Here is a 56,034-nt window from a genome sequence, read left to right on the forward strand (position 1 = left end):
CCCGGACAGCACGGACGGGGCGTGAGCGTGGGCGCGAGCGTCGTCGTCCTCGACTACGGCTTCGGCAACGTCCGGTCGGCCGTCCGGTCGCTCGAGCGGGTGGGCGCCTCCGTGACGCTGACCGCCGACCGAACCACCGCGCAGGAGGCCGACGGCCTCGTGGTGCCCGGCGTCGGCGCGTTCGCCGCGTGCATGGCGGGCCTCAAGGCTGTCCGTGGGCACGAGGTCGTGGGCCGGAGGCTCGCCGGCAACCGTCCGGTCCTCGGCATCTGTGTGGGCATGCAGGTCATGTTCGACGCCGGGGTGGAGCACGGCGAGCGCGCCGAGGGCATCGGCGAGTGGCCCGGTGTCGTCGAGCGCCTGCAGGCTCCCGTCGTGCCGCACATGGGCTGGTCCCCGGTCGAGGCGCCCGACGGGTCGACCCTCTTCGAGGGGATCGCCGACGAGCGGTTCTACTTCGTGCACTCGTACGCCGCCCAGACGTTCACCAAGGGGTACGACGAGAACGCCGTGCCGGTCTTCTCGCCGCCGAGGGTCACCTGGGCCGACCACGGTGGCCGTTTCGTCGCGGCCGTCGAGGACGGCCCGCTGACCGCCACGCAGTTCCACCCGGAGAAGTCGGGCGACGCGGGGTCCCACCTCCTGGAGAACTGGCTCCGCTCCCTCGCCTGACCCCACCCGCCCTGCCCGCCCGTTGAGTGCGGGATATTCGCCCTTCTCGCGGCGTGAACAGGGCGAATATCCCGCACTCAACTGATGAAACTTGGAGAGACATGACCGAGCGACTTGTGCTGCTGCCCGCCGTCGACGTCGCCGACGGCCAGGCCGTCCGCCTCGTCCAGGGGGAGGCCGGCTCCGAGACCTCGTACGGCGACCCGCTCACGGCAGCCCTCGACTGGCAGTCCGGCGGAGCCGAGTGGGTCCACCTCGTCGACCTGGACGCCGCCTTCGGGCGCGGCTCCAACGCCGAGCTGCTGGCGCGCGTCGTCGGTGAGCTGGACGTGCAGGTCGAGCTCTCGGGGGGCATCCGCGACGACGAGTCCCTGGCGCGTGCCCTCGCGACCGGCGCGCGCCGCGTGAACCTGGGCACCGCCGCGCTCGAGGACCCGGCCTGGACGGCCAAGGTCATCGCCGAGCACGGCGACCGGGTCGCCGTCGGTCTCGACGTGCGCGGCACCACGCTCGCCGCCCGCGGCTGGACCAAGGAGGGCGGCGACCTCTGGGAGGTCCTCGGACGCCTCGACGAGGCGGGCTGCGCCCGCTACGTGGTCACCGACGTGACCAAGGACGGCACGCTGCGCGGCCCCAACGTCGACCTGCTGTCCGACGTCGCCGCGCGCACCTCCGCGCACGTCGTCGCCTCGGGCGGCATCTCCTCGCTCGACGACCTGGCCGCGCTGCGCGCGCTCGGGACCATCGAGGGCGCCGTGGTGGGCAAGGCGCTCTACGCGGGCGCGTTCACGCTGCCCGAGGCGCTCGACGTCGCGGGCCGCGCGGGCGACGAGGCCGCCAAGTGAAGTCCATCCAGCCGTCCAGCCAGTTCGCCGACGACGACGGCTCAGCCGACCCCGAGCTGACCCGGCTGCTGGCGGGTCACACGACCGGCGCCGTCCCGCTGCGCGACGTCGTGGCGCGCCTGGCCGAGACCAGGGTGCTCGTGCCGGTCCTTGCCGAGCTCGGTGTCGCGGAGCAGAACCCGGACGGGCTGACCGTCGACAAGGAGGCGTCGTCCGGCGTCGTGGCGCTGGAGGCACCGGACGGCCGCCGCGCGCTACCGGTCTTCACGTCGGTGGCGGCCATGCAGACCTGGCGGTCCGACGCGCGACCCGTACCGGTCGAGGCGACGCGGGCAGCCCTCTCGGCGGTCAACGAGAACTGGGCGCTCATCGTCGTGGACCCCGCCGGACCGGCGACGGCCCTCGTCCCGCGGCCCGCGGTCTGGGCGCTCGCGCAGGGCGAGGAGTGGCGCCCGGCGCTCGTGCCGCACGAGGACGGGCTCGTCGTGGACCCGGAGATCGCGGCAGAGGTCGCGGTCGCCGCGGCGCCCGTGCAGCACGTGGTGCGGGCGCACGCCGAACCCGGCCGCACGGCGGAGGTCGCGGTGGTGCTCGCCCTGGACCCAGGGCTGGACCGGGCAGGGCTCGACGCCGTGCTGGGCCAGGTCAACGCACGGCTCGCGACGTCACAGGTGATCTCGGCACGGGTGGACTCGCTGGAGCTGCGCATCGGCGCGGCGCGCTGAGCAGTCCCTGCTCGGGCGCCCTCAACACCCCTTGGCCGGCGTGAACGCCGTGTCGTCGGCGAGCATGTCCTGCAGCGTCGACAGCGGCACGAGCAGGCTGTTGTCGTCGGCGGTCTTCGCGTAGACCACGCCGATCACCCGCCCCTTGTCGTCCAGCGCCGCCGACCCGGACGAGCCGGGCTCGACCGGGGCGTCCGTGAGCAGCACCTCGCCGAGGTTCGCGTTCAGCGGGTCCCGTGTGGTGCCCATGACCTCGCCCTCCGTCACGGTGAGCTCACCACCCGCCGGGTAGCCCACCACGGTGACGGGGTCGCCCGGCCTCGGGTCCGACTTTGCCAGCTCGGGGAACGACGGCAGCGGGTCCGTCGTCCGGACGACGGCCAGGTCCGCGAGGCCCGCCGTCGCGGTGGCGCCCACCGTGATGTCGTGCCCGTCATAGGTGCTGACCTCGAGCTCCTTCGAGTCCGCGACGACATGCTTGTTGGTGATCAGCGTGTGGTCGTCGACCGCGAAGCCCGAGCCCGTCGACAGCTTCTCGCAGCCCACGTTGCGGATGCGGACCGCCATCCGCTCCACGGCGTCGAACCCGTCGGGGCTCAGGGCGTCGCCGCCGGCCGCGGGGGAGAGGTCCACCGGCGTGGACGGCACGATGTCGCTCGGTACCGGCTCGGGCAGGGGCGGCAGCACACCGCAACCGCCCAGCGACCCGGCCAGCAGGACCACGACGAGAGCGCGGCCCGCGCGCGTGCGGGCTCGCGACGTCACTGGCGCAGCTCCTGCTGCAGCGACTCGTTGGCGCGTTCCGCGTCCTCGCACAGCGCGTTGACCTGCCGTTCGTAGCGGCGCAGGTCCGCCGCCTCGTACTGGTCGGCGTCCTTCAGGTAGCCGACCAGCTGCTCCTGGCCCGACACGCACTGCCCGAGCGCCGATGCCACCGTGGCCGCTGCCCCGCTGACCTGCGTCTGGTAGTCGAGGTACTGCTGCGACGCCACGTTCTCGTCGCCGAGCTGGGCCTTCTCGTTCGCCAGGTCCGTGATGCGCGCCGTCGCGGTGGACAGCTGGTCGCGGGCGGCCTGCAGCTCGTTGTTGGCGCCGTCGAGCTGCATCCGCAGCGAGGCCACCTCCTCGGCGTGCTCGTGCGCCTTCTCCTCCCACTCGGCAGAGCTGCGCTGCCAGCGCACCGTGGTCACCCACAGGTAGGCACCGACGGCGATCGTCGCGACGAGCAGGACGGCGAGCACACGAGAGCCACGGCCACGGCGCCGACCCGGTGCCGGGGCGGGACCGGGCGCCGCTACGGCGGGTGCCTCGGTCATCAGACGACGGAACCCGTGTACTTCTCGCCCGGCCCCTCGCCCGGAGCGTCGGGGATCACCGACGCCTCCCGGAACGCGAGCTGGAGGCTGCGCAGGCCGTCGCGCAGCGAACGGGCGTGCTGGTTACCGATGTCCGGCGCGCTCGCGACCACCAGCGCGGCCAGCGCGGTGATCAGCTTGCGTGCCTCGTCGAGGTCCTTGAGCTCCTCGGCGTCGTCCCCCTCCGCCAGCCCGCACTTCACGGCGGCGGCGCTCATGAGGTGCACGGCGGCGGTCGTGATGACCTCGACGGCCGCGACCTCGGCGATGTCACGTGTGGCCTGATCAGTGCCTACCGGAGCGTCGAAGCCGGCAGGGGTCTCATCGGTGGAGCTCATGGAGACCATCTTTCCATCCCCGGCAGGGTGCGGGTGAACATCCCGCCGGGCAGGTAGCCTGCGTGCGTTCAACGGTGACACAGGGGAGGCCCTTTCGATGCATGACGACATCACACTGACCACCGGACGCGCGCGCCGCGTGCTGACGGAACGCATCTGGCCGGCGGTGCACGGGACGTCCGAGCCGCTCGACGTCGAGTGGCACGTGCTACCGGGGGAGCCGGTCTCCCCGCAGGAGGGCCTGGCCCTGGCCATGGAGCCCTACGAGGTCGGCACGCCGTGGGGCCGCGCGTGGGGCACCACCTGGTTCCGGCTGACGGGCACGGTGCCCGCCGGCTGGGCAGGGCGGGCCGTCGAGGTGGTCATCGACCTGGGCTTCGACGCGAGCATGCCGGGGTTCCAGTCGGAGGCGCTGGTCTACCGCCCTGACGGCACCCCGGTGAAGTCGATCAACCCCCGCAACCAGTACGTTCCCGTGTCCGGTGCCGCCACCGGCGGCGAGCGGGTCGAGCTGTTCCTGGAGGGCGCGTCCAACCCGGTGCTGCTCGGCCACGACCTGTTCCAGCAGACCCAGGAGGGCGACACCCGGACGTCGTCGCCGCGCCCTCTGTACACGACACGGCGCATGGACCTGGCGATCTTCGAGGCGGAGGTGCACGACCTCGCGCTCGACGTCGAGGTGCTGCTCGAGCTCCAGGCGGAGCTGCCGACGGGACCGCGTCGGATGCGGATCCTGCAGGCGCTCGACGACGCCCTCGACGCGCTGGACCTGCAGCGCATCCCGGAGACGGCCGCCGCCGCCCGAGCGGCGCTCGCCGACGTGCTCGCCAGCCCGGCGGAGCCGAGCGCCCACGAGATATCGGCCGTTGGGCACGCGCACATCGACTCGGCGTGGCTGTGGCCCGTGCGCGAGACGATCCGCAAGGTCGCACGCACGACGTCGTCCATGGCGGACCTCATCGACCGCACCGACGACTTCGTGTACGGCATGTCGTCCGCGCAGCAGTACGCGTGGGTCAAGGAGCACCGCCCCGAGGTGTGGGCACGGATCAAGGAGGCGGTCGCCGAGGGCCGGTTCCTGCCGCTGGGCGGCATGTGGGTCGAGTCCGACACCGTGATGCCTTCCGGAGAGGCGCTCGTGCGCCAGTTCTCGCAGGGGCAGCGGTTCTTCGAGCGTGAGTTCGGCATCCGGAGCAAGGGGGTGTGGCTGCCTGACTCGTTCGGCTACTCGCCCGCCCTGCCGCAGCTCGTCCGGCGCGCGGGGTTCGACTGGTTCTTCACGCAGAAGATCTCCTGGAACCAGGTCAACAGGTTCCCGCACCACACGTTCTGGTGGGAGGGCATCGACGGCTCACGGGTCCTGACGCACTTCCCGCCGATGGACACCTACAACTCGCAGCTCTCGGGCGAGGAGCTCGCCAAGGCGGCCCACCAGTTCCGCGAGTCGCGGTACGCCACGGGTTCGATAGCCCCCGTGGGGTTCGGCGACGGCGGCGGCGGTACCACGCGCGAGATGACCGGCAAGGCCCACCGCCTGGCCGACCTCGAGGGCAGCGCGAAGGTGCGCTGGGAGCACCCGGACGCGTTCTTCGAGCGCGCGCGCACGGAGCTGGTCGCGTCCGGGCATGGTGACAGCGCTGTCTGGGTGGGAGAGCTCTACCTCGAGCTGCACCGGGCAACGCTGACGTCGCAGCACAGGACCAAGCAGGGCAACCGGCGCAACGAGCAGCTCCTGGTCGAGGCCGAGGCGTGGGCGGCGACGGCGTCGGCCCGTACGGGGGCCGACTACCCGTACGACGAGCTGGACGCCCTGTGGCAGCAGGTCCTGCTGCTCCAGTTCCACGACATCCTTCCCGGTACGTCGATCGCGTGGGTCCACCGCGAGACCGTCGCGCAGCACGCCGCGATCACCGCCGGTGCGCAGCAGATCATCGAGCGTGCGCTGCGCGCCCTGGTGGGCGACGGCGACACCGTGCTGCGGGCCAACCCCGCGGTGTTCGCCCAGGCGGGCGTCCCTGCCCTCGGTGTGCGCCCCGCGACGGAGCCGACGGCGGCACCGAGCACACTGACCGAGCTGTCCGACGCCGAGCCGTCCGGCGGCGGCTACGTGCTGGCGAACGACCTCGTGCGGGTCACGCTGGACGCGGCGGGCCACGTCACGTCGGCGGTCGACCTGGCCACGGGCCGGGACGCGGTGGCGCCCGGGCGGCAGGCGAACGTGCTGCAGCTGCACCAGGACTTCCCGAACAAGTGGGACGCCTGGGACGTGGACCGGTTCTACCGCAACTCGGTGACGGACCTGCGCGACGCCGACAAGGTCACCGCAGCCGTGGAGGACGGCGTGGCCGTGGTGACGGTGCACCGCACCTTCTCCGACTCCAGCCTGGAGCAGGTGATCACGCTCGCACCCGGCAGCCGGACGCTCGAGGTCGCCCTGCGGACCGACTGGCACGAGGCGGAGAAGTTCCTCAAGGTCGCGTTCCCCCTCGACGTGCGTGCCGAGCACATGGCTGCGGAGACCCAGTTCGGCTTCACCAGGCGGGTCACGCACACCAACACGAGCTGGGAGTCGGCCAAGTTCGAGACCTCCATGCACAAGTGGGTGCTCGCCGAGGAGCCCGGCTTCGGGGTGGGGCTCGTCAACGACTCGGTCTACGGGTACGACGTGACCCGTGAGGTGTCCGACGACGGTGTGGCGCCGGCGCCGGGCGCGCCCGAGGTGACGACCACCGTGCGCCTGTCGCTCCTGCGCGCGCCACGCTTCCCCGACCCGGAGACGGACCAGGGCATCCAGACCCACCGTTACGGCCTGGTCGTGGGCGTCGACACCGCCGCGGCGACCGAGGCGGGAGCGACGTTCGGTGCGCGGCCGCGCGAGCTGCGCGGCGCTTCCGGGGTCGAGCCGCTGGTCAGCGTCTCGGGCGGGGTGACCCTGTCGGCCGTCAAGCTCGCCGACGACCGGTCGGGCGACCTCGTGGTGCGGGTCTACGAGGCACTGGGGCGCCGCGCGACGGGCACCGTCACGGTGGCTGCGGACGTGGCCGGCGCGCGCACCGTGAGCCTGATCGAGGACGATCTCGCGGGCGGCGGCGTCGAGGTGACGCCCGCCGGTGTCGTGGTCGACCTGAGCCCGTTCGAGGTCCGGACCCTGCGCTTCACGCGGGCCTGAGACCTGCCCTGGCGTGCCGTGCCGACAGTTCACCCGCGTGATCCGTCGGCCCGGCACGCCAGGCCGGGCTCGTCTTGACACCATCGGGGGCACGCGCCACTCTGCTGGGGCCCGAGCGCTCGAGCGGCGCCGCGCGAGGCAGCACCGGCCGGTACCCCAGGACGCGACGAAGCATCTGCTGGAAGGAGCTGTCATGAAGAGCAGGAGGATCGGGACCGCTGGAGCCGTCCTGACCGTGCTGGCCATCCTCGGCGGCTGTTCCTTCACCGGCACGGGCGGCGCCGAGGCGGCGTCCGGTGTGCGGCCCGTGAGCGGGGTGACCGGTGAGGTCACGCTGCAGACGTGGGCGCTCGCACCCCGCTTCACCCAGTACGTCGAGGGCGTCATCGGCGACTTCGAGCGGGAGTACCCCGGTACGACGGTGACGTGGCTCGACCAGCCGGGTGACGGCTACGGGGAGAAGGTGGTCGCGCAGGCCGCCGCGGGCGAGCTGCCCGACGTCACCAACCTCCCGCCCGACTTCGCGCTCCTGCTGGCGCGGGAAGGGCTTCTCACGGACGTGGCGCGTGCCGACGAGAGCCTCGCGGAGACCTTCGTTCCCGGCGCCCTCGACGCGTACCGGTACGCGGGTGTCGAGGGCACCTTCGCCTACCCGTGGTACCTGACCGCGGACCTGAACTACTGGAACACCGAGATGTTCGCGAACGCGGGCCTCGACCCGGCGGCGCCGCCCACCACCCTCGACGAGCTCGTCGAGCAGGCACGCACCATGATGAGCACCACCGGCGACTACCTCATGAGCCGCACACCGGGCCTCGGCGACCTCGCGGCCGCCGGCCTCCCGGTCCTGTCCGAGGACGGCAGCGAGTTCACGTTCAACACGCCCGAGGCGGCCGAGCTGCTCGACGTCTACCGCGGCGCGTACGCCGAAGGCCTGCTGCCCGACGAAGTGCTCACCGACGCGTACCTCGGCAACAGCAGCCTGTTCATCGAGGGCCGCGTGGCATGGTCGACGGGCGGCGGCAACTTCATCGACCGGGTGCTCGAGGCCAACCCGTCGCTGGAGGGCAAGATCGCCTCGTCGCCGTACCTGGGCGCCACGCCGCTGTACGTGCAGGGCCTGGCGGTCTCGAAGGAGTCGGCGAACCAGGAGGCCGCCGTCGCGCTGGCACGGTTCCTGACGAACGCCGCCAACCAGGAGGCGTTCGCCGCCGCGGCGCCCGGCGTCTTCCCGTCGACCACCGCCTCGCAGGAGAACCCCGAGCTCGCCCAGAACGACGGCACACCGCAGGGCGCGGCCAAGGAGATCGCGTTCAGCAGCCTGACCACCGCCGAGGTGCTCCAGCCGGTCGAGGTCGACAAGGCGATGACCACCGCCGTCAACCAGCAGTTCGTCGCGGCGATCGCAGGGGACAAGACCTCGCGGGAAGCCCTCGACGCAGCGGTCGACGAGTGCAACAAGCTCCTCGCCGACCAGTGACAGCAACCACCCGGGCGCACCTCGCCCGCGACGAAAGGCCCACCGCGATCGCCTACGACTCCGACGCCGCCGCGCTCGCGGACGGCACCGCTTCGACCCAAGCCGCACCCGGCGTGCCGGAACACGTCCGTGAGGTGGTGGCATGACCGGGCCCGCACACGTCCCCGCCGGCAGGCCGGGGGTCGGCCTGACCGGCGAGCACGCACAGCTCATCGGCCACAGCGGCGGCGGCCGCACGGTCGTGCTCGACGGTCTCGACGTACCGCTCGAGGCCGGCATCACCCTGCGCTACACGCTGCTGCCGGTGCTCGACACCGAGCTGACCTACCGCTCCACCTACGTGGCCGTCGACCTGCTGCTCGACGACGGCACCTGGCTCTCGGAGGGCACCCTGCTCTCGGACGGCACCCGGCCCTCGCCCGCCGGGCCGGAGCCCGCGCTCACCGACCAGCACGGCATGCCGGCGACCGCCGTCGGGCAGGGAGACGCGCGGATCCTGGTGCCCGACCACTGGAACCTGGTCCGGGTCGACCTGGACCGCGTGGCCGAGCGGGCACCCGGACGGCGCGTGCGCGCGGCCGCCGTCGTCACCGCCCCACCGGACGGTGGTGACACGGAGGTCTGGCTCGACTCCGTGACCGTGGCCCCGCGCTCCGTGGGCACGGTGACCGGCCGCGCCGACCTCGTCGACACGCGGCGCGGCACCCACTCCTCGGGCGCGTACTCGCGCGGGAACACCGTGCCGGCGGCGGCGGTGCCCAACGGCTTCACGATGTGGGTCCCGCTGACCGACGCGTCGTCGGCGAGCTGGATGTACTCCTGGGCCGCGCACAACGGGCCGGGCAACCGGCCGCACCTGCAGGGCGTCGGCATCTCGCACGAGCCCAGCCCGTGGATGGGCGACCGTGACCAGCTCGCGTTCCACCTGGTCCCGGCGCGGCCCGGCGACGAGGGAGTGCCCGACGCCGGCCTCAGGTCCCGCGCCATCGGGTTCTCGCACGACGACGAGACGGCCCGCCCGCACCGGTACGACGTCGACCTGGACGACGGCGCCCGCGTATCGGTCGCGGCGGCCGACCACGGCGGCGTGCTCCGCTTCACCTTCCCGCCGGGCGCCACGACCGGGCACCTGGTCATCGACGCCGTGAGCGACGTGGGCGCCGACGGGCCGCCCGTCGCCGTGACGGTGCACGACGACGGCACCCTCACCGGCTGGAGCGACCACGGCAGCGTGCTCTCGGTGGGCCGCAGCCGCATGTACGTGGTGGGCCAGGTCTCCCGGCCGGTCCTGCGCACGGGGCGGGCCCGCGGCAGGGACCACGCCACGTACGCGACCGTCGCGCTCGACCCCGCCGGCGGCGACGACCAGGCGAGCCGCACGGTCGAGGTGCGCGTGGCGACGTCCTACATCAGCGAGGACCTCGCCTGGCGCGCCCTGGAGCGCGAGGTGAGCGGGTCCTTCTCGGACGTGGCCGCTCGCGCGCAGGCGCAGTGGGAGGAACGCCTCGGCGTGCTCGACGTCGAGGGAGCCACCGAGGAACAGCAGGTCACCCTCTACTCGAACCTGTACCGGCTGGGCCTGTACCCGTCGTCGTACACGGAGGTGGGCCCCGACGGTACCCCCGTGCACGCGTCACCCGTGCTCGACGGCGCGCCCGTCGTCCCCGGCGAGATGTACGTCAACCACGGGTTCTGGGACACCTACCGCACCTGCTGGCCGGCGTACGCGCTGCTCTACCCCGAGATGGCGGCACGCCTCGCCGACGGGTTCGTGCAGCAGTACCGCGAGGGCGGCTGGATCGCCCGGTGGTCGTCGCCGGGCTACGCCGACCTCATGACCGGCACGTCCTCCGACGTCGCCTTCGCCGACCTCTACCTGCGCGGCGTGACCCTGCCCGACCCGCTCGCCACCTACGACGCCGGCCTGCGCAACGCGACCGCCCTGCCCACCCGGCCGGGCGTGGGGCGCAAGGGACAGGGCTTCGCGCTGACCCACGGCTGGGTACCGCGCGACATCGACGAGTCCGTGTCCTGGGGCCTCGAGGGCTACATCAACGACGCGGGGCTCGCCAGCATGGCCGAGGCGCTCGCGGAGGCGCCGGAGACACCGCGGGGGCGCCGGCGCGCCCTGCGTGACGAGGCCGCCTACCTGCGGCAGAGCTCGCTCGGGTACGTGCACCTGTTCGACCGGGAGACGGCGTTCTTCCGCGGCCGCGGCCGGGACGGCTCGTTCGGCACGGAGCCGTTCGACCCGGGGGAGTGGGGCGGGGACTACACCGAGTCCGACGCCTGGAACTTCCTGTTCCACCCGGTGCACGACGGCGCGGGCCTGGCCGGCCTGCACGGCGGGCCCGGCGGGCTGGAACGGCTGCTGGAGCGGTTCTTCGCCACCCCGGAGCCCGCGGACAAGCCGGGCACCTACGGGTTCGTGATCCACGAGATGGTCGAGGCGCGCGACGTGCGCATGGGCCAGCTGGGGCAGTCCAACCAGGTGTCGCACCACATCCCGTACACGTGGCTGTTCGCCGGACGGCCGGACCGCACGCAGGAGACGGTGCGCGAGATCCTCGCGCGGCTGTGGACCGGCAACGAGATCGGGCAGGGGTACCACGGCGACGAGGACAACGGTGAGATGTCCGCCTGGTACGTGCTCTCGGCCCTCGGCCTGTACCCGCTGGAGATCGGGTCGTCACGCTGGGCGGTCACCTCGCCCCTGTTCGAGCGGGCGGTGGTGCACCGGCCCGACGGCGACCTGGTGGTCGAGGCGCCCGGTGCCGCCGACCACTGGTACGTGGCGGGCCTCGACGTGTCGGACGCCGACGGCGTGGCGCGGGCGGTCACCACGCCGTCGGTGGACCAGCGCGACCTGACCGGCGGGGCGACGCTGCGGTTCGCGCTGTCCGGTACGGCGACCGGCTGGGGCGTCCCGACGGACGGCCCCGCGCCGGAGGGCGGTGCGGGCGCCTCCGCCGGGCCGGTGCACGGGCGGCCGTGGCGGCGCGCCACGGGCACCTGGCACGGTGCCGGGGGCGCGCTGCCGCACCTGACGGACGGTGAGCTCGCGACGTCGGCCGCTGTCGAGGGCACGATCGAGTGGCGGCCCGCGGGCGACGTCCCGCCGGGTGCGACGCTGCGCGCCTACACGCTGACCTCCGGGCCGCAGGGCGAACCGGCGGCGCCGTCGGCGTGGCGCCTGGTCGCGGCCGACGGGCGGGTGCTCGACGAGCGGAGCGAGCAGGAGTGGGCCTGGCCGAGCCAGCTACGGCCCTTCGTGCTCGACGAGCCCGTACCGCTGACGGGTCTCCGGCTGGAGCTGCTCGGCGGGGGCAGCCTCGCGCAGATCGAGGTGCTGCTGGACTGATGCCTGGAGCCGCCCCGGCGGGCGGCTCCAGGCCGAGGGCCGTCCGCCGGGGCCTCAGTCCACCCGGAGCACGGTCTTGCCGACCGGTCGCCGAGCGCCGGGCCCGACGGCGTCGGCGAGCTCCCGCCACGGCCGGACCGCGCCGACCGCCGGGTCGAGGCGCCCGGCGTGGATCTCCTGCGCGAGCCACGTCATGTCGGGGCCCAGGTCCGTCTCCGCCCCGAGGAAGAAGGTGGTGAGAGAACGGTCGTGCCGACCGCCGTCGCCGTACAGGTCGCCCAGGGCGAAGCGTTCCTCCTCCCCGGCCGCGTGACCGAGGGCGACGAGGGTGCCGCCCGGCTCGAGCCGTGCGAACGCGCCGACCAGGTGGGGACCGCCCAGCAGGTCCAGCGCCCCGGCCACGTCCGCACGCAGCTCGTCCGGCGAGCCGACGACCTCGTGCGCGCCGAGGGTGCGCAGGCGCTCGTGCGCGGCGGGGTCCCGGGTGGTGGCGACGACCTCGGCCCCGCCGCGGGCGGCGAGCTGCACGGCGAACAGGCCGACGGCGCTGGTCCCGCCCACGACCAGCACCCGGCGGCCCAGGACCGGGCCGAGCCGGCGGAGCCCGCGCAGCGCACTGGTGGCGGCGACCGGTACGACGCTCAGCGACCCGAGGTCGGCGCCCCGGGGAGCGAGTCCGACGGACTCCGCGGTCACGAGCCGGCGCCGGGCCCATGCGCCGTGCGTGCCGAGCGAGACCACCTCCTGCCCGAGCCGCGGGCCCGTCCCGTCGGCGGCCTCCGCCACGACGACGCCCGCGGCGTCCCAGCCGGGGATCGTGCCCTCCGTGTGCTGGGCCAGCATCTCGAGGTCGCCGTGGTTGGGGGCGAAGGCCCGCACCTCGATGACCGCGTCGTGCGGTCCGGGCACGGGATCTGCCACCTCACGCAGGGCGAGGTGGCCGGGGGACGAGTGGTCTACGGTCCATGCGAGCATGCCGCTACTGTATGCCAAGTGCCACTGAGTGCCAGTTTGCTAGGCTCGTCGCATGACGACGCATCCCGGACCCGGCACGCTCCGCAGCAGGCGCATCGAGCGCAGCAGGCAGCGGCTGGTGGAGACGGCACTGCCGGCCTTCGCCGAGCACGGGTACGACGCGGTGACCGTCGACTGGCTGTGTGATCAGGCCGAGGTGTCCAAGCGGAGCTTCTTCCGCTACTTCGACGGCAAGGAGGATCTCGCGCTCACCCCGCTGAACGACGTCTGGCGCCTCCTGATCGCGGACCTCGACACGGTGCTCGACCGGAGCGGTCCCCTGCTGGAAGTGCTGGGCGAGGCGCTCGTCGACGTCGTCGAGCGGATGCCGGCCGGGTGGGAGCGGCTCGCCGTCCTGAGCGCCCGCCTCAGCGGCGCCACGCCCGCCGTCGACGCCGCCGGGCTGCTCGTGTGCGAGCGCTTCACGGACCAGGTGGTCGGTGCGATCTCGCCGAGGCTGTCTGGACCGTCCGGGGCCGATCTCTCCGCGCGGGTCGTGTGCGCCGTCGCCGTCGCGGGGCACCGGGCGGCCATGGACACCTGGCGGTCCGGGCCCGCCGCCGAGACCACCGCGACCCGCGGCGAGCTGTGCGCGCTGCTGCGGGAGTCGTTCGCGGCGGCCCCGGCGGCCCTGGAGATCCGGCTTCCGTGACGGCCGGCCCGTCAGGAGCCGACGACGTCGGACGCGTGCGCGAACCAGCTCGCACGCCCGCCGCCGTCGTACCCGACGGAGTTGAAGTACTCCCAGCCGAAGACGCCGCCGAAGTTCGGGTGCTGTGCCACCAGCGAGCCGACCGTGGCGTCGAAGGTGGGCCAGTCCACGTACCCGGCGCAGTTCGCCGGGTTGGTGACCGTGCCGGCCACGACGCGGTCGGGGCTGAAGCCGTTGGCGAGGATCTGGTCGTAGACCCTGGTGGACGACAGGTCGCCCCAGCCGCAGTAGAACTGGGTGTTGTACCAGTCGATCCTCGACCCGGCCCGCCGTTCGAGCTCGGCGTAGCTGAAGCCGCCGGAGAAGCTGGTCCGCCCCGCCATGTCGGTCGCGACAGGTGTGAGCGTGATGACGAAGTCCTGCCCGAAGTCGGCCCGCAGGGTGTCGACCAGGTGGATCGTGTCCGCCAGGGAGAACGTCTCCTCGATGTCGAGGTCCACCCCGTCGAGGCCGTAGGTGCGCAGGAAGTCCCGCAGGACCGGGTAGTACCGGTCGAAGTCCTCGCGCAGGTACCGGTACGTGCCAGGGGCCGCGCCACCGAGGAACGCGCTCACCGTCACGCCCTGCGCCTGCATCGTGGCCAGGTCGTCCCACATGACGCCGAGCTCGCCGTGGTCGGCGGGGATGTCGTTCACCGTCAGGGAGGCGTCGGCGTTCAGGTGGATGGCGCCGACGTTGACGTCCGTGACCGAGCCGAGCAGCGGCTTGGGGTCGACGTACCGCCGTACGCCGTCGGAGCCGGTCTCGTAGATCGTCTGGTAGAACGCCAGGACCCGGTGGGAGGCAGCGGCCTGCTCCGGCTCCTTGGTGGCCGCGGGCGCCGAGGCGGCGGGACCGGCCGTCGCCGTCAGTGCCAGCAGGCCGGCCGCGAGTGCTGCGCCGATTCGTACGAGCGAGCGAGACATCGTTGACTCCCTTGTTCTCGGTGCGGTGCCGTGGGCGAGGCGTCGCGACGGTAGCGGGGTGGACCGCCGCCGGGCAAGGAATCCCACCAGATCCTGCGGACATCCCTGATGTGGCACGAAGGCCGGGCCCCGACGGGACCCGGCCTTCTTACCGCTGAACTACCGCTGAACTACCGCTGAGCTGTCGCTGTGCTGGATCAGGCTGCGACGGCCGCGCGCAGCTTGGCGCCCAGCTCCTCGTCGACGTTGGTCCAGTACTGGAAGAACCGCTCCCGGATCTCGTCGATCGTGATCGACTTGCCCTGACCGGTCAGGGTCTCGAGGAAGCGAGCCTTCGCGTCGTCGTCGAAGACGTCGCGGTAGAGCGTGCCCGCCTGGCCGAAGTCGTCGTCCTCGGCGTGAAGCGTCTGCGCCGAGCGCACCAGCTCACCGTCGGTCTCCCACGAGGACTCGACGCCGCGCGCCGGGTCGGCGGTCGGGCCACCCTGCTGGCCGAAGGAGTTCGGCGTGTACACGCGGTGCTCGGGGCCGTTGAAGTGGTACTGCATGGGGCCCTCGTGCATGTAGTTGGCGACGGGGGCGGCATGCGGCTGGTTGACCGGCAGCTGGTTGAAGTTCGCGCCGATGCGGTGCCGCTGCGCGTCGTTGTACGCGAAGACGCGGGCCATGAGCATCTTGTCGGGCGAGATGCCGGTGCCCGGCACCTGGTTGCCCGGCGAGAACGCGGCCTGCTCGATCTCGGCGAAGAAGTTGCGCGGGTTGCGGTTCAGCGTGAACGTGCCGACCTTGATCAGCGGGTAGTCGGCGTGCGGCCACACCTTCGTCATGTCGAAGGGGTTGAACCGGTAGGTCTTGGCGTCGTCGTACGGCATGACCTGGACCTTGACGTCCCACGAGGGGTACTCGCCGCGGTCGATCGCCTCGTACAGGTCGCGGCGGTAGTAGTCGGCGTCCTCGCCGGCGATCCGCTCCGCCTCGGCGGCGGGCATGTTCTCGACGCCCTGCTGGGAGATGAAGTGGTACTGCACCCAGAACCGCTCGCCCTCGGCGTTGATCCACTGGTACGTGTGCGAGCCGTAGCCGTTGAGGTGGCGCCACGACTTGGACAGGCCACGGTCGCCCATGACGTAGGTGACCTGGTGCGCCGTCTCGGGCGACAGCGTCCAGAAGTCCCACTGCATGTCGGCGTCGCGCAGGCCCGAGGCGCCGAGGCGCTTCTGCGAGTGGATGAAGTCCGGGAACTTCATCGCGTCGCGGAGGAAGAAGACCGGCGTGTTGTTGCCGACGATGTCGAGGTTGCCCTCCTCCGTGTAGAAGCGCAGCGAGAAGCCGCGCACGTCGCGCCAGGTGTCGGGCGAGCCCTGCTCGCCCGCGACGGAGGAGAACCGCAGCAGCGTCTCGCTCTTGGCACCCTGCTGGAACACCGCGGCGCGCGTGTACCGGGAGACGTCCTCGGTCACGACGAACTCGCCGAACGCGCCGCCACCCTTGGCGTGCGGGTTGCGCTCCGGCACGCGCTCACGGTTGAACGAGGCGAGCTTCTCGACCAGGTAGCGGTCGTGGAGGACGGTCGCGCCGTCGGCACCGACGCTCAGCGAGCGCGCGTCGCTGGCGACCGGTGTGCCGGTCTGCGTGGTGGTGTAAGGGGTAGTCATCTCAGACGTGCCTTCCTTTGCTGCTGCTTGCGGGGGTTCTTGCGGGGACTCGGCATGGGTCGTCATGGGCTGTCTCGGTGCTCGGCTCGCCACGGCGGCCTCAGGCGCTGCAGCCGGGACACAGGCCCCAGTAGGTGACCTCGGCGGTCTCGATCACGAACCCGTGGTCGTCGCTCGGGGTCAGGCACGGGGCGTGACCCACCGTGCAGTCCACGTCGCCGATGGTGCCGCACACACGACAGACCACGTGGTGGTGGTTGTCGCCCGTGCGGCGCTCGTAGCGCGCCGGGTGGCCCGCGGGCTCGATCCGGCGCAGGAGCGCCGCGTCGGTCAGCGCGTGCAGGACGTCGTAGACCGCCTGCACCGACACCGTGCCCAGCTCGTCGCGGACCGAGCTCAGGACGTCGTCCGCCGTGGCGTGCTGCTGGTCGCCCACCGCGCGCAGCGCCGCGATGCGGGCGGCGGTCACGCGCAGACCGGCGCCACGGAGGAGGTCCTCGGGCGTCGGAGCGGCAGGGGCGGTCGACGTCATGCCTGGAGCCTACGGCCTAAACTGGAATGATTCCAGTTGCGCTGTGCGGCGGGTCGTACCCGCCCGGCGGGGTGTCCCCGGACAGGGCGGCGGACCTCACACGGGCCGATCTGGCGAGGGCCGTCGTCGTGCTGCTATCGTTGTCCCACGACCGACCCGGTGCGAGCCGGGTGCACAAAGTGGATCACCATCCCACCCGAGTCACGACCGAGCGCCTGCAAGGTGCCGACAGAGTCCGGGTTCTAGGTCGGGTGCAGAGGTTTGGTGCTGTTGTCGCCGAGCCCTCCGTGCCCTTTCCTTGCGATGGCTTCCACCTGTGTTCAGGGCGGGAGCCATTTCTCGTTCCTGGTGGTCGATCAACGACTTCCAAGGAGCATCACCATCACCGAGCCTCGCATCAACGACCGGATCCGTGTCCCCGAGGTCCGACTCATCGGTCCTGGCGGGGAACAGGTCGGCGTGGTTGCCACGGCGGTCGCCCTGAAGCTCGCCCAGGACGCTGACCTCGACCTCGTCGAGGTTGCGCCGGACGCCCGCCCGCCCGTCGCCAAGCTCATGGACTTCGGCAAGTTCAAGTACGAGTCGGACATGAAGGCGCGAGAAGCACGGCGCAACCAGGCGAACACGGTTCTCAAGGAGATCCGCTTCCGCCTGAAGATCGACCCGCACGACTACGGCACCAAGAAGGGCCACGTCGTTCGCTTCCTGTCGGCGGGCGACAAGGTCAAGGTCATGATCATGTTCCGCGGCCGTGAGCAGTCGCGCCCGGAGATGGGCCGTCGCCTGCTCGAGCGCCTGGCGGAGGACGTCGCCGACCTCGGCTTCGTCGAGTCGATGCCGAAGCAGGACGGTCGCAACATGACCATGGTCCTCGGGCCGGTCAAGAAGAAGGCTGACGCGAAGGTCGAGCAGCGCAAGCGCGCCACCGAGATCAACGCAGGCCGGATGACCAAGTCCGAGGCCAAGGCCCAGGCCCGCGCGGCCGACGAGCCCCAGTCCTCCGAGCCGGTCGAGGACCAGGTGGACGAGACCGTCGAGACCTCGGTCGAGGAGCCCGCCGAAGCGCAGGCTCCCGAGGCCGTCGTCGAGGAGGCCGTCGCCGAGCCCGAGCCGGTCGTCGAGCCGGAGCCCGTCGTCGAGCCGGAGCCGGTCGCTGAGGCCGAGCCGGAGCCCGTCGTCGAGACGCCTGCACCCGCGGAGCCGAAGCCGGCCACCAAGCCAGCGGCCAAGACTGCCTCCAAGCCGGCAGCGAAGCCGGCGGCCAAGGCGGTTCCCAAGCCCGTACCGGCCCCCAAGCCGACGCCGAAGCCCGTGGCCCCCAAGCCGCGTGCACCGCGCAAGGCCTGAGGCCACGGTCCCCAAGACCACCACGACACCAGGCCGGTCTACCGGCCCAGGTACAACGTCGCCGCTCTTGCAGCGGTCGACCGACATGAGGAGAGACGGCAGTCATGCCGAAGAACAAGACGCACTCCGGCTCGAAGAAGCGGTTCCGGGTCACGGGTAGCGGCAAGATCATGCGTGAGCAGACCAACGCGCGCCACTACCTCGAGCACAAGTCCAGCCGTCGCACGCGCCGTCTGGCCATGGACCAGGCCGTCGCACCGGCCGACGTCAAGAAGGTCAAGAAGCTGCTCGGTAAGTGACCTTTATGGCGGTGCCTGACGGGCGTCGCCAAGAACCCTTCCAGCCCCGAAGTACAAGGAGTCTCACGTGGCACGCGTGAAGCGGGCAGTAAATGCCCAGAAGAAGCGCCGTACAACCCTCGAGCGCGCCGCCGGTTACCGCGGCCAGCGCTCGCGCCTTTACCGTAAGGCGAAGGAGCAGGTCACCCACTCGCTCGTCTACGCATACCGTGACCGCAAGGCGCGCAAGGGCGACTTCCGCAAGCTGTGGATCCAGCGCATCAACGCTGCGTCCCGCGCGCAGGGTCTGACCTACAACCGCCTCATCCAGGGCCTCAAGGCCGCTGGTGTCGAGGTCGACCGCCGCATGCTCGCCGAGCTCGCGGTCAACGACGTCGCGGCGTTCAACGCCCTCGTCCAGGTCGCCAAGGACGCGCTGCCGGCGGATGTCAACGCCCCGGCCGCTGCCTGAGGTTGAGCATCTCACCGGACGCCCGGACAGTTTCCTCCTCGGAGGACCCGTCGACGCCTGACGTGACGCTCGCGAACCCGCGAGCCGACCGCGTCAAGCACGTACGGGCACTGGCCGGGCGTTCGGCGCGCTCCAGGCACGGGCTCTACCTGGTCGAGGGGCCTCAGGGGGTGCGCGAGGCCGTTCGGCACGCGCCGTCAGCGGTCCGCGACGTCTACCTGACTCCCGCTTCCGCGACTCGGTACGCCGAGATCGTCGACGACGCTCGTGCTTCCGGACTGTTCCTGCACGTCGGTACGCCCGAGGTGCTCGAGGCGATGAGCGCCGACGCGCAGGGCGTGCTCGCCGTCGTACGGTCCGCCGTGCCGACGCTCCGCGAGGCGCTGGACTCCAGGGATCCCGAGCGAGCGGGCCGCCCGTTGCTGGCCGCCGTGCTCGCCACCGTTCGCGACCCCGGAAACGCCGGCACCGTCATCCGGGCCGCCGACGCGGCGGGTGCCGACCTGGTGGTCCTCGCGGGGGAGAGCGTGGAGGTGCACAACCCCAAGGTCGTGCGTTCCACCGCCGGCTCGCTGTTCCACCTTCCCGTCGTCACCGGGCTCACGCTGGACGCCGCGCTGACGGAGCTGCGCGCGGCCGGGTGCCACGTGCTCGCGGCCGACGGCACCGGCCCGCTGGACCTGGACGATCTGCTGGACGACGCCGGGAACGGTGCCGCCCCGGACCTCGCCGGGCCGACCGCGTGGGTGTTCGGCAACGAGGCGTGGGGGCTGCCCGAGGCGGACCGTGCGCTGGCGGACGCCGTCGTACGGGTACCGATCCGTGGCAAGGCGGAGTCGCTCAACCTGGCGACCGCAGCGACCGTGTGCCTCTACGCGAGCAGCCGGGCGCAGCGCTGAGGTCGTTGTCGGTGGCGGCCGGGGTGTGGGGCGAGTGGGCGCACGTGCTGCGCCCCGCCCTGTTCGGGCTCCTGGCGGCAGGTCTGGCGATCCGCCTCCTCGTTCGGGTGCGCAGGCTGCGGGGCGTTCCGCGCGTGCGCGCCTGGCGCTTCTCCGTGGCCGAGGTCGGCATGGTCGCAGGGACCGTGCCCTGGCTCTGGATGATCCTCACGCCCCGGCCCGGCGGCCGTGCGCTCTCGCTGATCCCGCTCCGCGACCTCGCGGCCCAGCTCGACGGGCCGGTCGCGAGCGTGGTGGTCCAGGTGGGTGGCAACCTGCTCGTGCTGGCCGCACTCGGATTCTTCCTTCCGCTCCGCTTCCGCCTCGCGCCCGACGACGGGCGGCGCACCGTGGCGGTCCTGGCCCGGGTGGCCGTGACCGCGGCCGCGATCTCGACGACCGCCGAGATCCTGCAGTACCTGCTCGACCTGGGCCGGGTGAGCTCGGTGGACGACGTGCTGGTCAACACCCTGGGTGCCGTGCTGGCGGCCCTGTGCTCGCGCAGATGGTGGCTGTGACGTCCGGCCCGGACGTCAGCATAGGATCGTGGCGTGCGGTTGTTCACAGCGGTCATCCCGCCACAGCGCGTCCTGGACCATCTCGGGCTGGCGACGCAAGGCGTACCCGCCTCCCCGCGCTGGGTTCCGCGGGAGAACCTGCACATCACGCTCGCGTTCTACGCGGACCTTCCTGAGGGCACGGTCCCCGAGCTGGTCGACGAGCTGACCGACGTCGCCCGCAAGCACGGGCCCGTCGACCTGCGGCTGCGTGGGGCAGGGTCGTTCGGCGCGCGGGTCCTCTGGATCGGCGTCGACGGGGAGACGCGATCCCTGCACGACCTGGCGACCGACTGCCTGGCCGCCTCACCGCGGGAGGTGCCGGAGGACGTCAAGCCGCACCGCGCGCACGTCACCGTCGCCCACGCCCGTGCCGGCCAGGTCAGGCCGCCGCGCGGGCGGGACCGCTGGGGCAAGCGCTCGGGGGGCGAACCGAGGTCGGCGCTGGAGCCCGCCGCCCAGGCGCTGTCCGTGTATGCGGGACCTGACTGGACGGCGGACTCGTTCGCGCTCCTCGTGTCCTACCCCGGCGAAGGAGCCCAGGGTGGCCCGCGCTACGAGGTCCTGGAGAGCTGGGACCTCGAGGGCTGACCGAGGATGTCACGGCAGGGTGGTCACCGCGGGCTGGTCACCGCGGGCTGTTCACCGCTGGGCGCGCGGCCGGTCATCGGTCGGCCTCCGCCCCGGTGACCAGCACGATCTTTCCCCTGACGCCGCCACGCTCCAGCCGCTCCTGCGCGGCGGCGGCGCGTTCGAGCGGGAAGGTCTCGTCGATGTACGGCCGGAGGGCGCCCGACTCGGCGTACCGGGTCAGCTCCTCGATCTGTGCGCGGGTCGGGTCGTTGCTGAACGCCAGGACCCCCTCGGGGTTCTTCTCCTGGGCCGCCAGCACGGTGGCGGCCGTTCCCGCAGGGTCGGTGCGCCCGAGCGCGAGCGGCAGGAACCGGCCACCCGGCCCCACCAGCGCACCGTAGGCCTCGAGGTCCGTCCCCACCAGGTCCAGCACCACGTCGAACTGCCCCAGGACGGACGGGCTCGTGGTCCGGTAGTCGTGGGCCTCGTCGGCGCCCAGCTCGGTGACCCAGGCGAGGCCGGGCGCACCGGCGAGCGCGGTGACGTGGGCACCGAGGGCGGAGCCCAGCTGGACCGCCGCGCTGCCCGCGCCGCCGCCCGCCCCGCGCACGAGCAGCCGCTCACCAGGCTGGAGCCTGGCCTTCTCGACCAGTGCGGTGACCACGGTGGTGCCGGACGCTGGGAGCGCGGCGGCCTCGATCAGGCTCATCCCGGCGGGTGCCGGCGCGAGCTGGTCCTCGGGGACCGCCACGTAGTCCGCGGCGCTGCCGAACGTGAAGTGCGGCATCAGGCCCCAGACCGCCTCGCCGACCTGGGTCGTGACCACGCCGGGGCCTACCGCGGAAACCCGGCCGGTGAACTCCGCGCCGATGCCCTGCGGGAGGGTGGTGGGAAGCAGGTCGCGCATCCTGCCCGCCCGGATCGGGAGCTCTCCGCCGCCGAGACCCGCCGCGTGGACGCGTACGAGCACCTCGCCACGGGCCGGGACGGGGACGGGGACCTGGTCCACCTGGAGCACGTCGGGCGAGCCATGCTCGTGGAACCGGACGGCACGCATCGAAGTCATCTGTTCTTCCTCTCGTGGGGTGTGACGCACCGGGATCACTTCGAGCGCTGCGGGTGTTGACCCGCCAGACGGCTCGGAGCGGCGTCAGCTCCCGCAGCAACGTCGAGGCCGATGCACGAGATCCGTGCCGGACCTGAAACGAGAGGCATTGACATGAGCTCGTATCGGATCGGCTCCGCGACCGGGGCGTCGGGTGCCGGGGTACCCGGCGGACGGTCGAGGCGAGACGCGGAGCGCAACCGTCGGCGCATCGTCGACGCTGCGCACGCGTCGTTCCGGGCCCGAGGGCTCGACGTGCCGATGACGGTGGTCGCGCGCCGCTCGGGGGTCGGCACGGCCACGCTCTACCGGCACTTCCCGACCAAGCACGACCTGATCAAGGAGCTCACGTCCGAGACGACGGCCGAGTACGGGCGGGTGCTGGACGCCGCACTGGCCGATCCTGACCCCTGGCACGGGCTGGTCACCGGGCTCCGCCGGCTCGCCGCGCTCCGGGTCGCGAGCCGGACCTGCGCGGCCCCCTTCGCCGAGGCGTACCCGGACGAGGTGGTGCGGCACGTCGCGGCGACGGAGCTGCGGCTGGGCGAGCTGCTGGACCGGGCTCGGAGCGGTGGGCGGCTCAGGGACGACGTGGGCATCGAGGACGTGCGGATCCTGCTCGACGCGGTCGGCGGCGTGGCAGCCACCCGGGCGGACGCGTGGGTGCCGGCCCAGCGCGTGGTGGGTCATTTTCTCCGCTCCTTCGTGCGGGGGTAGCTCGGGTCGACGTCTCCACGGCCGGGGCCAGGGCCGGCCCGGCCGTGGAGACATCGCAGACGCTACGCCGACCCGCTGACACTGGAAAAAGTGTGCCAAGCGCGCGACGTCGAACCCGCCGAACCACGTTGCCGCCGCTCGCCGGATCATGGAATGATGACGGCATGCAGCCATTGACCCGCCGATTTATGCGGCCCGCTACGGGCCGTGCGGCGAACGCTGCGCGCGGGCACTGAGCTGCCCTGTGGACAACGCGTCCTGAGCCCTGGCGGGCACCTAGACTTCATCTGCCGGTACAGGCCCCCACGGTGGGGCCGTGCGGGCTCCCGAATCCGCCAGGAAGGCAAGCATGTCCACGCCCGATGAGAAGGCACCCATCGATCCGCTCGACGAGGCGGCGCTCGACGCCGCGGTGAAGGCCGCCCTCGACGACATCGCCAAGGCCGGCGACCTCGACGCGTTGAAGGCCGTCCGCACCCAGCACACGGGGGACCGCAGCTCGCTGGCCCTCGCCAACCGGGGGATCGGGGCGCTGCCCGGCCCGGACAAGGCGAAGGCCGGCAAGCTCGTCGGTCCTCGCCGCGGGCAGATCAACCAGGCGATCGCCGCGCGCCAGACCGAGCTCGAGGCGGAGCGCGACGCGCGCGTGCTGGCGGAGGAGACGGTGGACGTCACCCTCCCGGTGGTGCGCACCACGACGGGCGCCCGGCATCCGATCGAGCTGATCCAGGAACGCATCGCCGACTTCTTCGTGGGTCTCGGCTGGGAGATCGCCGACGGCCCGGAGGTCGAGGCCGAGTGGTTCAACTTCGACGCGCTGAACTTCGGGCCGGACCACCCGGCTCGCCAGATGCAGGACACGTTCTACGTCGCGGGCGACGGCGGCGGCGACTCCAACCTCGTGCTCCGGACCCACACCTCACCGGTCCAGGCACGGTCCCTGCTGGAGCGTGGCGTGCCCTTGTACATCGCGTGCCCGGGCCGGACGTTCCGCACCGACGCGCTCGACCAGACCCACACGCCCGTGTTCCACCAGGTCGAGGGCCTCGCGGTGGACAAGGGCCTGACCATGGCGAACCTGGTGGGCACGCTGGACGCGTTCGCCAGGGCGATGTTCGGGCCCGAGGCGAGGACCCGCCTGCGCCCGGCGTTCTTCCCGTTCACCGAGCCGTCCGCGGAGATGGACCTGTGGTTCCCGCAGAAGAAGGGCGGCGCGGGCTGGATCGAGTGGGGCGGCTGCGGCATGGTCAACCCGAACGTCTTGCGCGCCGCGGGGGTGGACCCGGAGGAGTACACGGGCTTCGCGTTCGGCATGGGCATCGAGCGCACGCTCATGCTGCGTCACTCGATCGCGGACATGCACGACATAGTGGAGGGCGACGTGCGCTTCTCCACCCAGTTCGGGACGGAGATCTGAAGTGCCCCTCATCGTGAAGGACTGGCTCGCTGACCACGTCGAGGTGCCCGCGGACCTCACCGCCGAGCAGCTCGCCGCCGACCTGGTCAAGGTCGGCCTGGAAGAAGAGGCGATCCACGGAGCGGCCGTCACCGGTCCGCTCGTCGTGGGCCGCGTGCTCGAGATGCACCCCGAGCCGCAGAAGAACGGCAAGACGATCAACTGGTGCCGGGTCGACGTGGGCCCGGAGCACAACGACGCCGAGGGCGGACGCGGCATCGTCTGCGGCGCGCACAACTTCGCACCCGGCGACCTCGTGGTCGTCGCGCTGCCGGGCACCGTGCTGCCCGGACCGTTCCCCATCGCGGCTCGCAAGACGTACGGGCACGTGTCGGACGGCATGATCTGCTCGGTCCGCGAGCTCGAGATCGGCGACGACCACGACGGCATCATGGTGCTGACGCGGCACGGGTTCGCCGAGGACGACCTCACGCCCGGCCAGGACGCGATAGCGCTCCTCGGTCTCGGCGAGGAGGTCCTGGAGATCAACGTGACCCCCGACCGCGGGTACGCCTTCAGCTACCGCGGCGTGGCACGCGAGTACGCCCACTCCACGGGCGCGAAGTTCACCGACCGGGGCCTGGCCACGGGTGCCGAGCCGGCGCCGACGGCCGACGGGTTCGAGGTGCGCGTGCAGGACGACGCCCCGATCAACGGCATCGTGGGCTGCGACCGGTTCGTGACGCGCGTCGTGCGCGGCATCGACCCCTCCGCGACCACGCCCGCCTGGATGAAGCACCGCCTCGAAGGCTCCGGCATGCGGTCCATCTCCCTGGCTGTCGACATCACGAACTACGTGATGCTCGACCTCGGGCAGCCGCTGCACGCCTATGACCTCGCCAAGGTCGCGGCCCCGATCGTGGTTCGCCGGGCGGTGGCGGGGGAGCGCCTCACCACCCTGGACGACGCCGACCGCGCGCTCGACGCCGAGGACCTGCTGATCACCGACTCGCCCGACGGCGTGGCCAGCCGCGTGCTCGGTCTCGCCGGTGTGATGGGTGGCGCCTCCTCCGAGGTCAGCGACACCACGACCGACGTGCTCGTCGAGGCGGCGCACTTCGACCAGATCACCGTTGCCCGCACGGCACGGCGGCACAAGCTCGCGAGCGAGGCGGCCAAGCGGTTCGAGCGCGGTGTCGACCCGCTCCTGCCTGGGGTCGCGGCACAGCGCGTGGTCGACCTCCTGGTCGAGCTCGGCGGCGGAACGGCGGACCCCGCCGTGAGCGACCTCGACACCACCGCCGAGACCGACCCGCAGAAGCCGATCCAGCTCAAGATCACGGAGCCCACCCGGCTCTCCGGTGTCGAGTACACCCCCGAGCAGGTGCGCAGCACGCTGGAGGAGATCGGAGCGACGGTCGAGGCCACCTCGGTGGTAGAGCCCGTCGAGGTCCTCACCGTCACCCCGCCCAGCTGGCGGCCCGACCTCACCGACCCGGCAGGCCTGGTCGAGGAGGTCGTGCGCATCCAGGGGTACGACCAGGTGCCGTCGGTGCTCCCGTCCGCCCCGGGCGGTCGCGGGCTCACAGCTGACCAGCGGACCCGCCGCTCCGTCGCGCGGGCTCTCGCCGAGGCCGGTTTCGTCGAGACGCTCAGCTACCCGTTCGTCGGGGAGCCCGAGTACGACGCGCTCGGCCTGCCGGCCGACGACCCGCGCCGCGTCTCGCTCCGGCTCGTGAACCCGATGGCCGACGACAAGCCGCTGATGCGGTCGAACCTCCTGGTCACGCTGCTCGACACCGTGCGACGCAACGTGTCCCGCGGCATGACCGACCTTGCGGTGTACGAGATCGGTCTGGTCACTCGTCCGCAGGTGGACGCGCCTGCCGCGCCCGTGCTGCCCGGCGGGGTGCGGCCCACAGCGGAGCAGCTCGAGGCGCTGGCCGCCGCGGTCCCGGCGCAGCCGCGTCGCGTCGCGGGTGTGCTGACCGGCAAGCGCGAGCTCGCCGGCTGGTGGGGTGACGGCAGGGCCGCCGGCTGGTCGGACGCCCTCGCGGCTGCCCGCCTGGTGGCGGAGCGGGCGGGGGTCGACGTCGTCGTCTCCGCCGACCCTGACCACATGCCGTGGCACCCGGGCCGCACCGCCCGCCTCGAGCTCACGGACGGCACTCTCGTCGGGCACGCGGGCGAGCTGCACCCGAAGGTCGTCGAGGCCCTCGGCCTGCCCGCCCGCGCGGCGGCCTTCGAGGTGGACCTGAGCGTCCTCGTGGACGCCGCGTCCGGGGAACCGGTCGCGGCTCGGCCCGTGTCGGCGTTCCCGGCGGCCAAGGAGGACTTCGCGTTCGTGGTCGACGGTGTCGTGCCGGCCGAGGCGGTGCGCTCGGCGATCGTCGCGGGGGCCGGTGAGCTGCTCGAGGACCTGGCCCTGTTCGACGTCTTCACGGGCGAGCAGGTGGGCGAGGGCAAGAAGTCGCTCGCCTACTCGGTCCGCCTGCGGGCGGCGGACCGCACGCTGTCGGCCAAGGAGGTACGCGCGGTGCGTGATGCCGTGGTGGCCTCCGCGGCCGACACGGTCGGGGCCGTGCTGCGTGGCTGACTCGCCGGAGCCCGTGGCGGCCCCCGCGCGTGCGGCGCAGGGGCGGCAGGTCGTGCCGCCGCCGGCGCGCACGGCGCTCGTGACGGGCGCGTCACGCGGTATCGGCCGAGAGATCGCGCTGGGCCTGGCGCGGGCAGGGCTGGACGTGGCCCTGCTCGCGCGCGACCCGGCGCGGCTCGAGGCGGTGGCGGAGGAGATCCGCGTCCTCGGCCGGACCGCCGTCGTGCTCGTCACGGACGTGTCCGACCCGGCGGCGGTGCGCGCCGCCGTCGGGCAGGCCGAGCGCACCCTCGGCTCGATCGATCTGCTCGTCAACAACGCGGGTGCCCTCGAGTCGGAGCACCCGCTGTGGGAGGCCGACCCCGACGAGTGGTGGTCGGTGTTCGAGACCAACGTGCGGGCACCGTTCCTGTTCGACCGCTACACCGTGCCGGGCATGATCGAGCGCGGCGGGGGACGGGTCGTCGACCTGGCCTCCGGGGCGAGCTCGCACGAGATGGCCGGCGGGAGCTCGGCGTACAACGCGAGCAAGACCGCCCTCGTCCGCATGGGCACCAACCTGCACAACGACGGCTTCGAGCACGGGATCCGCGTCTTCGAGCTCGCGCCCGGCGTGGTCAGGACCGACATGTCGACGAGCATGACGCTGCACGAGGGTCGCACCGAGTGGACCCCGGTCGAGCGGGTGACCGACATGGTGAACGCGATAGCCGCCGGTGAGCTCGACGCGTGCTCGGGCTGGTTCCTGCGGGTCACGCACGACACCCCCGAGTCCCTCAGGGCGCTCGCCGCGCAGGTGGCCGCGGAGGGCGTCGAACGGACCGCCCGCCGGCTGCGGGTGCTCCCCGCGGGGAGCCACGACCCGCTGGCGGACTCCCTCACGCAGCGCTGACCGCCGGGCCCGTCCCACGTCGCGTGCACGCGACGTGGGACGGGCCCGGCGGACGGTCCGGGGTCGGTCTCCTCAGAGCCGACCCAGCGGGATGGACCGGGCGATCGCCGTCTGCCCCGCGATGTTGGCGTGGACCCCGTCCCCGCTGTCGTAGGCGGGGTTGATGGAGTTCGGGTCGGCGGGGTCGCGGAGCACCCGGTCGAAGTCGAAGACACCGTCGCAGGTCCCGGAGCAGTTGTCGCCCGCGCGGACGAACTCGTTCACCGCCGCCCGCTGCGCGTTCTGCTCGGCCGTGTAACCGGGACGCGGGGTGATCGGCGTGACGAACACCTTGATCCCGGCCGCGTGCAGCCGGGCGAACGTGTCCCGGTAGGCCGCCACGATCGCCTCGGCGCTGCAGTTGTTGCCGATGTCGTTGGTGCCGTAGTAGTAGATGACCGACTTCACGTCGTGCAGCGCGAGCACGTCGCGGTCGAGGCGCGAGACGCCGTCCAGGCCGCCGCCCCCGCACACGGGAGACGCCGTGGTCCCGGAGATGCCCTCGTTGACGACGGCGACCTGTCGCGTGGCCGGCCGCTGGTCGACCACGCGCTGCGCGAGGGTGTCGGTCCACCGCTGGAACACGGCGGGCGGCGGGCAGTCGGTGCCGCAGTCGTCCGCGCCGACCCCGTCGACGACGGAGCTGCCGTAGGCGACGACCGTGCCGGCGAGCTCCGGGTTGTAGACGTCCACCGCGCTGACCAGGTAGGTCCAGCCGTGCGCCTCGGGGAAGCCCGCGCCCGACGTGTCGGTGGTGGCGTTCCCGCCGTCCTCCGGCGAGAAGTAGTTGGTGCGGCCGGCCAGGTCGTGGAGCATCATCCGGGTCGGGTTCGCCAGGTAGAAGCTCACCGCCAGGTCGTCCATGGCAGTGGTGGCGAGGTCCACCGGGTCGCTCCAGACCTCACCGCCCGCCGGGATCGACACGGAGGCCGAGCCGCCGAACGTCACGGTGCGCAGGCTCTCCGGCCGGACCGCCGCACCGCCGGCGCTCAGTCCCGCCGTGGTGGCGTCGACGACCAGGGGTTCGGTGCCGAACTGGTTCTGCAGCCGGACGCGTAGCGCCGACCCGCCCTGGGTGAGACGGGTGATGGTGCGGACCGATCGGTTCTCGAAGCTCTCGGGGCTCAGCCCGGAGCTGCGTTGCTGCGACTGCGTCCACGACGTCGACCAGCCGTCGTCCGACGTGCCGACGGTGGCCGTTGCGGTCCCGCCGGCGGTCGCGCCGAGCGCGACGACGAGGGTGATCAGGGCACGTGCGAGGTTCCGGAACGTCATCGGTCCACCCGTTTCGCTGCTCGAGTCTTCGTTGATCGAGTACCTGGCGTTGCGGCGGGCGCCGCGCCGAATGGAACCTAAGGTGCTTGCCCCGGGCTGTCAATGCAGGAGAGCTGGTCGGCACCCTTTTGTGGCACGAGGGCGCGGCTGCTCCGTACTGTGGACGAGCATCCGTCACCTCACGCCAGGAGACCACCATGCGCCATCGTCGTCGAGCCGCGTTCTCCGTCGCGAGCCTGGGGCTGTGCGCCCTGCTCGTCTCCGCGGGACAGGCGGTCGCCACGGAGCCGCCGAGCCGGCAGGCCGGTTCGTCGGCCATGGCCGCCGTGGCACCGCTCACCGCGAGCAACTTCCGCTACACGCTCTCCGAGACGTCGCCGGCACTGGTCGGGGCACTGGACTCGGCGCTGCCGAACGTCTCGATGAGCACGGTGGCCGACGACGGCAACCGCACGCCGAGCTGTGGCAGCGCACCGTCGGTCACGCACCGCACCGCGTACTACTGCTGGAACTCCGGGGACCAGGGTACGAGCGCCTGGTACCCGCAGGGCATCACGACCAGCTCCGACGCGTACGGCGCGGGGACCTACGAGGGCAAGCGCATCAACATGGTGAGCTGGTACGACCATGCCGACGACGGGATCGACAAGGGGGTCCGGGTCAGCGTGTCGAATCTGTCGGCGAGCGCGTCGGCCCCGCCGTACCGGCACATCCTGCTGGTCGAGCCGAGCGGCACCACGAGCGCGCCGTCGTACAAGCCGGTCGACATCCATGCCGGTGGCATCATGTGGTACGGCAACCTGCTGTACGTGGCGGACACGAGCGGCGGGTTCCGCGTGTTCGACCTGGACCACCTGTGGCGGGTCTCGACCGGCGACTCGTCGGCTGTCGGGCGCCAGTCGGACGGCTCCTATCACGCGTTCGACTACAAGTACGTGCTGCCGCAGACGGCGAAGTTCACCGACTCGACGGCCGGCGGGTACACGCAGCTACGGCACTCCTCGGTGGCGCTCGACCGCACGAGCTCGCCCGACTCGGTGGTCGTCAGCGAGTACCGAAGCCCGGCCGACGTCGACACGGGCGCCCAGGTCCGGACCATCCGGGTCCCGATCGACTACACGGACCGGTATCTCAAGCCCGCGTCGGACGGCGTCATCAAGGCGACCGAGGCGTACCGGACCGATCTGGAGAGCGTGCAGGGGTCGACCGCCATCAACGGTGAGTTCTTCTTCTCGCAGAGCGACGGTTCCGACCACTCCAACCCGAACTCGGACGGCGACCTGCACACGTTCGCCGCGCCGTCGGGTGCGCTGGTGCGGCACGGGAACGCGCTGACCGTCGGCGCGGAGGACCTGTCCTACGACCCGACCCGCGACTACCTGTGGTCCCTCGGTGAGTACCCGGGCTACCGGTGGGTGTACGCGGCGGACGCCTCGTCGTTCTGACCCTCCGTTCAGCCCTTCCGTTCAGCCCTTCCGTTCAACGTGCCACGGCGCAGGCCTGCGGACCGTGCGGCGCACGCCTAGTCTGAGGGCGATGACGAGCCGAATTGAGGATTACGGAATTGTCGGAGATCTCCAGACTGCTGCGCTGATCGGTCGGGACGGCGCGGTCGACTGGATGTGCCTGCCCCAGTTCGACTCCCCGGCCTGCTTCGCCGCGCTCCTCGGGGACGAGCAGCACGGGTCGTGGCGCCTCGGCCCGGAGTCGGGCGGCGAGTGCACCAGCCGGCGCTACCGGGACGGCACGCTGATCCTCGAGACGGAGTGGGACCTGCCCGAGGGGCGGGTCCGGCTCATCGACTTCATGCCGCCCCGGAGCGGGCAGGCCGACCTCGTCCGGATCGTCGAGGGGATCAGCGGGAGCGTCCCGATGACCACCGAGCTGCGGCTCCGGTTCGACTACGGGAACGTCGTGCCGTGGGTGACCCAGGAGCGTGGCGGTCTGCGGGCGGTGGCAGGCCCCGACTCGGTCCACATCGACGCGGGCGTCGCCTTCACGCACGACGGTGTCGCCGATGACGCCGTGCACCGTGCCGACTTCACCGTCGGGCCGGGCGACCGGGTGCGGTTCGTCCTGACCTACCACGCGTCCCACCTGCCGACCAAGCCGCCCGTCGAGCCGGAGTCGGCGTTGCGCGAGACCGAGGAGTTCTGGCGGTCGTGGATCGCGAAGTCGACCTACGACGGCCCGTGGGCCGACGCCGTGCACCGGTCCCTGATCACGCTGAAGGCCCTGACGTATGCCCCGACGGGGGCCATCGCGGCGGCTGCCACGACGTCTCTCCCCGAGGAGATCGGCGGTTCGAGGAACTGGGACTACCGGTTCTGCTGGCTGCGGGACGCGGCGTTCACGCTGCAGGCGCTCGTCGGTACGGGGTTCATCGACGAGGCGCGCGCGTGGCGGGCGTGGCTCCTGCGCGCCGTGGCCGGTGACCCGGCGGACCTGCAGATCATGTACGGGCTCGACGGGCGGCGGAGGCTGCCCGAGTACACGCTCGACTGGCTGCCGGGCTACGAGGGCTCGACTCCCGTGCGGATCGGGAACGGCGCGGCCGGTCAGCTCCAGATCGACGTCTGGGGCGAGACCCTGGAAGCCCTGCACCTCGCGCGGGAGGCGGGGCTGGAGTCGGACGCGGAGGCGTGGGCCCTGCAGAAGGCGCTCCTCGACTACCTCGAGGAGCACTGGGACGACCTCGACAACGGGCTCTGGGAGGTTCGCGGACCGCGGCGAGCGTTCGTGCACTCCCGGGTCATGGCGTGGGTCGGCTTCGACCGGGCGGTGCGTGCCGTCGAGGAGGGCACGCTGGACGGGCCCGTCGAACGGTGGCGCAAGGTACGCGACCGGATCCACGCCGAGGTGTGCACACAGGGTTTCGACGCAGAGCGGAACACGTTCACGCAGTTCTACGGGTCCGAGGGCCTGGACGCCGCACTGCTGCTGATCGGCCAGGTCGGGTTCCTGCCGTGGGACGACCCGCGGGTCGTCGGCACCGTCGACGCCGTCCAGCGGGAGCTCAGCCAGGACGGGCTCCTGCTGCGGTACCACACCGATGCCGACGACCGGGTGGACGGCCTGCCGGGTGAGGAGGCCACGTTCCTGGTGTGCAGCTACTGGCTGGTCGACGCCCTGCACGGCATCGGGCGGGTGGACGAGGCCGTCGCGCTGTTCGAGCGGTTGCTCTCGCTGCGCAACGACCTCGGGCTGCTGAGCGAGGAGTACGACGTGCGCACGGGACGCCACCTCGGCAACACGCCTCAGGCGTTCAGCCATCTCGGCCTGGTCAACAGCGCGCTGCGGCTCGGCCGGGGAATCACGGCCCGGGACGTGGAGTCCGGTGTGGCCGAACGCGAGGCGGGACGCGTGGCGGTCCCGGCGGCGGCACCGCCGACCGCACCACCGGCCACGTCGGCGGCGGAGGGGAGCGCCTGATGCGCGCACTGACCGTCGTGCCGCGGAGCGCCGGCACGCTCGCCGTCACCGACGTCGACGAGCCGGTCCCCGGCCCCGGCGAGCTCCTGGTCGACGGGCTGGCGGTCGGGGTGTGCGCCACGGACCGCGAGATCGCTGCGGGCGAGTACGGCTGGGCCCCGCCCGGGCACGAGCGGCTGGTGCTCGGGCACGAGTCGCTCGGCCGGGTGCGTTCCGCGCCGGACGACTCCGGCTTCGAACCGGGTGACCTCGTGGTGGGTGTGGTCCGCCGTCCCGACCCCGAGCCGTGCGGGGCGTGCGCCCGCGGGCAGTTCGACATGTGCCGCAACGGGAAGTACACCGAGCGGGGGATCAAGTCGATCGACGGGTTCGCCTCCGAGCGGTGGACCGTGGAGACCGAGTACGCGGTCCGCCTCGACCCGTCGCTCGCCGACGTCGGCATGCTGCTCGAGCCGACCACCGTGGTCGCCAAGGCGTGGGAGCAGATCGAGCTCGTCGGTCAGCGGGCGTGGTTCGAGCCGAAGGTGGCGCTCGTCACCGGAGCGGGCCCGATCGGCCTGCTGGCCGCGTTGCTCGGTGTGCAGCGCGGCCTCGAGGTGCACGTGCTCGACCGCGTCACCGACGGGCCCAAGCCCGAGCTGGTCGCCGCGCTGGGCGCCGAGTACCACACCGAACCGGTGGTCGACGTCGCCGCCACGCTGCGTCCCGACATCGTGATCGAGGCGACCGGGGCGACCCAGGTGGTCGTCGACGTCCTCTCCGCGAGCGCCAGCTACGGCGTCACCTGCCTCACGGGCGTCACGTCGGCGGGCCGCACCATCGAGTTCGACGTCGGCGCGCTCAACCGGCGGATCGTGCTGGAGAACGACGCGGTGATCGGCTCGGTGAGCGCCAACCTGGCGCACTACCGGTCGGGTGCGGACGCGCTGGCCCGCGCCGATGCGGGCTGGCTCGGCCGCATCGTGACCCACCGGGTGCCGCTCGAGGACGCCGTCGAGGCGTTCGCGGGCGACCCCGGTGGGATCAAGACGGTGCTGGAGCTGTAGCAGCTCAGCTGCGCTGGTCGCGCCAGTCGACCCAGGCCTTGACCTCGCTCAGGTCGTAGTCGGGCCCGGTGCTGCTCATCGTGAGGAGCGTCGCCCCGGCGGCCACCAGCGCGTCGCCGTTCGTCTCGGGGGTGCCGTCGACCTCGACGGAGCGTTCCACGAGGCGTGCGGTGTCGCGCCCGACGGCGGCCCCGTGCTCGTCGAGGATGGCCGACTTGGTCGTGAGGACGTCCACGTCGCCGAAGCTGTGCCAGATGTCCGCGTGCTCGGCGACGATGCGCAGGGTCTTCTTCACGCCGCCTCCGCCGATCAGGATCGGGATCTCGCGGGTGGGCGCGGGGTTGCCGGCGGCGAGTCGGGCCTTGATCCGCGGCATGGCGTCGGCGAGGTCCGCGATGCGGGACCCGGCGGTGCCGAACTCGTAGCCGAACTGGTCGTAGTCCTTCTGGAACCATCCGGCGCCGAGGCCGAGGATGAGGCGCCCGCCGGAGATGTGGTCGACGGTGCGCGCCATGTCGGCGAGCAGGTCCGGGTTGCGGTAGCCGATGCCGCTCACCAGGGCGCCGATCTCGACGCGTTCGGTCTGCTCGGCCCAGGCGCCGAGCATCGTCCAGGACTCGAAGTGCTTGCCGTCCGGGTCGCCGTGGAGCGGGTAGAAGTGGTCCCAGTTGAACAGGATGTCGACGCCGAGGTCCTCTGCCCGGAGCACCGCGTCGCGGAGGGCGGAGTAGTCGGCGTGCTCCGGCTGCAGCTGCAGCCCTATCCGAAGGGGGCGATCAGTCATGCCGTCAGCCTAGGACCGCTCGGGAGGCGTCGCCCGTGCCGACCGTCGGCCGGACGTGTGTCGTCCTGTCGCACGGAGGGCCGGTGGGCCGAGACTATGGGAGTGACGCCGGTCGGCGACCACCGGGACGACAGGAGCACGCATGCCGAACTACAGCACCTCCGCAGAGATCGACGCCTCGCCCGAGGCGGTGTGGGCGGTCCTGTCCGACGTGGAGCACATGCCGGACTGGACGCCGTCGATGACGTCCGTCGCGATCATCGACGGGCCCAACCCGCCGGACGTCGGCACGCAGGTGCGGATCGAGCAGCCGAAGCTGCCGCTCGCGGTGTGGCTCATCGACGAGTGGGACCCGCCGCGGCACTTCGCCTGGATCAGCGAGGCGCCGGGCGTCACCACGCAGGCGGAGCACCTGGTGGAGCGGCTGCCCGACGGTCGCTCCCGGGTGACGCTCGCGATCACGCAGACCGGTGGGCTGGCGTGGCTGCTGGGCGGGCTGACCAAGGGGCGTACGCGGCAGTACGTCGACACGGAGCTCAGGAGCCTGCAGGCCCGGGTCGCGACGGAGGGCTGACGGCCGGATCAGACGCGCGTGGCGACCACGAACACCCGGCGGAACGCCAGGGGCGTGCCATAGGGGCGCTCCGGGTAGGCCTTGCGCAGCGCCGCGCCGAACTCCTCCTCGAAGCGGGCGCGGAGGGCAGGGTCCCTGGCCTCCAGTGCCTGGAGCGTGGGCTGGGCGCCCGTCGCCGAGATCCAGCGCAGCACCGGGTCGGGGCCGTGCAGCAGGTGCGTGTACGTGGTCTCCCAGGCGTCGACCGACCAGCCGGGCCGGGCCAGCAGGTCGAGGTACTGGGCGGGGTCCGCGGTCGCCCGCCGCTCGACCGGCCCGACGACGTCGGCGTACGGCTCCCGTGCGGCGATCTCCCGCAGCAGGCGGTGGCTCGGCGCGTCGTGGTTGCCGGGCACCTGGAAGGCGAACGTCCGTGCTGCCCGGTCGGCGAGCGTGGTGAGCAGCTCGCGGTGGCCGGGTACCCATTGGAGTGCCGCGTTGCTGATGACGAGGTCGGCGGTGTGGTCGTCGGTGGCGAGGTCGGCCAGCACGTAGTCGGTGCCCGCGTCGGCGGCGCGTGCCTGCTCGATCATCGCGGGGGAGGCGTCGACGCCCGTCACGTGGACGTCGGGCCAGCGTGACCGGAGCACGGCGGTGAGGTGGCCGGGGCCGCAGCCGAGGTCGACGACGGTGGCGGGTTCTCCCTGGACGCGGGCGACCAGCTCCGTGAACGGGCGGGACCGCTCGTCCATGTACTGCAGGTATGCGCTGGGATTCCAGTCGGCCACGACCACTCCTCGACGTCGAGTATCTCGACATCAAGATACATCATGAGGCCGGGGTGCCGCGGCCCAGGTGCCCTCGCCCACCGCGTGACTTCGGTCCGTTGCCTCGAGATCGGTCATTCAATTGACCGATCTCGAGGCAACGGACCGAAGTCACGCGAGATTCGCGGAGGGTCAGGGGGTCAGGGGGTGAGGAGGACCTTGCCCGTCGTCGCCCGGCCCTCCAGCGCCTCGTGGGCCGCGCCGGCGTCGGCCAGCGAGTACGTGGCCCCCACCCGGACGTCCAGGTCGCCCGACGCCGCGGACTCGAACACCTCCGAGGTGCGCCACTCGAGCTCGGCCCGCGTGAGCGCGTAGTGCGCGATGGTGGGCCGCGTGAGGAACAGGGAGCCGGCCTTGTTGAGCCGCTGCGGGTCGAACGGCGGCACCTGGCCGGAGGCGCCCCCGAACAGCACGAGCGTCCCGCGCGGGCGCAGGGAGGCGAGGGACGCCTCGAAGGTGGACCGGCCCACGCCGTCGTACACGACGTGCACGCCCTGGCCGTCGGTGAGCTCGCGCACGAGCGCGGGCAGCTCGGCCGTGAGGTCGTCCATCACCGCGTAGTCGATGGTGTGCGCGGCACCCGCTGCCGACGAGAGGGCTGCCTTCTCCGGCGTCGAGACCGTGGTCAGGACGCGCCCGCCCCGCGCGACGGCGAGCTGCGTGGCCAGCAGTCCGACGCCGCCGGCCCCGGCGTGCAGCAGCACGTCGTGCCCGGGCTGCACCTCGAACGTGGACCGTACGAGGTAGTGCGCCGTGATGCCCTGCAGCGGCAGGGCGGCGGCGGTCGTGAGGTCCAGCCCGTCGGGCACCGGCACCACGCCCGCCGCGTCCACCGCCGCCAGCTCCGCGTACGAGCCGGGGCCGTCATGCCAGGCCACGCGGTCGCCCACGGCGAAGCCGGTGACCCCGTCGCCCAGTGCCTCCACGGTGCCGGCGCCCTCGACGCCCACCACGTGCGGGTAGTCCATGGGGTAGACGCCGGCGCGGCGGTACGTGTCGATGAAGTTCACGCCCGCCGCCGCGACGCGGACCAGGAGCTGGCCGGGGCCGGGCGTCGGGTCGGGGAGCTCGGTGTACTGCAGGACCTCGGGACCGCCCGCCTCACGGGCTACGACTGCGTGCATGGGACGAGCCTATGCCGCACCGTGGCGGACCGGGTTTCGCCACGGTGCATATTTATGTATGCTGCGGAATATGTCCAGCAGCCAGCTCATCCGCGTCGCCGTCGCCGGCGCGTCCGGTTACGCGGGCGGGGAGGCCCTCCGCCTCCTGGCGGCCCATCCCTTCGTCGAGATCGGCACGCTCACCGCGCACACGAACGCGGGGTCCAGCCTCGGTGAGGTCCAGCCGCACCTGCGCGGCCTCGCGCACCGCATCCTCGAGCCCACCACGCCCGACACGCTGCTGGGGCACGACGTCGTGCTGCTCGGCCTGCCCCACGGTGCGTCCGGCCAGGTGGCGAGCCAGCTCCCGGACGACGTCCTCGTCGTGGATCTCGGCGCTGACCACCGGCTGGAATCCGCGAGCGACTGGGAGCAGTTCTACGGCTCGACGCACGCGGGGACCTGGCCGTACGGGCTGCCCGAGCTGATCCACGCCGAGGCGCCCGGCGCCGACGTCGCCACCACCGCCCGGCAGCGCGACAAGCTGGCCGGCGTACGCCGTATCGCGGTGCCCGGCTGCAACGTCACCGCGGTGACCCTCGGTCTGCAGCCCGGTGTCGCGGCCGGCGTCGTCGAGTCCACCGACATCGTCGCCGTGCTGGCCAACGGGTACTCAGGAGCCGGCAAGGCGCTCAAGCCGCACCTGCTGGCGAGCGAGGCGCTCGGGTCGGCCCAGCCGTACGCCGTGGGCGGCACCCACCGGCACATCCCGGAGATCCGGCAGAACCTGCGGGCCGCCGGCGCACCGGACGTGAGCATCAGCTTCACGCCCACCCTCGTGCCGATGTCCCGCGGCATCCTCGCGACGGCCACGGCCCCGCTGGCCAAGGGGGTCGACCCGGAGCAGGTGCGCGCCGCCTGGGAGGCCGCCTACGCGGACGAGCCGTTCGTGCACCTGCTCCCCGAGGGACAGTGGCCCAGCACCGCGATGACGCTCGGCGCCAACACGGCGTGCGTGCAGGTCGCGGTCGACGCCGCCGCCCGTCGGGTCGTCACCGTCACCGCCATCGACAACCTCGTCAAGGGCACCGCGGGCGCCGCGATCCAGTCCATGAACCTCGCCCTCGGCCTCCGGGAGACCTCGGGCCTCATCACCGAAGGAGTCGCACCGTGACGAACGCCGCAGCGGGGGTCACCGCAGCACAGGGGTTCCGGTCGGCCGGAGTCACGGCAGGCCTCAAGGAGTCCGGCACACCGGACCTGGCCCTCGTCGTCAACGACGGCCCCGAGCACACCGCCGCCGCGGTGTTCACGAACAACCGCGTCGTCGGCGCGCCCGTCATGTGGTCCCGCCAGGCGGTGAAGGACGGCGTCGCCCGTGCCGTCGTGCTCAACTCCGGCGGAGCCAACGTGTGCACCGGCCCGGGCGGGTTCCAGGACGCGCACGCCACCGCGGAGAAGGTCGCCGACGAGCTCGGGATCGGCGCGATCGACGTCCTCGTCGGCTCGACCGGCCTGATCGGCGTGCGCCTGGCCGCTGACAAGCTCCTGGCGGGCATCCCGGTGGCGGTCGGGGCGCTCGCGGCCGACGCCGCCGCCGGGCAGGCCGCCGCCACCGCGATCATGACCACCGACACGGTCGCGAAGACCGCGGTGCGCGCCGTCGAGACGCCGGCAGGCACCTTCACCGTGGGCGGCATGGCCAAGGGCGCCGGCATGCTCGCCCCCGCCCTGGCGACCATGCTCTGCGTGATCACCACCGACGCCTCCGTCCCGGCCGAGACGGCCGACGCCGCCCTGCGCGCGGCCACCAGGGTCACCTTCGACCGCGTCGACTCCGACGGCGCCATGTCCACCTCGGACACCGTGGTGCTCATGGCCTCGGGCGCCTCCGGCGTGACCCCCGGCCTCGACGCGCTCACCGAGGCCGTCACGGCCGTCTGCGCCGACCTGGCCCGCCAGCTCGTCGCCGACGCCGAGGGCGCGTCCCACGACATCGCCATCACCGTCACGAACGCCACCACCGAGGACGCGGCGCTCGCCGTCGCCCGCGCCGTCAGCCGGTCCAACCTGGTCAAGGCCGCGATCTTCGGCAACGACCCCAACTGGGGCCGCATCCTGTCGCAGGTCGGCACGGTGCCCGAGGAGGTCGCGCCGTACGACCCCGCCGAGCTCGACGTGAGCGTCAACGGCGTCATGGTCTGCAAGGCGGGTGGCGCGCACGAGCCGCGCGAGAAGGTCGACATGGCCGCGGCGCGGGACGTGACGATCACCGTCGACCTGCACGCCGGCGACGCCGAGGTCACGCTCTGGACCAACGACCTGACGCACGACTACGTGCACGAGAACAGCGCGTACAGCTCATGAGCAGCGACATCGTCAACGGGCTGCGGCCCGACCAGAAGGCAGAGGTGCTCATCGAGGCCCTGCCCTGGCTCCAGGAGTTCTCCGGCGCGCTCGTCGTGGTCAAGTACGGCGGCAACGCGATGATCGACGCGGGCCTCAAGGCCGCGTTCGCCCAGGACATGGTCTTCCTGCGGCAGGTGGGCCTGCGGCCCGTCGTCGTGCACGGCGGGGGACCGCAGATCAACGCCATGCTCGACCGCCTCGGCATCGCCTCGGAGTTCAAGGGCGGCCTGCGCGTCACCACGCCGGAGGCGATGGAGGTCGTGCGCATGGTGCTGACCGGCCAGGTCAGCCGCGAGCTCGTGGGCCTGATCAACGCCCATGGTCCCGTCGCCGTCGGCCTGTCGGGGGAGGACGGCGGCCTGTTCGGCGCCGAGCGGCGCCACGCGGTGGTGCAGGGGGAGGCCGTCGACGTGGGCCTCGTCGGCGACGTCGTCCAGGTGGACCCGCGCGCCGTGGAGGACCTCCTGGCGGCCGGCCGTATCCCCGTGGTCTCCACGATCGCGCCCGACAAGGACGACCCCACCCAGGTGCTGAACGTCAACGCGGACACCGCCGCCTCGGCGCTCGCGGTGGCGCTCGGCGCCAAGAAGCTCATCGTCCTGACCGACGTCGAGGGGCTGTACACGGCGTGGCCCGACAAGGGCTCGCTGGTGCAGCGGATCACGGCCCCCGAGCTGGCCGAGCTCCTGCCCGGCCTGGAGGCGGGGATGGTGCCGAAGATGGAGGCCTGCCTGCGCGCGGTCGAGGGCGGCGTGCCCTCCGCGACGGTCATCGACGGCCGCCAGCCGCACAGCGCGCTGCTGGAGGTCTTCACCACGCGGGGCAACGGGACGATGGTCGTCCCGGCGCGGGAAGGAAGCACAGCATGAGCACGGTGATCCCGGCCGAGGACGGTTCGGCCCTGTCCGCGAGCGGCTCCGTCGCCGCGTGGACCCAGCGCTACTCGGGCGCGGTGATGGACACGTTCGGTCCGCCGCAGCGGGTGCTGGTGCGCGGCGAGGGCGCGTACGTCTGGGACGCGGACGGCGAGCGGTACCTCGACCTGCTCGGCGGCATCGCCGTGAACTCCCTGGGGCACGCGCACCCCACGCTCACCGCGGCGATCAGCGCCCAGCTCGGCACGCTGGGGCACGTCTCGAACTTCTTCGGCACCCCCGCCCAGATCGCGCTGGCCGAGACGCTGCTGCGCGTCGCCGAGGCGCCGGACGGGTCGCGCGTGTTCCTCACCAACTCGGGCACCGAGGCGGTGGAGGCGGCGTTCAAGATGACGCGCCGCGTCGCGTCGTCGTCCGGTGTGGGCACCCGCACGCGGGTGCTCGCGCTGGAGGGGGCCTTCCACGGGCGGTCGATGGGCGCCCTCGCGCTCACGGCGAGGACCGCCTACCGGGAGCCGTTCGAGCCGCTGCCCGGCGGCGTCGAGCACCTGCCGTTCGGCGACCTCGCGGCCCTGGAGGCCGCGTTCTCGCCCGAGTCCGTCGCCGCGCACGGCGAGGTGGCGGCGCTGGTGGTGGAGCCGGTGCAGGGCGAGGCCGGCGTGCGCCCGCTGCCGCCGGGCTACCTCGCTGCGGCCCGACGGCTGACCACGGCGCACGGCGCCCTGCTCGTGCTGGACGAGGTGCAGACCGGCATGGGCCGGTGCGGGTCCTGGTTCGCCTACCAGCAGCCGGAGATCGGCGGCGGCATCGTGCCCGACGTCGTCACGGTCGCCAAGGGCCTCGGCGGCGGCTTCCCCGTCGGCGCGGTGATCGCGTACGGCGCGGTGGCGAACCTGCTGGGCCGCGGGCAGCACGGCAGCACGTTCGGCGGCAACCCCGTCGCCGCCGCGGCGGCACTCACCACGATCGGCGTGATCGAGCGCGACGGCCTGCTGGCCAACGTGCGGGAGACCGGGGCGCTGCTGCGCCAGGAGATCGAGCTGTCCGGCAGCCCGCTCGTCAAGGAGGTTCGCGGGCGCGGTCTGCTGCTCGCCGTCGTGCTGCACCAGCCGGTGGCCGCGCGGGTGGCCGCCGCGGCGCTGGACGCGGGGTTCATCGTGAACGCCGTGGCACCCGACGCGATCCGGCTCGCCCCGCCCCTGATCCTGACCGCGGAGCAGGCGACGGACACCGCCCGCTTCTTCGCATCCCTTCCGGAGGACCTCGCATGACCCGCCACTTCCTGCGCGACGACGACCTCGCGCCGGCCGAGCAGAGAGCAGTCCTCGAGCTCGGCCTGGCCCTGCACGCGGACCGGTTCGCGCGCCGCCCGCTGGAGGGCCCGCGCGCCGTCGCGTTCATCACCGACAAGCCGACGCTGCGCACCCAGGTGTCGTTCGCCACGGGTATCGCGGAGCTCGGCGGCTTTCCCCTCCTGGTGGACGGCAACCTCGCCGGGATCGGCGTGCGGGAGTCCATCGCGGACACCACCCGGGTGCTGGACCGGCAGGTCTCCGCCATCGTGTGGCGCACGTTCGGGCAGGAGCGCATCGAGGAGATGGCGGCCGTCTCCAGCGTGCCGGTGATCAACGCGCTGACCGACCAGTTCCACCCCTGCCAGATCCTCGCGGACCTGCTCACGGTGGCGCAGCACCGCGGGCTGGAGGCCCTGCCCGGAACCGTGTTCGCATACGTCGGCGACGCCGCGAACAACATGGGCAGCTCCTACCTGCTGGGCGGCGTCACGGCGGGCCTGCACATGCGGATCGCCGGCCCGGAGGGGTTCCTGCCCGACGCGGCCGTGGTCGCCCGGGCCCGCGAGATCGCCGTGGGGACGGGCGGCTCGGTGACCGTGACGACGTCGGCGAGGGACGCCGTCGCCGGAGCCGACGTCGTGGCCACCGACACCTGGGTGTCGATGGGCGACGAGGCGGAGGCCGCCGAGCGGGCCGAGCCGTTCTGGGACTTCCAGCTGAACGCCGAGCTGCTCGCGCACGCCGCGCCGGACGCGTTGGTGCTGCACTGCCTGCCCGCCTACCGGGGCCGGGAGATCACGGCCGACGTGATCGACGGCCCGCGGTCCGTGGTCTGGGACGAGGCCGAGAACCGCCTGCACGCGCAGAAGGCGCTGCTGGCCTGGCTGCTGGAGCAGGGCTGATGGTCACCAGGCAGACGGCGACGACCGCGACGACCAAGGCCGCGCGGCACGCCCGGATCACCGAGATCGTGCTCCGCAACGCCATCCACTCGCAGGCCGAGCTGGCCGACGCGCTGGCGGCCGACGGCGTGAGCGTCACGCAGGGCACGCTCTCGCGTGACCTCATCGAGCTGCAGGCCGAGAAGGTGCGCGGCTCGGACGGCACGCTCGTCTACGCGGTCCCTGGTGAGGGCGGGGACCGCAGCGCGCAGTCGGACGCGAGCGAGGAGTACCTGTCCGCGCGGCTGGCGCGGCTCGCCAAGGAGCTGCTGGTCTCGGCCGAGTCCTCGGGCAACCTCGTGGTGCTCCGCACCCCGCCGGGGGCGGCCAACCTGCTGGCCTCGGCGATCGACCACTCCGTGTTCCCCGGGATGCTCGGCACCATCGCGGGGGACGACACGATCCTCGTCATCGCACGTGACGCCGACGGCGCCGCGCTGGCGGGACGCTTCCTCGCGCTCAGCGCCTGAGAACACTTCACAATCGCACTGACACCACCACGGAAAGAGATCGTCAATCATGACTGAACGCGTCGTGCTCGCCTACTCGGGCGGCCTGGACACCTCCGTCGCCATCGGCTGGATCGCCGAGGCCACAGGGGCCGAGGTGGTCGCCGTGGCCGTCGACGTCGGCCAGGGCGGCGAGGACATGAACGTCATCCGCAAGCGTGCGCTGGACTGCGGCGCCGTCGAGGCGTACGTCGCCGACGCGCGCGACGAGTTCGCCGCGGAGTACTGCATGCCCGCGCTGCGGGCCAACGGCATGTACCTCGACCGCTACCCGCTGGTCTCCGCCATCTCGCGCCCCGTCATCGTGAAGCACATGGTGCGCGCGGCCCGCCAGTTCGGTGCCTCCACCGTGGCGCACGGCTGCACCGGCAAGGGCAACGACCAGGTCCGCTTCGAGGTGGCCACCACCTCGCTCGCGCCGGACCTCAAGTCGATCGCACCGGTGCGCGACCTCGCACTGACCCGGGAAAAGGCCATCGACTACGCGGAGAAGCACGACCTGCCGATCGCGACGACGAAGAACAACCCGTTCTCGATCGACCAGAACGTGTGGGGCCGTGCCGTGGAGACGGGCTTCCTCGAGGACATCTGGAACGAGCCCACCAAGGACGTCTACTCCTACACGGACGACCCGACGTTCCCGCCGGTCGCCGACGAGGTGCTGATCACCTTCGAGCAGGGCGTCCCGGTGGCCATCGACGGCGTCGCCGTCACCCCGCTGCAGGCCATCCAGGAGATGAACCGCCGCGCCGGCGCGCAGGGCGTCGGCCGCATCGACATCGTCGAGGACCGGCTGGTGGGCATCAAGTCCCGCGAGATCTACGAGGCGCCCGGCGCGATCGCGCTCATCGCGGCGCACCAGGAGCTGGAGAACGTCACCCTCGAGCGCGAGCAGGCGCGGTTCAAGCGCCAGGTCGAGCAGCGCTGGAGCGAGCTCGTGTACGACGGCATGTGGTTCTCGCCGCTGAAGAAGTCGCTCGACGTCTTCATCGACGACACCCAGAAGTACGTCTCCGGCGACATCCGGATGGTGCTGCACGGTGGACGCGCCACCGTGACCGGGCGCCGCTCGGAGCAGTCGCTGTACGACTTCAACCTCGCCACCTACGACGAGGGCGACGCGTTCGACCAGTCGCAGGCCCGGGGCTTCATCGAGATCTACGGCCTCACGGCCAAGCTCGCCGCGGCACGTGACGAGAAGTTCGGCAACGGCGTGGACCTGGGGGTCGGGACACTGTGACGGAGCACGACGGCACACCGCAGGACGAGGCGGGGCAGGACGAGGCGGGGCAGGACGTCTCGCGTCAGACGTCCGGGTCCGTCGGCGCGCGTGACGGCGAGAAGGTGGCGCTCTGGGGCGGCCGGTTCGCCGGCGGCCCGTCGCCGGAGCTGGCCGCCCTGTCGCAGTCGACCCACTTCGACTGGCGGCTCGCGCCCTACGACATCGCCGGCTCGCGGGCGCACGCCCGGGTGCTCGCGGGGGCAGGCCTGCTCACCGAGCCCGAGCTCGCGCGGATGATCGACGCCCTGGACGTGCTGGAGCAGGACGTCGCCTCGGGCGCGTTCCTCCCGGTCCTGGACGACGAGGACGTGCACACCGCTCTCGAGCGCGGGCTGCTGGAACGTGCGGGGGAGGACCTGGGCGGCAAGCTCCGGGCCGGCCGCTCCCGCAACGACCAGATCGCCACGCTGGTGCGGCTCTACCTGCGCGACCAGGCACGCACGATCGGTACGCAGGTCCTCGACCTCGTGGACGAGCTGATCACGCAGGCCGTCGCGGCCGGCGACGCGCCCATGCCGGGACGCACCCACCTGCAGCACGCCCAGCCCGTCCTGCTGGCGCACCACCTGCTGGCGCACGCCTGGCCGTTGCTGCGCGACGTCGACCGGTTCCTCGACTGGGACGTGCGGGCGTCGAAGTCGCCCTATGGCTCCGGTGCGCTCGCGGGCTCGTCGCTGGGCCTCGACCCGGCGGCCGTCGCGGCGGACCTGGGGCTGGAGGGCGGCCCGGTCGAGAACTCGATCGACGGCACGGCCGCGCGCGACGTGGCGGCCGAGTTCGCGTTCGTCGCCGCGATGATCGCCGTCGACCTGTCGCGGATCGCCGAGGAGGTCATCCTCTGGAACACCAAGGAGTTCGGGTTCGTCCGCCTGGACGACGCGTACTCCACCGGCTCGTCGATCATGCCGCAGAAGAAGAACCCGGACATCGCCGAGCTCGCCCGCGGCAAGGCGGGCCGCGTGATCGGTGACCTCGTGGGCCTCATGACCACGCTCAAGGGCCTCCCGCTCGCGTACAACCGCGACCTGCAGGAGGACAAGGAGCCGGTGTTCGACCAGGTGGCGACGCTCACCACGGTGCTGCCCGCGTTCACGGGCATGGTGCGGACCATGGTCTTCGACACCGGCCGCATGGCCGAGCTCGCCCCGCAGGGCTTCTCGCTCGCCACCGACATCGCCGAGTGGCTCGTGCGGCAGGGCGTCCCGTTCCGGGTGGCGCACGAGGTGGCCGGCTCCTGCGTGCAGGTGTGCGAGGAGCGCGGCATCGAGCTCTGGGACCTGTCCGACGACGACCTCGCCGCCATCTCGGAGCACCTCACGCCCGAGGTGCGCGGCGTGCTGTCCGTCGAGGGCTCGCTGGCCTCGCGGGACGCGATAGGCGGCACTGCCCCGGCCCGCGTCCGCGAACAGATCGAGCTGGCGAAGGAACGCTCGACGGAATACCGCTTCTGGGCCGAGCCCGAGTAGCGAGGACCCAGCGCACCTCAGCGATCGTGCCCGGATCTCGAGGGGGTTCCGGGCACAATCGCCGGGTAGACCTGTCTGAGGGGAGTGGGATGAGCGTTTCGCCTTCCGTGCTCGGGAAGCTGCTGGGGCGGATCCGGGTCGCCGACGCGCGCCTCGTGTGCGTCGACGGACCGGCCGGTTCCGGCAAGACGACCCTGGCCGCCCAGCTCGGTGACGCCCTGGAGGCCCCGGTCGTCCACATGGACGACCTCTACGAGGGCTGGGCCGGCGGACCCGACGCCGGTGCGGCGAACCTGCGCCGTTGGGTGCTGGACCCGCTGGCCGCGGGGGAGCCGGTCAGGTACCGCCGCTACGACTGGGTCGACGGCGACTGGGCCGAGTGGCACGAGGTCCCGCCGTCGACGTACCTCGTGGCGGAGGGCTGCGGCGCGGCGGCGCGCCAGGTGGACGCGCTGGACGCGTACCGCATCTGGGTCGAGGCCGACGACGGCGAACGGCTGCGCCGCGGTCTGGAGCGCGACGGCACGGCGGCGCGCGACCACTGGCTGCGCTGGATGGAGGACGAGGCCGCCCACTACGCGCGAGAGCGCACCCGCGAGCGCGCCGACGTGCGGCTCGACGGGTTCGGGCGGCCGGTCGCGAACTCGTAGTGCCCCATACCTAGATCCGCTAGGCCTAGTGCTGCTAGGGTTCCAACCCTAGAAGAACTAGGCATAGGAGTGCTATGCACATCGACAAGGATCTCGTCGCGGCCTCGGCCACCCCGCTCGTCCTCGGCATCCTGGCCGACGGCGAGTCGTACGGCTACGCGATCGTCAAGCGCGTCAACGAGCTCTCGGGCGGGCGCATGCAGTGGACCGACGGCATGCTCTACCCCCTGCTGCACCGCCTGGAACGGCTCGGATACGTGCGGGCGAGCTGGGGCACGTCCGACGCAGGGCGGCGACGCAAGCACTACGCGATCACCCGGTCCGGACGCGACGCGCTCGCCGAGCGTCAGCAGCAGTGGTCGGTCGTCGCCGACGCGCTCAAGCAGGTGTGGCAGGACGTCCAGCTCCCGCCCGCCGTGGCGGAAGGGTGGGCCTGATGACCGACCACCCGCAGCTCGAAGCACAGATCGACCAGTGGCGCGGCTACGTCCAGCGCCGTCGGGCCATCTCGGCGAGCGACGTCGAGGAGATGGAGGACCACCTGCGCGAGCAGGTGACCGACCTGGCCAGGAGCGGGCTCGACGACGACGAGGCCTTCCTGGTCTCCGTCAAGCGCATGGGCAACCTCGACGACGTCTCCCGCGAGTTCGCTCGCGAGCACTCCGACCGGCTGTGGAAGCAGCTCGTGCTCGTCCCTGAACCGTCCGACGGTGGCGCGCGATCCTGGCGCGAGCTCGGTGTCGTCCTGGCGCTCGCCCTCGGGGCTGGGGCAGCGGTCAAGATCGGCACCGAGCTGTTCGCCGACGAGATGGCGGTGATGCGCAACATCGGCCTGCTCGTGCTCCCGTTCCTCGCCGGCTACTTCGCCTGGAAGCGCAAGCTCACCTGGCGGGTCGCCGCCGCCCTGCTCGTCCCGTTCACGGTGCTCGCCGTGGTGCTGAACGTCTACCCGTTCGACCCGGACGGCTCGACCCTGTTCCTCGCCGCCAGCCACTCGATAGTCGTCCTGTGGGCGCTCGTCGCCGTCGCGTACGCGGGCGGGCGCTGGCGGTCGGACGCACGCCGCATGGACTACGTCCGCTTCACCGGCGAGCTCGCCATCTACTTCGTGCTGCTCGCGCTCGGCGGGGGAGTCCTGATCGGCCTCACGCTCGGCACGCTCGGACTGGTGGGCGTCGACTTCGAGCCGGTCCTCGAGTCCTGGCTCCTGCCGTTCTGCGTGCCCGGAGCCCTCGTCGTCGCCGCCTGGCTGGTCGAGGCCAAGCAGAACGTCGTCGAGAACATCGCACCCGTCCTCACCCGCGTCTTCACGCCGCTGACGATCGTCATGCTGCTCGTCTTCCTCGGCGTCTTCGCGACCACCGGCGGCCTGCTCGACGTGGACCGCGAGCTGCTCATCCTCATGGACATGGTGCTCGTGCTGGTCCTGAGCCTGCTGCTGTACTCCATCTCCGCGCGCGACTCCCTCGCGCCGCCCGGACTGTTCGACGTGCTGCAGCTCGTCCTCGTCGTCGCGGCGCTCGCGGTCGACGCGGTGACCCTGAGCGCGATGCTGACGCGGATCGCCGAGTTCGGGTTCAGCGCCAACAAGGTCGCGGCCCTGGGGCTGAACCTCGTGCTGCTGGTGCACCTGGCCTGGTCGGCGTGGCTGTCGGTCGGGTTCCTGCGGGGCACCCGGGCGTTCGGCCCGATCGAGCGGTGGCAGACCACGTACCTGCCCGCCTACGCGGCCTGGGCCCTGATCGTGGTCGTGGTCTTCCCGCCGGTCTTCGCGTTCGCCTAGCGGGGCCGTGCATGATCGGGTCATGAACGTACCTGATGGCGCGCTCGGCAGTGTTCCTGGCGGTGTTCCTGGCGAAGTTCCTGGCGGGGCCTGGTATGAGCGACCGGTCCTCGACGTCGCCAGGGACCTGCTGGGCGCCACCCTCACGCGGCGCACCCCGGACGGCACCGTCTCCGTGCGCCTCACCGAGGTCGAGGCGTACGACGGCGCCACCGACCCCGGCTCGCACGCCTACCGGGGCCGCTCCCGCCGCAACGCGACGATGTTCGGCGCGCCCGGGCACCTGTACGTGTACCGCCACCTGGGGCTGCACCACTGCGTCAACGTCGTGTGCGGGCCGGACGGTGCGGCGTCGGCGGTGCTGCTGCGCGCGGGCGAGGTGGTGGACGGCGCGGACCTCGCCCGCTCCCGCCGGCTCGCCTCCGGTGTGGCCAGGACCGACCGCGACCTCGCGCGCGGCCCGGCCCGCCTGGCGGTCGCCCTGGGCCTCGACCTGTCCGACGACGGCGCCGACGTCACCCACTCCGGCGGCGCCGTGGTGCTGAGCCGACCGGGGAGGGGCGCTTCGGGGGCGGATGCCGGTGGGGAGAGCATCTCGGGGGCCGCGCAGACAGGTGCCGCGGGGGCGGGGGCCGGCTCCGCCGCGGTCCGGACCGGGCCGCGAGTCGGCGTGAGCGGCGACGGGGGCAGCGCCGACCTGTTCCCCTGGCGCTTCTGGCTGGACGGCGAGCCGACCGTCTCGGTCTACCGCGCGGCGCCCGCACGCACCTGACTTCGGTCGGTTGCCCGGCCGCTAGGTGTGACTTCGGTCGGTTGCTCGGCGGCGGGTCGTGACTTCGGTCCGATGGGATGAGATCGGTCAATCAAACGACCGATCTCATCCCAAGTGACCGAAGTCGATGAGGTCGGTCCTGCGGAGCGCCGGAGAACAGACGCCGCACCACCCGCACGCCGTCAGACCGGGTAGGTCTCCTTCAGCACCCGCGCCAGGTGGCGCACGATCTCGCGCGGGCCCGACTTCGCGGTGCCCTGCTCGACCTCGCTGTTGTAGTTGGTGTTCGTGTTCACGTCATAGGTGAGCACGCGGCCGTCCGCCGTCCGGATGTTCTCGATGCCGGCGATCTCGATACCGTGCCGCCTCGTGAACTCGAGGTACCGGGCCACCACCGGGTCGTCGTAGCCCGTGCGTTCGGAGAACAGGCCCCACTCCTCGTCGGGCGCCATCGAGATGGTCGCGCCGACGGGCGGGACCGGCCGGCCGGTGACCGGGTCGATGACGCAGGCGTCGGCCGGGCAGAGCTGGAACCCGCCGCGTTCGGTGCCGCCGCGCACGGCGTAGACCATCTCGCCGCCGACGATCTCGACGCGGGTGATCCCGCCGTCGGCCGCCACGACGTACTCCTGGATCAGCGTGATGCCGTCCACCGGCTCCTCGTACTCGTCGGAGGCGACGTAGTCGGCGAGATCCTCGAACGAGTCGAACTTGCGCACGCCCAGACCCTTGCCGCCCTGATTGTGCTTGGTGACGAACGGGGTCGGGAACCCCTGCGCCGCCTTCAGCACCTGGTCCCGCCCGACGGCGGCCACGGTGCGTGGCGTGTCGATCCCCGCGGCCCGCAGCGCCGTGAGCTGGTCGACCTTGCTGACCTCGAGCTCCAGCACGCGCCGGCCGTTGACCGTGCGCCGGCCGTACGCCTCGAGCCAGGACAGCACGGCGCGGGAGTAGTCCTTGGTCAGACCGTGGTCGCGCGTGTGGCTGCTCGCCGAGATCCGGGACCAGAAGATCCCCTCGGGAGGCGACTCGTCGAGGTCGAGCACACCGTCCGTCAGCACCCATTCCTCGTACTCGACGCCCTCGGCCGCGAAGGCGTCGGCGAACGGGGGAAACCACTCGGGGTTCTCGTGCAGGGCATAGATCTTGGGGGTACTCACGGGGACCTTCCGAAACGCGCAGCGGCCATGGAACACGTCAATACTGGCACGCGGGCCGCGCCGGCCCTCTGTGCCGTGCGGCACAGGATCGGCGGGCGGCATGCGACGAGGGCCGGCCCACGAGCGTGGGCCGGCCCCGGCCGTTCCCGGGCTAGCTGTCGGCCCGAGCCGCCGCTGCGGCTTCGACCGGCTCCCCGACGGGCTCGCCGGCCGGCTCGCCCTCCCCGACACGCTCCCCGACCGCTTCGGCCGGTTCGCCCGCGGCGTCGGCGGACTCGGGCGCCTGGTCGACCTGGGCGAGGGACCGCCGGGCCGCCGGGACGGCGAGGATCGCCCCCAGCACGACGACCAGCAGGACGCCCGCCAGGATCAGGAGGGACTGCACGGAGAACTGGTCGGCCAGCGGGCCGAACACCACCATGGACAGCGGCATCGCGACGGTGATGACGATCCCGACGAAGCCGAACACCCGGCCCTGCATCTCTGGCTCGACCCGCTCCTGGATGATGGTGAACGCCGGGGTGTTGAGCGCGGCGAACATGATGCCGATCAGGAGCCCGAGCACGAAGAACACCCACATGTTCGTGGACACGCCCAGTCCGGCGACCAGCACACCGGTGAGGAGCACGGAGCCCACCATGAGGCGCACCCGGCGCTTGATCCGCGGCCCGAAGCTGGCCATGAGCAGACCGCCCAGCAGCATGCCGCCGCCCCAGAACAGCTCGTTGGCGGTCAACTTCCACACCTCGTCGCCGAACGTGCGGGTCACCATGAGGGGCGTCAGGTAGCTCGGCGCCCCGACGAGGAACATCACGAGCGCGAACAGCGCGACCAGCCACTTCACGGGGGCGTTGGCGGAGATGTACCGCACGCCGGCGGCCAGGTCGCCGAAGTAGCTGACCGGACCGTCCGCGGCGTCGGCCCGAACGAGCCGCGGCACGGTCACCAGCGCGAGCATCCCCACGCCGATCAGCGCGGTCGCCGCGTCCACGAAGAACACCGCGACGATGTCGAAGGAGGCATAGACCACCGCGGCCAGGGCCGGAGCGAGCAGCATCATCCCTGACTGGATGGACTGGAACATGCCGTTGACGCGCATGAGCTGATCGGCCGGGGCGATCTGGGGGATCATCGCGCCGACGGCCGGCGTCTGGATGCCCGCGAACACGGACCGGACGGCCAGCGCCAGGTAGATGACCCACAGGTCGTCGATGCCGCTCACCATGAGCAGGGCCAGGCCGAGGGTGACCACGGCGATCGTCGCGTCGGACCCCATGATCAGCAGCTTGCGGGAGTGCCGGTCGGCCCAGACGCCGCCGAAGATCGACATGAACGCCTGCGGCAGCATGCCGAACACGATGCTCAGCATCAGCACGGACCCGGAGCGCGTCTCGATGGTCAGGTGCCACATGACCGCGAACATCACCAGCATCGACCCGAGCAGGGAGATGGTCTGCCCGATCAGGAACAGCGCGACGTTCCGCTTCCAGTGCGGCATCTCGATGGTGCTCATGGGTCAACCCTGCCTGACGGGACGGTCGAACGCGGAGGCTTTTCTGTATCCATGGAACGTTCGACGGCGACGCGCGCCAGAACTCATCGGGGGACGGAGGCCCGGCGTACGCCGGGAGGAGCCAGATCTCATGACCCGATCGTCGTTCCTCAACCTTGGTAGAGGTCAAGGGGCCAGTGCGCGCCGGACAGGTGCGCGGCCAGGGCCCGTCGTCGGGCAGACTATGACCAGCGAGCCGGCGACCGGCTCGCCGCGCCGACGAAACGTCGCAGCGCCAACGAAACAAGGAGCAACCACGGTGACCGACATCCTCGACGAGCTGCAATGGCGAGGCCTGGTGGCACAGTCCACCGTGCGGTGCTCCAAGATGCGCGCCGAGTCGTCGCAGGTCAGCGGGACGTGACCCGTCGAAGCCTGTGCTGTTGCTCTGCTCGGTCGAGCATACGAGTGCGGGTCGCGGGGGAGCGGGTCCTCGGTTCTGCAGGTCGGGCCGTGGAAAGGACGGGGGCGCTGGGGCCGTCGTCGGGCAGACTGTGCGTACTCGGCTGAGATGGCCGTGTTCTTCGAAGGCAAGGAGCGAGAAGTGACCGATGTGCTCGACGAGCTGCACTGGCGGGGTCTGGTCTCACAGGTGACCGACGAGGCCGCGCTGAGGACTGCGCTGGCCGAGGGACCGATCACCTATTACGCCGGTTTCGACCCGACCGCCGCCAGCCTGCACGTCGGCCACCTGGTCCAGATCCTGACGATGCGCCGCTTCCAGCAGGCGGGGCACAAGCCGCTTGCTCTCGTCGGCGGCGCGACGGGCCTGATCGGTGATCCTCGTCCGACGACGGAACGCAGCCTGCACTCGCGTGACGTCGTGGAGGGGTGGGTCGAGCGGATCCGCGGGCAGATCGAGCCCTACCTCGACTTCGAGGGGCCAGCGGCTGCGCGGATGGTCAACAACCTGGACTGGACCGGCCCGCTCGGGACGATCGAGTTCCTGCGCGACGTGGGCAAGCACTACCGCCTGGGCACGATGCTCGCCAAGGACATCGTGGCTCGTCGGCTGAACTCTGAGGAAGGGCTCAGTTTCACGGAGTTCAGCTACCAGATCCTGCAGGGCATGGACTTCCGGCAGCTGTACCGGGACCACGGGTGCACGCTGCAGATCGGTGGGAACGATCAGTGGGGCAATCTGCTATCGGGCGTGGAGCTGATCCGGAAGTCGGAGGGTGCCGCGGTGCACGCGATGACGACTCCGCTCGTGACGAAGTCGGACGGCACGAAGATGGGTAAGTCCGAGGGTGGCGCGGTGTGGCTGGACCCGGAGATGACCAGCCCGTACGCGTTCTACCAGTTCTGGCTGAACCAGGCTGATGCTGACGTGGTGAACTACCTCAAGGTGTTCACCTTCCGCAGCCGGGAGGAGATCGAGGCGCTGGAGGTGGAGGTGGCCGAGCGTCCGTTCGCGCGCCAGGCGCAGAAGGCACTGGCCGGCGACGTCACGACGCTCGTCCATGGCGCTGCCGCGACACAGGCCGTGATCGAGGCCAGCCAGGCTCTGTTCGGCCGCGGCGAGCTCGTCGGCCTGGACGAGAGGATCCTGGCGGGTGCTGTGGGTGAGCTGCCGCGTGTCACGGCCAAGGCCGGGGACCTGATCGTCGACCTGCTCGCGGGTTCGGGGATCGTCGCCTCCAAGGGCGAAGCACGCCGCGCGGTCAAGGAGGGCGGCGCCTACGTGAACAACGTCAAGGTCACCGCCGAGGACCAGGCCCTGACGGATGAGAACCTCCTGCACGGCAGATTCGCGGTCCTGCGCCGCGGGAAGAAGACGCTGGCGGTCGCTGCGGCGGAGTAGCTCCAGCCGCAGGTGGTACGAGGGCGGGTCGGGCTCCTGGATGGAGCATGACCCGCCCTTTCGCTGTGTCCCCTGGACCTTTGCTCCGTCGTTCCAAGGTGTCGCCGGGCACGACACGCTGGCCTGGTGCCTCGGCGGCGTCAGGGAATCTCCTTGCCGGGCTGGACGTCGTCTGCGAGGGCTTCCAGCACGTCCCAGACCTGTTCCTGGAACGCCCAGAACTCACGTTCCTGACCGCTTGTCTCCAGGACGATCGTCCTGGAGTCAGCGAGCGGGGGGCCAAACCCGCGACACAGGGCAGCCATCGCCTCCATGATCGACCACCCAGCGTCGAGCAGAGACCGTGCAGTGCACCGATGGATCTCCGTGACGAAGGCACCGACGAAGTCCTTGACGCTCTCCCAGGTGTGCGGGCTGGTCGTCGTGGCGGCGAAGCAGGAGCCAGCGACCCAGCCCTCGCCAGTCTGGGCGATGCGGACGACGCCAGGCTCGGCGTACGCATCCGGGCCGTGCTCGAAGTCGTGGTCTGGATCGGCGCCGTCGCCCACCCACGCGGTCAGGGCCTGGGCAAGGGCTGCGACTTCGAACCGCGGCTCCTCGAAGAGGACGACTCCGTTGTCGCAGAGCTGGAGATCAGCCTCGACGTAGAGCAGAAGCTCGGCGCCCGTGATACGACGTCCGGTCGCATGGAAGGTCCGCAAGTCCGTGAGGTCGAGTGCGCCGACTCGGAACCACGGAGCAGAACACCAGCTCGACAGGCTCAGTCATGTGCGCTTCACGGGCTGAGAATAACGAGGCCACGGTGCGCTTGACGGCACCTGCTGGACGTGTTCGACGAACTGTCCATTGGAGGGTGTGACCGTCGGGTGCCGGGACGATTACATGCCGGTTGGGAAGAGCCGGAGTTCACTGACGGGGACGGTCACCTTGGCGCCCACGACATCGTCGGGCGCGCGGCCGGTCATGTCCAGAAGGACGAGCCCCACACCTGAGCGCAGGACCATGACACCGTCGGGCTCGACCGCCTCGACGACACCCCGCAGCCGCTGCTCATCGGCGCCCGAGACGCGGGCGGCGGGCCTACCTTCGACGGTGACTTCGTCCCAGGAGACGTCGTGAGGGACCTCCAGCTCAACGTCGACCACGTCCCCGACCTCTGGAAGGCTGGCCATCCAGGCACCTCGGAGCAGGCCGGCGGGCGTCTCGACGAGAACCGGCACGGGCCGCCCTTCCCCGACAGCCTTCACCACTACCGAGCGCCGGGCCGGCCCCAGCCTTTCGAGACTGGTCCACCAGGTGGTGTCCACATCGCGATGTTCCAAGTCGTGCGCTGTGCCGAGCGCGTGGCGGACGAACTCAGCGGGCAGCCGGACGTCGTGCTCGGCGACGTAGTGGGCGAGCCCCTCTGGCCAGAGATAGGTGGCATCGGTCTGCTCGCGGTGGCCGACGAGCTCACCACAGAAGCGGCAGGACGACATGCCGCGATAGACGCGTGCGACCATGCCGCCTTCGAGGTATTGCTGAACCCTACGACGGTCGTACATGCCCCAGGACGGGTCCACGAAGTCGCGTGGGTCGGGAAGCTCCGGGCTGCCCGGGCCGCGCCAGTAGCCGATCAAGATCAAGGGCGCGCGCGGCGCGGCGCCGTCGGGCACGGGGGACTCCTTGCGGAGGTAGACCCACTCCTCACCAGGGAGCAGGTCCCGTGGGCCGGGCGGTGTGACACCGACCGGCGTCAGTTCGACCACGACCTCAGGCGCCATGTCAGCGAGGACGTATGTCTCCACGAGTGAGCACGACTCGATCTCGTCCTCGATGGGTATGCGGTCAAAGATCATCCTGGCGTGCATCGCCGCTCCTGAGATGGCGACCGCTACACCGCGTACATGCGGCGACACCTCATCCAACAATGCCCGCTGCAGGGACAGGAGCGCGCTGACCCGGAAGGGCAACGGGCTCATCGGTACTCGCTGCTCAGCCGACGGCTGGCCTGGTGTCTCCACGGCTGAACCGTAGCGGGGTCAGCAGCACCGGATCGAGGTTTTCCGGCGGTACCGCACTGGTGGGGCGACTACCTTGCCATCCCGAGATCAAAACGTTGGAGGAACATCGTGGATGCCGGACTCTGGATCGCGGCCATGGCGCCGCTGAGCGCCTTCGGAGGCGCAGTTTGGGGCAGTTTGTGGTCGGGCCGGACCATGATCAGGACAGAGCAGGTACGTGCACGGCACGCCGAGGAGGCCGAGGACCGCCGCGTCCAAGCCGAGATCCGCGCCGAGGACCGTCGGCACGAGAGCGCCCTTCGCCTGGCCAGGCTGGAACGCAACCTGGACGCCGTGCGGAGTCTGTACGTGGAGCTCGAGACCGCGCGCCGCAAACTTGAGGCTGCAGAGGTCGATCTCATCGCAGTGCTGCAGAATCAGGCCAGAGGCGATCAGTCCCGAGGCCTCGATGAGGCACGCCAGGTGTATGCCGGGACGATTGCCGAGTTCGGACTCGTCCGAGACCGGGCGAGTCTGGATGCGAGCGACGCGGTGAAGGACTATGCCGACCTGCTCTACTTCTCGGCGCTTGCCGCTTCCAGGGACAACGATCTACTTCGGGCGGACGACCTGGTGAAGACGGCCTCGAACTCCACGCAGTTCGTGCTCTCGAAGCCGAGCGAGACCCAACGGGCGTCGGGCCTGCTGAGCGGGATGATGCGAGGCGAGTTCCGGGCCGAGATCGGATGAGCGCGGAGGACTACGGCATCAGACGGGTTCGTGAATCCCCGCGACGTAAGTACGCAGCAAGCACGTTGTGCACGGTCCCGGCCGATACATCGATCGACTGCGCGTTGGCGC

General features: G+C 71.8%; 54 protein-coding genes (2 of these 54 only partly in view). 37 read left to right on the forward strand and 17 right to left on the reverse strand.

The genetic code is table 11. The features are described from left to right. The 4 genes from ACYVK7_RS23910 to ACYVK7_RS23925 form a co-directional block, all read left to right on the forward strand. Nucleotides 1–25, forward strand: partial view of a hypothetical protein gene (locus tag ACYVK7_RS23910; RefSeq protein WP_460890223.1) — the 3' portion only. Its footprint begins 575 nt before the window's first position; the window shows 25 of its 600 coding nt (coding positions 576–600); the start codon falls outside the window, past its left edge; the stop codon is at nt 23–25. Between the two features lie 2 nt (nt 26–27). Further along, on the forward strand, nt 28–672 hold the full coding sequence (gene hisH / locus ACYVK7_RS23915; RefSeq protein WP_460890282.1) for an imidazole glycerol phosphate synthase subunit HisH: 645 nt from the start codon (nt 28–30) through the stop codon (nt 670–672). Between the two features lie 101 nt (nt 673–773). Then, nucleotides 774–1,517, forward strand: coding sequence for a bifunctional 1-(5-phosphoribosyl)-5-((5-phosphoribosylamino)methylideneamino)imidazole-4-carboxamide isomerase/phosphoribosylanthranilate isomerase PriA (priA, locus tag ACYVK7_RS23920; protein WP_460890224.1), 744 nt, complete (start codon nt 774–776; stop codon nt 1,515–1,517). Beyond that, nucleotides 1,514–2,242: an SseB family protein gene (locus tag ACYVK7_RS23925; protein ID WP_460890225.1), complete on the forward strand. Its 729-nt coding sequence runs from the start codon at nt 1,514–1,516 to the stop codon at nt 2,240–2,242. The genes priA and ACYVK7_RS23925 overlap by 4 nt, the downstream gene beginning before the upstream one ends. A gap of 21 nt (nt 2,243–2,263) precedes the next feature. Here the strand turns inward: ACYVK7_RS23925 and ACYVK7_RS23930 are convergent, their stop codons facing one another. From ACYVK7_RS23930 to ACYVK7_RS23940, 3 genes are read right to left on the reverse strand one after another with little or no spacing between them, the layout of a single operon-like run. Further along, nucleotides 2,264–3,007 carry a S1C family serine protease gene (locus tag ACYVK7_RS23930; RefSeq protein WP_460890226.1) on the reverse strand — a complete coding sequence of 248 codons (744 nt, stop codon included), beginning with the start codon at nt 3,005–3,007 and terminating at the stop codon, nt 2,264–2,266. Continuing rightward, nucleotides 3,004–3,558 (reverse strand): hypothetical protein, encoded by a 555-nt coding sequence (locus ACYVK7_RS23935; RefSeq protein WP_460890227.1) that lies wholly within the window; start codon nt 3,556–3,558, stop codon nt 3,004–3,006. Before ACYVK7_RS23935 ends, ACYVK7_RS23930 begins: the two co-directional genes overlap by 4 nt. Further along, the gene (locus tag ACYVK7_RS23940; RefSeq protein ID WP_460890228.1) at nt 3,558–3,935 is read right to left on the reverse strand and encodes a DUF1844 domain-containing protein; all 378 of its coding nucleotides are present in this window, start codon (nt 3,933–3,935) and stop codon (nt 3,558–3,560) included. Before ACYVK7_RS23940 ends, ACYVK7_RS23935 begins: the two co-directional genes overlap by 1 nt. 97 nt (nt 3,936–4,032) lie before the next feature. Here ACYVK7_RS23940 and ACYVK7_RS23945 point away from each other — a divergent pair, with 97 nt between their 5' ends. The 4 genes from ACYVK7_RS23945 (at nt 4,033) to ACYVK7_RS23960 (ending at nt 11,945) form a co-directional block, all read left to right on the forward strand. Then, nucleotides 4,033–7,104 (forward strand): alpha-mannosidase, encoded by a 3,072-nt coding sequence (locus ACYVK7_RS23945; RefSeq protein WP_460890229.1) that lies wholly within the window; start codon nt 4,033–4,035, stop codon nt 7,102–7,104. 193 nt (nt 7,105–7,297) lie between these two features. Further along, nucleotides 7,298–8,584, forward strand: a complete 1,287-nt coding sequence (locus ACYVK7_RS23950; protein WP_460890230.1) for an ABC transporter substrate-binding protein — start codon at nt 7,298–7,300, stop codon at nt 8,582–8,584. Then, entirely contained in the window at nt 8,581–8,730 is a 150-nt protein-coding gene (locus tag ACYVK7_RS23955) for a hypothetical protein (protein ID WP_460890231.1), read from the forward strand. The genes ACYVK7_RS23950 and ACYVK7_RS23955 overlap by 4 nt, the downstream gene beginning before the upstream one ends. Continuing rightward, complete coding sequence (locus ACYVK7_RS23960; protein WP_460890232.1) at nt 8,727–11,945, forward strand: GH92 family glycosyl hydrolase; 3,219 nt, start codon at nt 8,727–8,729, stop codon at nt 11,943–11,945. The genes ACYVK7_RS23955 and ACYVK7_RS23960 overlap by 4 nt, the downstream gene beginning before the upstream one ends. 54 nt (nt 11,946–11,999) lie before the next feature. Here the strand turns inward: ACYVK7_RS23960 and ACYVK7_RS23965 are convergent, their stop codons facing one another. Next, entirely contained in the window at nt 12,000–12,920 is a 921-nt protein-coding gene (locus ACYVK7_RS23965) for a zinc-binding dehydrogenase (RefSeq protein ID WP_460890233.1), read from the reverse strand. Nucleotides 12,921–12,972: 52 nt separating this feature from the next. Here ACYVK7_RS23965 and ACYVK7_RS23970 point away from each other — a divergent pair, with 52 nt between their 5' ends. Next, complete coding sequence (locus ACYVK7_RS23970; RefSeq protein WP_460890234.1) at nt 12,973–13,611, forward strand: TetR/AcrR family transcriptional regulator; 639 nt, start codon at nt 12,973–12,975, stop codon at nt 13,609–13,611. A gap of 11 nt (nt 13,612–13,622) precedes the next feature. Here the strand turns inward: ACYVK7_RS23970 and ACYVK7_RS23975 are convergent, their stop codons facing one another. The 3 genes from ACYVK7_RS23975 to ACYVK7_RS23985 all read right to left on the reverse strand — a co-directional run bounded on the left by ACYVK7_RS23975 (nt 13,623) and on the right by ACYVK7_RS23985 (nt 16,763). After that, nucleotides 13,623–14,576, reverse strand: a complete 954-nt coding sequence (locus ACYVK7_RS23975; RefSeq protein WP_460890235.1) for a glycosyl hydrolase family 18 protein — start codon at nt 14,574–14,576, stop codon at nt 13,623–13,625. Between the two features lie 197 nt (nt 14,577–14,773). Next, complete coding sequence (locus ACYVK7_RS23980) at nt 14,774–16,231, reverse strand: catalase (RefSeq protein WP_460890236.1); 1,458 nt, start codon at nt 16,229–16,231, stop codon at nt 14,774–14,776. Between the two features lie 100 nt (nt 16,232–16,331). Next, nucleotides 16,332–16,763 (reverse strand): Fur family transcriptional regulator, encoded by a 432-nt coding sequence (locus ACYVK7_RS23985; protein ID WP_460890237.1) that lies wholly within the window; start codon nt 16,761–16,763, stop codon nt 16,332–16,334. 348 nt (nt 16,764–17,111) lie between these two features. On the opposite strand from ACYVK7_RS23985, the gene infC reads away from it, so the two are divergent. The 6 genes from infC (at nt 17,112) to thpR (ending at nt 20,946) form a co-directional block, all read left to right on the forward strand. Beyond that, nucleotides 17,112–18,110 (forward strand): translation initiation factor IF-3, encoded by a 999-nt coding sequence (infC, locus tag ACYVK7_RS23990; protein ID WP_460890283.1) that lies wholly within the window; start codon nt 17,112–17,114, stop codon nt 18,108–18,110. 104 nt (nt 18,111–18,214) lie between these two features. Further along, complete coding sequence (gene rpmI / locus ACYVK7_RS23995) at nt 18,215–18,409, forward strand: 50S ribosomal protein L35 (RefSeq protein ID WP_357463525.1); 195 nt, start codon at nt 18,215–18,217, stop codon at nt 18,407–18,409. 67 nt (nt 18,410–18,476) lie between these two features. Further along, complete coding sequence (rplT, locus tag ACYVK7_RS24000) at nt 18,477–18,860, forward strand: 50S ribosomal protein L20 (protein WP_108490904.1); 384 nt, start codon at nt 18,477–18,479, stop codon at nt 18,858–18,860. A gap of 62 nt (nt 18,861–18,922) precedes the next feature. Beyond that, nucleotides 18,923–19,759: a TrmH family RNA methyltransferase gene (locus ACYVK7_RS24005; protein WP_460890238.1), complete on the forward strand. Its 837-nt coding sequence runs from the start codon at nt 18,923–18,925 to the stop codon at nt 19,757–19,759. Nucleotides 19,760–19,770: 11 nt separating this feature from the next. Then, complete coding sequence (locus tag ACYVK7_RS24010; protein ID WP_460890239.1) at nt 19,771–20,316, forward strand: VanZ family protein; 546 nt, start codon at nt 19,771–19,773, stop codon at nt 20,314–20,316. A 33-nt stretch (nt 20,317–20,349) separates the two neighbouring features. Further along, a complete protein-coding gene (thpR, locus tag ACYVK7_RS24015; RefSeq protein WP_460890240.1) occupies nt 20,350–20,946 on the forward strand; it encodes an RNA 2',3'-cyclic phosphodiesterase in 597 nt (198 codons plus the stop codon). A gap of 73 nt (nt 20,947–21,019) precedes the next feature. Here the strand turns inward: thpR and ACYVK7_RS24020 are convergent, their stop codons facing one another. Beyond that, complete coding sequence (locus ACYVK7_RS24020; RefSeq protein ID WP_460890241.1) at nt 21,020–21,994, reverse strand: NADP-dependent oxidoreductase; 975 nt, start codon at nt 21,992–21,994, stop codon at nt 21,020–21,022. A 153-nt stretch (nt 21,995–22,147) separates the two neighbouring features. Here ACYVK7_RS24020 and ACYVK7_RS24025 point away from each other — a divergent pair, with 153 nt between their 5' ends. The 4 genes from ACYVK7_RS24025 (at nt 22,148) to ACYVK7_RS24040 (ending at nt 27,634) form a co-directional block, all read left to right on the forward strand. Further along, the gene (locus tag ACYVK7_RS24025) at nt 22,148–22,750 is read left to right on the forward strand and encodes a TetR/AcrR family transcriptional regulator (RefSeq protein ID WP_460890242.1); all 603 of its coding nucleotides are present in this window, start codon (nt 22,148–22,150) and stop codon (nt 22,748–22,750) included. Between the two features lie 349 nt (nt 22,751–23,099). Further along, nucleotides 23,100–24,167 carry a phenylalanine--tRNA ligase subunit alpha gene (gene pheS, locus ACYVK7_RS24030; protein ID WP_460890243.1) on the forward strand — a complete coding sequence of 356 codons (1,068 nt, stop codon included), beginning with the start codon at nt 23,100–23,102 and terminating at the stop codon, nt 24,165–24,167. 1 nt (nt 24,168) lies between these two features. Further along, the gene (pheT, locus tag ACYVK7_RS24035) at nt 24,169–26,742 is read left to right on the forward strand and encodes a phenylalanine--tRNA ligase subunit beta (protein ID WP_460890244.1); all 2,574 of its coding nucleotides are present in this window, start codon (nt 24,169–24,171) and stop codon (nt 26,740–26,742) included. Then, nucleotides 26,735–27,634: an SDR family NAD(P)-dependent oxidoreductase gene (locus ACYVK7_RS24040; RefSeq protein WP_460890245.1), complete on the forward strand. Its 900-nt coding sequence runs from the start codon at nt 26,735–26,737 to the stop codon at nt 27,632–27,634. The genes pheT and ACYVK7_RS24040 overlap by 8 nt, the downstream gene beginning before the upstream one ends. A 72-nt stretch (nt 27,635–27,706) precedes the next feature. Here ACYVK7_RS24040 and ACYVK7_RS24045 read toward each other — a convergent pair whose 3' ends face one another. Further along, nucleotides 27,707–28,948, reverse strand: a complete 1,242-nt coding sequence (locus ACYVK7_RS24045) for a GDSL-type esterase/lipase family protein (RefSeq protein ID WP_460890246.1) — start codon at nt 28,946–28,948, stop codon at nt 27,707–27,709. Nucleotides 28,949–29,145: 197 nt separating this feature from the next. Here ACYVK7_RS24045 and ACYVK7_RS24050 point away from each other — a divergent pair, with 197 nt between their 5' ends. From ACYVK7_RS24050 to ACYVK7_RS24060, 3 genes are all read left to right on the forward strand, one after another. Further along, nucleotides 29,146–30,393, forward strand: a complete 1,248-nt coding sequence (locus ACYVK7_RS24050) for a hypothetical protein (protein ID WP_460890247.1) — start codon at nt 29,146–29,148, stop codon at nt 30,391–30,393. Nucleotides 30,394–30,484: 91 nt separating this feature from the next. Continuing rightward, nucleotides 30,485–32,380 carry a glycoside hydrolase family 15 protein gene (locus ACYVK7_RS24055; RefSeq protein ID WP_460890248.1) on the forward strand — a complete coding sequence of 632 codons (1,896 nt, stop codon included), beginning with the start codon at nt 30,485–30,487 and terminating at the stop codon, nt 32,378–32,380. After that, nucleotides 32,380–33,426, forward strand: a complete 1,047-nt coding sequence (locus ACYVK7_RS24060) for a glucose 1-dehydrogenase (RefSeq protein WP_460890249.1) — start codon at nt 32,380–32,382, stop codon at nt 33,424–33,426. Before ACYVK7_RS24055 ends, ACYVK7_RS24060 begins: the two co-directional genes overlap by 1 nt. Before the next feature lie 4 nt (nt 33,427–33,430). On the opposite strand, the gene ACYVK7_RS24065 is transcribed toward ACYVK7_RS24060, so the two are convergent. Next, a complete protein-coding gene (locus ACYVK7_RS24065; protein ID WP_460890250.1) occupies nt 33,431–34,210 on the reverse strand; it encodes an LLM class F420-dependent oxidoreductase in 780 nt (259 codons plus the stop codon). Between the two features lie 142 nt (nt 34,211–34,352). Here ACYVK7_RS24065 and ACYVK7_RS24070 point away from each other — a divergent pair, with 142 nt between their 5' ends. Then, nucleotides 34,353–34,784, forward strand: a complete 432-nt coding sequence (locus ACYVK7_RS24070) for an SRPBCC family protein (protein WP_460890251.1) — start codon at nt 34,353–34,355, stop codon at nt 34,782–34,784. Between the two features lie 8 nt (nt 34,785–34,792). Here ACYVK7_RS24070 and ACYVK7_RS24075 read toward each other — a convergent pair whose 3' ends face one another. After that, a complete protein-coding gene (locus ACYVK7_RS24075) occupies nt 34,793–35,551 on the reverse strand; it encodes a methyltransferase domain-containing protein (protein ID WP_460890252.1) in 759 nt (252 codons plus the stop codon). A 179-nt stretch (nt 35,552–35,730) separates the two neighbouring features. Further along, nucleotides 35,731–36,714, reverse strand: a complete 984-nt coding sequence (locus ACYVK7_RS24080) for a quinone oxidoreductase family protein (RefSeq protein WP_460890253.1) — start codon at nt 36,712–36,714, stop codon at nt 35,731–35,733. A gap of 70 nt (nt 36,715–36,784) precedes the next feature. Here ACYVK7_RS24080 and argC point away from each other — a divergent pair, with 70 nt between their 5' ends. From argC to ACYVK7_RS24140, 12 genes are all read left to right on the forward strand, one after another. Beyond that, complete coding sequence (gene argC / locus ACYVK7_RS24085; protein ID WP_460890254.1) at nt 36,785–37,867, forward strand: N-acetyl-gamma-glutamyl-phosphate reductase; 1,083 nt, start codon at nt 36,785–36,787, stop codon at nt 37,865–37,867. Further along, nucleotides 37,864–39,060: a bifunctional glutamate N-acetyltransferase/amino-acid acetyltransferase ArgJ gene (gene argJ / locus ACYVK7_RS24090; protein ID WP_460890255.1), complete on the forward strand. Its 1,197-nt coding sequence runs from the start codon at nt 37,864–37,866 to the stop codon at nt 39,058–39,060. The genes argC and argJ overlap by 4 nt, the downstream gene beginning before the upstream one ends. Then, nucleotides 39,057–39,971 carry an acetylglutamate kinase gene (gene argB / locus ACYVK7_RS24095; protein WP_460890256.1) on the forward strand — a complete coding sequence of 305 codons (915 nt, stop codon included), beginning with the start codon at nt 39,057–39,059 and terminating at the stop codon, nt 39,969–39,971. The genes argJ and argB overlap by 4 nt, the downstream gene beginning before the upstream one ends. After that, the gene (locus ACYVK7_RS24100) at nt 39,968–41,248 is read left to right on the forward strand and encodes an acetylornithine transaminase (RefSeq protein ID WP_460890257.1); all 1,281 of its coding nucleotides are present in this window, start codon (nt 39,968–39,970) and stop codon (nt 41,246–41,248) included. Before argB ends, ACYVK7_RS24100 begins: the two co-directional genes overlap by 4 nt. Beyond that, complete coding sequence (argF, locus tag ACYVK7_RS24105) at nt 41,245–42,174, forward strand: ornithine carbamoyltransferase (protein ID WP_460890258.1); 930 nt, start codon at nt 41,245–41,247, stop codon at nt 42,172–42,174. The genes ACYVK7_RS24100 and argF overlap by 4 nt, the downstream gene beginning before the upstream one ends. Next, entirely contained in the window at nt 42,174–42,683 is a 510-nt protein-coding gene (locus tag ACYVK7_RS24110; protein WP_460890259.1) for an arginine repressor, read from the forward strand. The genes argF and ACYVK7_RS24110 overlap by 1 nt, the downstream gene beginning before the upstream one ends. Before the next feature lie 49 nt (nt 42,684–42,732). Continuing rightward, complete coding sequence (locus ACYVK7_RS24115; RefSeq protein WP_460890260.1) at nt 42,733–43,962, forward strand: argininosuccinate synthase; 1,230 nt, start codon at nt 42,733–42,735, stop codon at nt 43,960–43,962. Between the two features lie 104 nt (nt 43,963–44,066). Beyond that, nucleotides 44,067–45,470, forward strand: a complete 1,404-nt coding sequence (gene argH, locus ACYVK7_RS24120) for an argininosuccinate lyase (protein ID WP_460890284.1) — start codon at nt 44,067–44,069, stop codon at nt 45,468–45,470. Between the two features lie 89 nt (nt 45,471–45,559). Then, nucleotides 45,560–46,120, forward strand: coding sequence for a uridine kinase family protein (locus tag ACYVK7_RS24125; RefSeq protein ID WP_460890261.1), 561 nt, complete (start codon nt 45,560–45,562; stop codon nt 46,118–46,120). Between the two features lie 74 nt (nt 46,121–46,194). Further along, entirely contained in the window at nt 46,195–46,557 is a 363-nt protein-coding gene (locus tag ACYVK7_RS24130) for a PadR family transcriptional regulator (protein ID WP_460890262.1), read from the forward strand. Continuing rightward, complete coding sequence (locus tag ACYVK7_RS24135) at nt 46,557–47,903, forward strand: permease prefix domain 1-containing protein (RefSeq protein WP_460890263.1); 1,347 nt, start codon at nt 46,557–46,559, stop codon at nt 47,901–47,903. Before ACYVK7_RS24130 ends, ACYVK7_RS24135 begins: the two co-directional genes overlap by 1 nt. Before the next feature lie 22 nt (nt 47,904–47,925). Beyond that, a complete protein-coding gene (locus tag ACYVK7_RS24140; protein ID WP_460890264.1) occupies nt 47,926–48,675 on the forward strand; it encodes a DNA-3-methyladenine glycosylase in 750 nt (249 codons plus the stop codon). Between the two features lie 182 nt (nt 48,676–48,857). Here the strand turns inward: ACYVK7_RS24140 and ACYVK7_RS24145 are convergent, their stop codons facing one another. Together ACYVK7_RS24145 and ACYVK7_RS24150 are read right to left on the reverse strand one after the other, a co-directional pair. Next, entirely contained in the window at nt 48,858–49,835 is a 978-nt protein-coding gene (locus ACYVK7_RS24145; protein WP_460890265.1) for an ATP-grasp domain-containing protein, read from the reverse strand. A gap of 151 nt (nt 49,836–49,986) precedes the next feature. After that, complete coding sequence (locus ACYVK7_RS24150; protein WP_460890266.1) at nt 49,987–51,348, reverse strand: MFS transporter; 1,362 nt, start codon at nt 51,346–51,348, stop codon at nt 49,987–49,989. Between the two features lie 583 nt (nt 51,349–51,931). Here ACYVK7_RS24150 and tyrS point away from each other — a divergent pair. Next, complete coding sequence (gene tyrS, locus ACYVK7_RS24155; RefSeq protein ID WP_460890267.1) at nt 51,932–53,191, forward strand: tyrosine--tRNA ligase; 1,260 nt, start codon at nt 51,932–51,934, stop codon at nt 53,189–53,191. A 140-nt stretch (nt 53,192–53,331) separates the two neighbouring features. On the opposite strand, the gene ACYVK7_RS24160 is transcribed toward tyrS, so the two are convergent. Both ACYVK7_RS24160 and ACYVK7_RS24165 read right to left on the reverse strand, forming a co-directional pair. Continuing rightward, nucleotides 53,332–53,892, reverse strand: coding sequence for a DUF7878 domain-containing protein (locus tag ACYVK7_RS24160; RefSeq protein WP_460890268.1), 561 nt, complete (start codon nt 53,890–53,892; stop codon nt 53,332–53,334). 177 nt (nt 53,893–54,069) lie between these two features. Beyond that, nucleotides 54,070–54,846: a hypothetical protein gene (locus ACYVK7_RS24165; RefSeq protein ID WP_460890269.1), complete on the reverse strand. Its 777-nt coding sequence runs from the start codon at nt 54,844–54,846 to the stop codon at nt 54,070–54,072. Between the two features lie 456 nt (nt 54,847–55,302). Here ACYVK7_RS24165 and ACYVK7_RS24170 point away from each other — a divergent pair, with 456 nt between their 5' ends. After that, complete coding sequence (locus tag ACYVK7_RS24170; RefSeq protein ID WP_460890270.1) at nt 55,303–55,923, forward strand: hypothetical protein; 621 nt, start codon at nt 55,303–55,305, stop codon at nt 55,921–55,923. A gap of 18 nt (nt 55,924–55,941) precedes the next feature. Here ACYVK7_RS24170 and ACYVK7_RS24175 read toward each other — a convergent pair whose 3' ends face one another. Then, nucleotides 55,942–56,034: the 3' portion of a hypothetical protein gene (locus ACYVK7_RS24175; RefSeq protein WP_460890271.1), read on the reverse strand. The gene runs 342 nt beyond the window's last position; the window shows 93 of its 435 coding nt (coding positions 343–435); its start codon lies beyond the right edge, outside the window — the gene reads right to left on this strand; the stop codon is at nt 55,942–55,944.

The organism is Promicromonospora xylanilytica, assembly GCF_054782895.1.

Coding starts and splice junctions, on each gene's coding strand:
- priA (WP_460890224.1), top strand. CDS start 774: ATGACCGAGCGACTTGTGCTGCTGCCCGCCGTCGACGTCGCCGACGGC.
- ACYVK7_RS23935 (WP_460890227.1), bottom strand. CDS start 3,558: ATGACCGAGGCACCCGCCGTAGCGGCGCCCGGTCCCGCCCCGGCACCG.
- ACYVK7_RS23940 (WP_460890228.1), bottom strand. CDS start 3,935: ATGAGCTCCACCGATGAGACCCCTGCCGGCTTCGACGCTCCGGTAGGC.
- ACYVK7_RS23945 (WP_460890229.1), top strand. CDS start 4,033: ATGCATGACGACATCACACTGACCACCGGACGCGCGCGCCGCGTGCTG.
- ACYVK7_RS23950 (WP_460890230.1), top strand. CDS start 7,298: ATGAAGAGCAGGAGGATCGGGACCGCTGGAGCCGTCCTGACCGTGCTG.
- ACYVK7_RS23960 (WP_460890232.1), top strand. CDS start 8,727: ATGACCGGGCCCGCACACGTCCCCGCCGGCAGGCCGGGGGTCGGCCTG.
- ACYVK7_RS23965 (WP_460890233.1), bottom strand. CDS start 12,920: ATGCTCGCATGGACCGTAGACCACTCGTCCCCCGGCCACCTCGCCCTG.
- ACYVK7_RS23970 (WP_460890234.1), top strand. CDS start 12,973: ATGACGACGCATCCCGGACCCGGCACGCTCCGCAGCAGGCGCATCGAG.
- ACYVK7_RS23975 (WP_460890235.1), bottom strand. CDS start 14,576: ATGTCTCGCTCGCTCGTACGAATCGGCGCAGCACTCGCGGCCGGCCTG.
- ACYVK7_RS23980 (WP_460890236.1), bottom strand. CDS start 16,231: ATGACTACCCCTTACACCACCACGCAGACCGGCACACCGGTCGCCAGC.
- ACYVK7_RS23985 (WP_460890237.1), bottom strand. CDS start 16,763: ATGACGTCGACCGCCCCTGCCGCTCCGACGCCCGAGGACCTCCTCCGT.
- rpmI (WP_357463525.1), top strand. CDS start 18,215: ATGCCGAAGAACAAGACGCACTCCGGCTCGAAGAAGCGGTTCCGGGTC.
- ACYVK7_RS24020 (WP_460890241.1), bottom strand. CDS start 21,994: ATGACTTCGATGCGTGCCGTCCGGTTCCACGAGCATGGCTCGCCCGAC.
- ACYVK7_RS24025 (WP_460890242.1), top strand. CDS start 22,148: ATGAGCTCGTATCGGATCGGCTCCGCGACCGGGGCGTCGGGTGCCGGG.
- pheS (WP_460890243.1), top strand. CDS start 23,100: ATGTCCACGCCCGATGAGAAGGCACCCATCGATCCGCTCGACGAGGCG.
- ACYVK7_RS24045 (WP_460890246.1), bottom strand. CDS start 28,948: ATGACGTTCCGGAACCTCGCACGTGCCCTGATCACCCTCGTCGTCGCG.
- ACYVK7_RS24050 (WP_460890247.1), top strand. CDS start 29,146: ATGCGCCATCGTCGTCGAGCCGCGTTCTCCGTCGCGAGCCTGGGGCTG.
- ACYVK7_RS24055 (WP_460890248.1), top strand. CDS start 30,485: ATGACGAGCCGAATTGAGGATTACGGAATTGTCGGAGATCTCCAGACT.
- ACYVK7_RS24060 (WP_460890249.1), top strand. CDS start 32,380: ATGCGCGCACTGACCGTCGTGCCGCGGAGCGCCGGCACGCTCGCCGTC.
- ACYVK7_RS24065 (WP_460890250.1), bottom strand. CDS start 34,210: ATGACTGATCGCCCCCTTCGGATAGGGCTGCAGCTGCAGCCGGAGCAC.
- ACYVK7_RS24070 (WP_460890251.1), top strand. CDS start 34,353: ATGCCGAACTACAGCACCTCCGCAGAGATCGACGCCTCGCCCGAGGCG.
- ACYVK7_RS24080 (WP_460890253.1), bottom strand. CDS start 36,714: ATGCACGCAGTCGTAGCCCGTGAGGCGGGCGGTCCCGAGGTCCTGCAG.
- argC (WP_460890254.1), top strand. CDS start 36,785: ATGTCCAGCAGCCAGCTCATCCGCGTCGCCGTCGCCGGCGCGTCCGGT.
- argB (WP_460890256.1), top strand. CDS start 39,057: ATGAGCAGCGACATCGTCAACGGGCTGCGGCCCGACCAGAAGGCAGAG.
- ACYVK7_RS24100 (WP_460890257.1), top strand. CDS start 39,968: ATGAGCACGGTGATCCCGGCCGAGGACGGTTCGGCCCTGTCCGCGAGC.
- argF (WP_460890258.1), top strand. CDS start 41,245: ATGACCCGCCACTTCCTGCGCGACGACGACCTCGCGCCGGCCGAGCAG.
- ACYVK7_RS24110 (WP_460890259.1), top strand. CDS start 42,174: ATGGTCACCAGGCAGACGGCGACGACCGCGACGACCAAGGCCGCGCGG.
- ACYVK7_RS24115 (WP_460890260.1), top strand. CDS start 42,733: ATGACTGAACGCGTCGTGCTCGCCTACTCGGGCGGCCTGGACACCTCC.
- ACYVK7_RS24125 (WP_460890261.1), top strand. CDS start 45,560: ATGAGCGTTTCGCCTTCCGTGCTCGGGAAGCTGCTGGGGCGGATCCGG.
- ACYVK7_RS24130 (WP_460890262.1), top strand. CDS start 46,195: ATGCACATCGACAAGGATCTCGTCGCGGCCTCGGCCACCCCGCTCGTC.
- ACYVK7_RS24135 (WP_460890263.1), top strand. CDS start 46,557: ATGACCGACCACCCGCAGCTCGAAGCACAGATCGACCAGTGGCGCGGC.
- ACYVK7_RS24140 (WP_460890264.1), top strand. CDS start 47,926: ATGAACGTACCTGATGGCGCGCTCGGCAGTGTTCCTGGCGGTGTTCCT.
- ACYVK7_RS24150 (WP_460890266.1), bottom strand. CDS start 51,348: ATGAGCACCATCGAGATGCCGCACTGGAAGCGGAACGTCGCGCTGTTC.